Origin of the sequence: Clostridium estertheticum, from assembly GCF_018861295.1 — a bacterium.
Lineage (GTDB): Bacteria > Bacillota > Clostridia > Clostridiales > Clostridiaceae > Clostridium_AD > Clostridium_AD estertheticum_D.
Map to the genome: position 1 here is coordinate 1 of NZ_JAHLDM010000034.1, position 52490 is coordinate 52490.

The 52490-nt window shown below is 31.6% G+C and carries 44 protein-coding genes and 2 other annotated features; of the genes, 31 read left to right on the top strand and 13 right to left on the bottom strand.

Annotation, left to right across the window (positions count from 1 at the left end; all coding sequences use genetic code 11):
- A partial coding sequence (locus KPL54_RS22830; protein WP_216108798.1) for a hypothetical protein occupies positions 1–313 on the bottom strand: 313 nt, incomplete at its 3' end.
- Positions 314–627: 314 nt separating this feature from the next.
- Between KPL54_RS22830 and KPL54_RS22835 the strand changes: the two genes are divergently transcribed.
- The 3 genes from KPL54_RS22835 to KPL54_RS22845 all read left to right on the top strand — a co-directional run bounded on the left by KPL54_RS22835 (position 628) and on the right by KPL54_RS22845 (position 4840).
- Positions 628–2961 (top strand): EAL domain-containing protein, encoded by a 2334-nt coding sequence (locus KPL54_RS22835; RefSeq protein WP_253203722.1) that lies wholly within the window; start codon positions 628–630, stop codon positions 2959–2961.
- 176 nt (positions 2962–3137) lie between these two features.
- Positions 3138–4697, top strand: coding sequence for a sodium-dependent transporter (locus tag KPL54_RS22840; RefSeq protein ID WP_216108799.1), 1560 nt, complete (start codon positions 3138–3140; stop codon positions 4695–4697).
- A gap of 14 nt (positions 4698–4711) precedes the next feature.
- Positions 4712–4840, top strand: a complete 129-nt coding sequence (locus KPL54_RS22845) for a methionine/alanine import family NSS transporter small subunit (protein WP_216108800.1) — start codon at positions 4712–4714, stop codon at positions 4838–4840.
- A 50-nt stretch (positions 4841–4890) separates the two neighbouring features.
- On the opposite strand, the gene corA is transcribed toward KPL54_RS22845, so the two are convergent.
- Positions 4891–5841: a magnesium/cobalt transporter CorA gene (gene corA, locus KPL54_RS22850; protein WP_216108801.1), complete on the bottom strand. Its 951-nt coding sequence runs from the start codon at positions 5839–5841 to the stop codon at positions 4891–4893.
- 120 nt (positions 5842–5961) lie between these two features.
- Between corA and KPL54_RS22855 the strand changes: the two genes are divergently transcribed.
- Positions 5962–6645 (top strand): copper homeostasis protein CutC, encoded by a 684-nt coding sequence (locus KPL54_RS22855; protein WP_216108802.1) that lies wholly within the window; start codon positions 5962–5964, stop codon positions 6643–6645.
- 64 nt (positions 6646–6709) lie between these two features.
- Here KPL54_RS22855 and KPL54_RS22860 read toward each other — a convergent pair whose 3' ends face one another.
- Entirely contained in the window at positions 6710–6970 is a 261-nt protein-coding gene (locus tag KPL54_RS22860) for a thioredoxin family protein (RefSeq protein WP_216108803.1), read from the bottom strand.
- 265 nt (positions 6971–7235) lie between these two features.
- On the opposite strand from KPL54_RS22860, the gene KPL54_RS22865 reads away from it, so the two are divergent.
- From KPL54_RS22865 to KPL54_RS22930, 14 genes are all read left to right on the top strand, one after another.
- Positions 7236–7955 carry a polysaccharide deacetylase family protein gene (locus KPL54_RS22865; protein ID WP_216108804.1) on the top strand — a complete coding sequence of 240 codons (720 nt, stop codon included), beginning with the start codon at positions 7236–7238 and terminating at the stop codon, positions 7953–7955.
- A 168-nt stretch (positions 7956–8123) separates the two neighbouring features.
- Positions 8124–8389, top strand: a binding site (T-box leader).
- A 121-nt stretch (positions 8390–8510) separates the two neighbouring features.
- Positions 8511–8686: a binding site (T-box leader), on the top strand.
- 65 nt (positions 8687–8751) lie between these two features.
- Complete coding sequence (locus tag KPL54_RS22870) at positions 8752–9018, top strand: ACT domain-containing protein (RefSeq protein WP_216108805.1); 267 nt, start codon at positions 8752–8754, stop codon at positions 9016–9018.
- Positions 9019–9045: 27 nt separating this feature from the next.
- Complete coding sequence (ilvB, locus tag KPL54_RS22875; protein ID WP_216108806.1) at positions 9046–10710, top strand: biosynthetic-type acetolactate synthase large subunit; 1665 nt, start codon at positions 9046–9048, stop codon at positions 10708–10710.
- A gap of 200 nt (positions 10711–10910) precedes the next feature.
- Positions 10911–12392, top strand: coding sequence for a cardiolipin synthase (gene cls, locus KPL54_RS22880; RefSeq protein ID WP_216108807.1), 1482 nt, complete (start codon positions 10911–10913; stop codon positions 12390–12392).
- Positions 12393–12544: 152 nt separating this feature from the next.
- Positions 12545–13294 carry a glycerophosphodiester phosphodiesterase gene (locus KPL54_RS22885; protein WP_216108808.1) on the top strand — a complete coding sequence of 250 codons (750 nt, stop codon included), beginning with the start codon at positions 12545–12547 and terminating at the stop codon, positions 13292–13294.
- Positions 13295–13634: 340 nt separating this feature from the next.
- Positions 13635–14555, top strand: coding sequence for a carbohydrate ABC transporter permease (locus tag KPL54_RS22890; protein ID WP_268037463.1), 921 nt, complete (start codon positions 13635–13637; stop codon positions 14553–14555).
- On the top strand, positions 14555–15376 hold the full coding sequence (locus KPL54_RS22895) for a carbohydrate ABC transporter permease (protein WP_216108809.1): 822 nt from the start codon (positions 14555–14557) through the stop codon (positions 15374–15376). The genes KPL54_RS22890 and KPL54_RS22895 overlap by 1 nt, the downstream gene beginning before the upstream one ends.
- Before the next feature lie 37 nt (positions 15377–15413).
- On the top strand, positions 15414–16778 hold the full coding sequence (locus KPL54_RS22900; protein WP_216108810.1) for an ABC transporter substrate-binding protein: 1365 nt from the start codon (positions 15414–15416) through the stop codon (positions 16776–16778).
- Positions 16779–17071: 293 nt separating this feature from the next.
- Positions 17072–18796, top strand: coding sequence for an ABC transporter ATP-binding protein (locus KPL54_RS22905; protein ID WP_216108811.1), 1725 nt, complete (start codon positions 17072–17074; stop codon positions 18794–18796).
- Positions 18797–20644: an ABC transporter ATP-binding protein gene (locus tag KPL54_RS22910; RefSeq protein WP_216108812.1), complete on the top strand. Its 1848-nt coding sequence runs from the start codon at positions 18797–18799 to the stop codon at positions 20642–20644.
- 137 nt (positions 20645–20781) lie between these two features.
- Positions 20782–21462, top strand: coding sequence for a DUF5680 domain-containing protein (locus KPL54_RS22915; protein ID WP_216108813.1), 681 nt, complete (start codon positions 20782–20784; stop codon positions 21460–21462).
- A gap of 68 nt (positions 21463–21530) precedes the next feature.
- Positions 21531–22400, top strand: coding sequence for a methionyl aminopeptidase (locus tag KPL54_RS22920; RefSeq protein WP_216108814.1), 870 nt, complete (start codon positions 21531–21533; stop codon positions 22398–22400).
- A 303-nt stretch (positions 22401–22703) separates the two neighbouring features.
- Positions 22704–24191 carry a GH25 family lysozyme gene (locus tag KPL54_RS22925; RefSeq protein ID WP_216108815.1) on the top strand — a complete coding sequence of 496 codons (1488 nt, stop codon included), beginning with the start codon at positions 22704–22706 and terminating at the stop codon, positions 24189–24191.
- A gap of 93 nt (positions 24192–24284) precedes the next feature.
- Positions 24285–24611: a nucleotidyltransferase substrate binding protein gene (locus KPL54_RS22930; protein ID WP_253203725.1), complete on the top strand. Its 327-nt coding sequence runs from the start codon at positions 24285–24287 to the stop codon at positions 24609–24611.
- 170 nt (positions 24612–24781) lie between these two features.
- On the opposite strand, the gene KPL54_RS22935 is transcribed toward KPL54_RS22930, so the two are convergent.
- The 3 genes from KPL54_RS22935 to KPL54_RS22945 form a co-directional block, all read right to left on the bottom strand.
- Positions 24782–25138 (bottom strand): YtxH domain-containing protein, encoded by a 357-nt coding sequence (locus KPL54_RS22935; RefSeq protein WP_216108816.1) that lies wholly within the window; start codon positions 25136–25138, stop codon positions 24782–24784.
- Between the two features lie 61 nt (positions 25139–25199).
- Positions 25200–26600 carry an amino acid permease gene (locus KPL54_RS22940; protein ID WP_216108839.1) on the bottom strand — a complete coding sequence of 467 codons (1401 nt, stop codon included), beginning with the start codon at positions 26598–26600 and terminating at the stop codon, positions 25200–25202.
- 75 nt (positions 26601–26675) lie between these two features.
- Positions 26676–27305 (bottom strand): hypothetical protein, encoded by a 630-nt coding sequence (locus KPL54_RS22945; RefSeq protein ID WP_216108817.1) that lies wholly within the window; start codon positions 27303–27305, stop codon positions 26676–26678.
- Between the two features lie 241 nt (positions 27306–27546).
- Here KPL54_RS22945 and KPL54_RS22950 point away from each other — a divergent pair, with 241 nt between their 5' ends.
- Both KPL54_RS22950 and KPL54_RS22955 read left to right on the top strand, forming a co-directional pair.
- Positions 27547–27738 (top strand): hypothetical protein, encoded by a 192-nt coding sequence (locus KPL54_RS22950; protein ID WP_375373014.1) that lies wholly within the window; start codon positions 27547–27549, stop codon positions 27736–27738.
- Between the two features lie 413 nt (positions 27739–28151).
- Positions 28152–28889, top strand: coding sequence for a hypothetical protein (locus tag KPL54_RS22955; protein WP_216108818.1), 738 nt, complete (start codon positions 28152–28154; stop codon positions 28887–28889).
- Between the two features lie 121 nt (positions 28890–29010).
- Here KPL54_RS22955 and KPL54_RS22960 read toward each other — a convergent pair whose 3' ends face one another.
- Entirely contained in the window at positions 29011–29151 is a 141-nt protein-coding gene (locus KPL54_RS22960; RefSeq protein ID WP_171296409.1) for a zinc ribbon-containing protein, read from the bottom strand.
- Positions 29152–29419: 268 nt separating this feature from the next.
- On the opposite strand from KPL54_RS22960, the gene KPL54_RS22965 reads away from it, so the two are divergent.
- From KPL54_RS22965 to KPL54_RS22975, 3 genes are all read left to right on the top strand, one after another.
- Positions 29420–30277 carry a MurR/RpiR family transcriptional regulator gene (locus tag KPL54_RS22965; protein ID WP_216108819.1) on the top strand — a complete coding sequence of 286 codons (858 nt, stop codon included), beginning with the start codon at positions 29420–29422 and terminating at the stop codon, positions 30275–30277.
- Between the two features lie 153 nt (positions 30278–30430).
- Positions 30431–30811 carry a L,D-transpeptidase gene (locus KPL54_RS22970; protein ID WP_375373015.1) on the top strand — a complete coding sequence of 127 codons (381 nt, stop codon included), beginning with the start codon at positions 30431–30433 and terminating at the stop codon, positions 30809–30811.
- Positions 30812–30863: 52 nt separating this feature from the next.
- Positions 30864–31742 carry an aldose 1-epimerase family protein gene (locus KPL54_RS22975; RefSeq protein ID WP_216108821.1) on the top strand — a complete coding sequence of 293 codons (879 nt, stop codon included), beginning with the start codon at positions 30864–30866 and terminating at the stop codon, positions 31740–31742.
- A gap of 95 nt (positions 31743–31837) precedes the next feature.
- Here KPL54_RS22975 and KPL54_RS22980 read toward each other — a convergent pair whose 3' ends face one another.
- The 6 genes from KPL54_RS22980 to xdh all read right to left on the bottom strand — a co-directional run bounded on the left by KPL54_RS22980 (position 31838) and on the right by xdh (position 40120).
- Positions 31838–33208 (bottom strand): nucleobase:cation symporter-2 family protein, encoded by a 1371-nt coding sequence (locus KPL54_RS22980; RefSeq protein ID WP_216108822.1) that lies wholly within the window; start codon positions 33206–33208, stop codon positions 31838–31840.
- 228 nt (positions 33209–33436) lie between these two features.
- Positions 33437–34255, bottom strand: coding sequence for an FAD binding domain-containing protein (locus tag KPL54_RS22985; protein ID WP_216108823.1), 819 nt, complete (start codon positions 34253–34255; stop codon positions 33437–33439).
- Positions 34249–34716 carry a (2Fe-2S)-binding protein gene (locus KPL54_RS22990; RefSeq protein ID WP_216108824.1) on the bottom strand — a complete coding sequence of 156 codons (468 nt, stop codon included), beginning with the start codon at positions 34714–34716 and terminating at the stop codon, positions 34249–34251. The genes KPL54_RS22985 and KPL54_RS22990 overlap by 7 nt, the downstream gene beginning before the upstream one ends.
- Positions 34716–36830 carry a xanthine dehydrogenase family protein molybdopterin-binding subunit gene (locus KPL54_RS22995; protein WP_216108825.1) on the bottom strand — a complete coding sequence of 705 codons (2115 nt, stop codon included), beginning with the start codon at positions 36828–36830 and terminating at the stop codon, positions 34716–34718. The genes KPL54_RS22990 and KPL54_RS22995 overlap by 1 nt, the downstream gene beginning before the upstream one ends.
- 46 nt (positions 36831–36876) lie before the next feature.
- Complete coding sequence (locus tag KPL54_RS23000; protein WP_216108826.1) at positions 36877–37500, bottom strand: nucleotidyltransferase family protein; 624 nt, start codon at positions 37498–37500, stop codon at positions 36877–36879.
- A gap of 52 nt (positions 37501–37552) precedes the next feature.
- The gene (gene xdh / locus KPL54_RS23005; protein WP_216108827.1) at positions 37553–40120 is read right to left on the bottom strand and encodes a selenium-dependent xanthine dehydrogenase; all 2568 of its coding nucleotides are present in this window, start codon (positions 40118–40120) and stop codon (positions 37553–37555) included.
- Positions 40121–40363: 243 nt separating this feature from the next.
- Here xdh and ygeW point away from each other — a divergent pair, with 243 nt between their 5' ends.
- The 8 genes from ygeW (at position 40364) to dpaL (ending at position 51992) form a co-directional block, all read left to right on the top strand.
- Entirely contained in the window at positions 40364–41557 is a 1194-nt protein-coding gene (gene ygeW / locus KPL54_RS23010; RefSeq protein WP_216108828.1) for a knotted carbamoyltransferase YgeW, read from the top strand.
- A gap of 36 nt (positions 41558–41593) precedes the next feature.
- Positions 41594–44611: a putative selenate reductase subunit YgfK gene (gene ygfK, locus KPL54_RS23015; protein ID WP_216108829.1), complete on the top strand. Its 3018-nt coding sequence runs from the start codon at positions 41594–41596 to the stop codon at positions 44609–44611.
- Positions 44612–44643: 32 nt separating this feature from the next.
- A complete protein-coding gene (ssnA, locus tag KPL54_RS23020; protein WP_216108830.1) occupies positions 44644–45972 on the top strand; it encodes a putative aminohydrolase SsnA in 1329 nt (442 codons plus the stop codon).
- 74 nt (positions 45973–46046) lie between these two features.
- Positions 46047–47267, top strand: a complete 1221-nt coding sequence (locus KPL54_RS23025; protein WP_216108831.1) for a YgeY family selenium metabolism-linked hydrolase — start codon at positions 46047–46049, stop codon at positions 47265–47267.
- Positions 47268–47316: 49 nt separating this feature from the next.
- Complete coding sequence (gene hydA / locus KPL54_RS23030) at positions 47317–48702, top strand: dihydropyrimidinase (RefSeq protein WP_216108832.1); 1386 nt, start codon at positions 47317–47319, stop codon at positions 48700–48702.
- A gap of 39 nt (positions 48703–48741) precedes the next feature.
- Entirely contained in the window at positions 48742–50028 is a 1287-nt protein-coding gene (gene guaD / locus KPL54_RS23035; protein ID WP_216108833.1) for a guanine deaminase, read from the top strand.
- Between the two features lie 120 nt (positions 50029–50148).
- Positions 50149–50733: a TetR/AcrR family transcriptional regulator gene (locus tag KPL54_RS23040; RefSeq protein ID WP_216108834.1), complete on the top strand. Its 585-nt coding sequence runs from the start codon at positions 50149–50151 to the stop codon at positions 50731–50733.
- 35 nt (positions 50734–50768) lie between these two features.
- Positions 50769–51992: a diaminopropionate ammonia-lyase gene (gene dpaL, locus KPL54_RS23045; RefSeq protein WP_216108835.1), complete on the top strand. Its 1224-nt coding sequence runs from the start codon at positions 50769–50771 to the stop codon at positions 51990–51992.
- Positions 51993–52490: the final 498 nt, after the last annotated feature.

A 52490-nucleotide genomic window follows, 5' to 3' on the forward strand; every position in this document is an offset into this window, starting at 1 on the left:
CAGATTTCTCTCTATGATTAATGTTCTGCTTTAAATCATCTATGTACATTTTGTTTAATTCAACATTAGAAGATTTATTCCATTTAGCTTCGCGAGCAGCATAGTTTGTATAATAAGTATTAAGATTAAACATATTTTTAATAGTTAAATGAATACTCTGAGAAAGATTTTTCTCATGATTGTAAACAAAAATTGAATAAGCTTTAATTTTAGCTTCATTACCAACATACAATATATTCGATAGATTGTTGAGATTTTCAAAGCTGAGCTTATCTTTATATATTCTTGTAGAAGAATTAGTTTCTATTCTCAAAATATTACCACCTTTTTTATAATCTCTAATATATATTATGCCTTAATAGAGCCTATAATATTAAGTTATATAAAAATAAGTTAGCAACAAAATTCATCTCCGTCTACAGAGAACGGAGTCTTCTTTTGCAAATAAAGATAAATAATATTGAGGTTATTAAAGTCACCTGTGGGGGTAATACATAAAGTTTTGTCTTATATAACCGATATAAGAATTATAAGAGGTTTGAAGTGATTACATGTAATATGTAATGACTCTTCGGGAAAAGATTAAAACTATGTTAATAGGCAATAACTATGGAATGGGTGATAAATATGAAACTTTCAGCGAAATTATTTAGAATAGTATTATTAGTAAGCTTAATTTTAATTTGTTTTCTTTATATAATTTCAAAATTATTTTTACTAAAGAGCTTCACTGATATGGAAATTGATAAAGCTTTTAAGGATACTAAGGTTGTCCTTAATTATATTCAAAATGATCTGAATAATATAAATGATGTAAATTTAGATTATGCAAGATGGGATGAAACTTATAATTATATGAATAACAGAAATAATAAGTATATAAAAGATAATTTTGATGATACAACTTCTATGGCCAGGGCAAAAATAAACTTTATTTTCATTACTGATAATCAGGGGAACATAATTTATAAAAAAAATACGCAAGAAGACACAAAGAAAATGTTTACGTTGGCTTTTGCTAAAAATATAACCTCAAATATTGCTAAACTATTAAGTAATAATAATATAAAAAATGTTAAGGGAACTTTTTTATATGGTAAATATCCAATTTTAATATCTGCGCAAAGAATTACAAAAGGTGGCGGTTTAGGTCATAGTCCTGGTTTTTTGATTTTCGCGAAATATTATGATAAAGAGGAAATGGATACGCTTAACCAAAATACGGGACTTAAAACAGAAATAGCGTATTATGATAAAGAATTGATTTTAAACAACGACTTTATAAGAAAAAATGAATTTGTTAAAGTAAGTAATGAAAAAATTATTAGTAGTTATGGCTTAATTAACGATATATTTTCAAAACCTTCTTTTTTCGTGAAGATTACATCAGAAAGAAATGTTTCTAAAAAGGCGCAAAATACAATGGATTTCTATTTTTTAATTGTGCTTGTTGCTTTAATAATATTTTCTTTAAGTATTTTTATATTAATACATGTATTTGTTGTGAGAAAGATTAAAATTATAAACTCAGTAGTTGAGAGTGTACATAATTCTTATGATGTATTTCCAAGCATAATCTTAAAAGGAAACGATGAAATCTCTGAACTTGGATTTAAATTTAACGATATGTTCCAAAGACTAAAAAAATCGGATGAAACTATTGTATCACTTGCAAATTATGACGCTCTTACAGGGCTTACAAATAGAAAAAAATTGCTAGAGAACATTAGAGATTTGCTCAAAAATAAAAATGAAAATTTAGCGGTTTTCTTTATAACTCTAGATAAATTCAAGGCTATAAATGAAAGTTTTGGTCATCAGGTAGGAGATATAGTTCTTGCAAAGGTGGCAGAGAGATTGGAGAATAATATTGCAAAATCAAAGGATATAGTAAGTAGAATTGGTGGAGATGAATTTATTGTAATTATAAGAGATTTAATTTCAGCAGCAGGTGCAACAAAAATCGCAGAAAAAATTGTGGAAATATTAAGTAGAGCTTATATATACAATGAAGAGTCACTATATATTGGTGCAAGTGTTGGTATTAGTTTATTTCCACAGCACGGAAATGATGTAGACACTTTAATAAGAAATGCGGACTTAGCTATGTATGAAGTTAAAAATAGTGGTGGACATGGGTATCGTCTATATAATAACATCATGAGTTCTAACAATAGACACATGTTAGAAATGGAAAAGAACTTAAAAAGTGCTATGGAGAGGAACGAATTTATAACGTACTATCAGCCTATTATAGATTTGAAATTAATGAAAGTATTAAGTGCTGAATCTCTTATAAGGTGGAAATGTGGAGATAAGGTTATTCAACCTATAGAATTTATTCCAATAGCAAAGAAAATAGGTAAAATGGTAGAAATCGATAATTGGATGCTGCATAATGCTTGCGCTCAGTGTAAAAAATGGCAAAATTCGGGCTCAAAGAATTTTAGTATATCTGTAAATACCTCATATAAACAATTAATACAAGCAAATTTTGTTCAATTAGTAATGAATATATGTTGTAATCAATCATTAGATCCTAAGTATTTAAACCTTGAAATTACTGAGGATGAGGCCATGGAGGACATTAATTTAATAATAAAAGTCCTTTTAGAGTTAAAATCCTGCGGAATAAAAATTTCAATGGATGATTTCGGTACAGGTTATTCATCTCTTAGTTGGTTAAGCAAACTTCCTATTGATACAATAAAAATAGATAGGTCACTTATAATAAATTTAGATAACAACTCCAAAAGTATAGTTATAATTAAAGCTATAATAGCGGTTGCAGATAGTTTAGATATTAAAGTTATTGCAGAAGGGATTGAAACAAAAACGGAATTCCTTACATTAAAAGAACTTGGATGTCAGTGTATTCAAGGGTATCTAATAGGAAAACCGATGATGGCCTCTGATTTTCAGGATGAGTTTATTGAAAAGGTAGAGGAAAGTGAATTTTAATATAGATAATTAGGGGCTGTCTCATATTAGAAATTATTTTCTATATTGGATAGCCTCTTGTGCTACACTATATATACAAAGGAGAAATGAAAAGTATGAGAAGTCCATTCGAAAGGATAAATGATTAAATTAACTTATAAAGGAAGATTATTGTATTGCGAAGGAGGAAATGCTCAGTGAGAGAAAATTGGAAAAGCAGGAAAGGATTTATTTTTGCAGCAGTTGGAGCTGCAATCGGTTTAGGAAATTTATGGAGATTTCCATTCCAAGCTTATAAAAATGGGGGAGGAGCATTCCTTTTACCGTATTTTATAGCACTTATAACTTGTGCTATACCATTAATGATTATGGAGCACGCTTATGGTAGAAAAATTCGTGGAGGATCAGTAAAGGCATTTGCAAAATTAAAAAAGAAATTAGAGATCATTGGGTGGATTCAAGTAATGGTACCAATTATTGTTATGACATATTACTCTACGATTATTGCTGTAGCTGTCGTCTTTATGTTTTTTTCGTTAGGACATGCATTTGGTATTATTAACTGGATATCAAACCCAGGACCTATAATGGGCATGGTTACTGGAAGTGCAAAAAATGCATTAGATTTTGGTGCTGGCATTAGTATTTATATTTTAATAGCAGTTATTGCAGTCTGGATTTGTAACTGGCTTATTGTTAAAAAGGGGATCGCTTTTGGAATAGAAAAAATGTCTATGTTTTTTACACCGGTGTTAATGGTTTTAATGATTATATTTATGATTAATGCAATAAATTTAGACGGTGCTACAATAGGACTGGAAGCACTCTTCAAACCGGATTTCTCAAAGATATTAAACCCTAGTATATGGGTTTCAGCTTATGCTCAAGTGTTTTTCTCTACAACTTTAGCTGTAGGTGTTATGATTGCATATGGTTCATACTTAAATGAGAAAGCAGATATCGTAAACAGTGCGATTATAACAGTTTTAGCTAATGCAAGTTTCGATCTTATTGCGGGTGTGTTAGTATTCTCAACATTAGGTCATTTAGTAAATAGTATGGGTGTAAAATTCACATCATTTGGTACCGGTGCAGGTGTTGCATTTATGGCATTCCCAATAGCTATTTCAACGATGTCAACAAATGTAGTGGTCCAAGGGTTATTAGGTTTCTTATTCTTCTTTTGTCTATTTATTGCAGGTTTATCATCTAGTATTTCAATGCTAGAATCATTTACAACTGCAGCTTTAGATAAATTTGACATTTCTCGCGAAAAGCTTGTTTCAATTATTTCTATAGTTGGGTTCTGTGGCAGTGCATGTTTTGCAAGTTATGCAGGATTCAACTATATATTAGATATAGTTGATGCTTATGTAGGAAATATTGTAATAGCAGGACTTGGACTCGTAGAAGTTATTTTAATTAGTTATTTTTATGGAACTAGTAAACTTAGGCAGGAAGCAAATGCATATTCAGACTTCAAAGTCGGAATATGGTGGGATTATTTATTGAAATATTTTACGCCATTATTACTCGGAGCGGTTGTGGTAACAAATATATTCAATTTAATTACTGAATTGTTTAGTAAAAACAAAGTTGAAATAGTTTCAAGTATTGTTTTTGGTTGGGGAACGGTAGTCCTAATGATAGGGGCATCAATTGTACTGTATAGAAAAAAATGGACTTCAAAATCACAAGAAGTGAAAAGTTTATTAACAAATAATGATGTAAATGAAGAAGACTCTATAAACAGATAATTGGAGGGAGATTTATGTCAACAAGTGCTATAGTAATGATGATAATCGGATGTGGAACAGTTTGGGGCGGAACGGTAGTTTCAATTGTTATTGCATTAGCGGTGGAAAAGAAGAAAAATCTTGATAAAGAAGTTAAGTGGTAAAATTGGTACAAACAATAAATTTATTTTTTATTGCTTGTACCAATTTTTTATTATAACCATTTCTTCTTATTGAAATATATAATTTCACAAAAAGAAATGAAAAACATTATAAATATAGTAATAAAATATCCGTATTTGTAATGTAACTCAGGCATATCTTGAAAATTCATTCCATAAATACCTGTGATTATTGTAAGTGGCATCATAATAGTAGTTATTATTGTTAAGATTTTCATAATTTTATTCATGGAATTTGATAGTTGGGAAGAATAAAGCTCAAGGCAAGATGTAACCATTTCATGGTCAGATTCAATTAAATCATATATTCGAAGTGCATGGTCATATATATCAGTGAAATATACTCTATATTTTTCAGTTATAATATCATCATGGCGAAGGAGAGTATTTAAAACCTCTCGTAGTGGAGAAACAACTCGCCTAAGCTTAATTACGTTTTTTTTAACTTTCATAATATTGTTAAGTGTACTTTGAACAGGGTTGTTCATGGATTCTTCTTCTAAAAAATTGATTTTCTCTTCTAATTTATCGGTTACAACAAACAATTGGTCTATTGCATCATCAAGTATATTATATAAAACAAAATCACTTCCATTAGATACAATAGCAAGTCCATTGTTTATGTCATTCATAATTTTTTTTATGGATCTATTTTCACCATAATATATTGTTATAATATAATTCAAACTAATATATATATATATATTGTTATAAGAAAAGGCATTGCTAACATTATTATCTGTTGTGGAAATGATTAAAAAGTGATAATCATTATAATCGTTTATTTTAGACCTCTTAGCTTTATGCATACAGTCTTCAATAGTGAGATGGTGGAAATTAAATTTGTTTTTTAGAAATTTAAAATCATTAGCAGTTGGGTTGCTAATATTAAGCCAAAAAACTTCTTTTGTATCTGGATATTCAGAAAATGCTTTTTCTAAGCCATTAAATTCATGTGCTTTATTATTAATATATGTAATCAATAAAATCTCTCCCTTTAATGAAGTGTCGTTTATAGAAATATTAACTCAATAATATATTATATATGGTAAAATAACAAATAGATATAATATAGAGTATATTTTCACAAAGGAGACTAAAAAATGATTGAAATTATTGCAGCGACAATAGAAGATGTAAAAAGAATTGAAGAAAGTGGGGCTGATAGAATAGAGCTTATTAGTGCATTATCCGAAGGCGGTTTGACGCCCAGCTATTCTCTTATAAAAAGAGCAGTGCAAAGTGTTAAGATACCAGTAAATGTTATGATAAGACCACACGGGAAATCGTTTATATATACAGATGAAGAAATTGAAATTATGGTAGAAGATATTATAATTGCAAAAGAACTAAATGTAAATGGTGTAGTATTTGGGGTTTTAAATAGGAAGAATGAGATATGTGTGCCTTCTTTAGAGAAGCTTTTAAAAGCATGTGATGGCATTGATGTAACATTTCATAGGGCTATTGATGACATGTTAGATCCGGTTAAAGGTATAGAGGTTTTAGCGAATTATGGCCAAATTAAAAACGTTCTTACATCAGGTGGAAAAGGGGATATACTCAAAAATATTCCAGTTATCAAAAATATGGTAGAGAAATCGAAACATATTAACGTGATAGTTGGGGGTGGTTTAAATGCTCAAAATATTAAAGATATTATTGAGAAAACAAAGGCACCTGCTTATCATTTTGGAACTGCAGTAAGAAATGATAAATCAGTATTTGGAGAAATAAATATTGATAGTTTAAAAATATTAGTTAATACTATTAGTAAACAGAAATAGGTAACTACGTTACCAACCTCTGTCTACTAATAACATATAACTACATACTAATTTGCAAGTAGTTTTACTTGCAAGCTTCGTCGAATACTTTACGAATAATATCTTTAGATGGTACGCCTTCATGTATCTTAACCCCATCTACATAAAATGTAGGAACATAATAGTAATCGTATTGTTTAGCTATTTCTGGTTGAAGTTCTTCATCAATTATTTTAACTTCAATGTTTGCATATTCTGGATTAGTATTCTTTAAGTCTGTAATAATAGAATGTGCTTGTTTACAGTAAGGACACCAGTCAGTTATAAACATTAATACAGGTTTCATTTATTAACACCACCTATTTTTATTTAAAGTATATATTATTTTGAACCTTATAAGATATTATACACTATCTTGTTATTTTGTTTCTAATAAAAAAAGTATTTTAATTTAAAATATATTCCATTATTTACATAAACTTAACCTAACCTTTATGAGTTATTAAATTTAAATGTGTAGACATAGATTAATCTAGCATAGATTAGGTAACAATAATTTAAGAATGTATATAAATATATTTAAGAGTAACTATATTTATGGAGGAGATAATATGAAGCGAAAAAGTTTAACTATGTTTACAATTTTTTTACTTTTATCTTGTTTCTTAGGGAGTCAAACAGCAATGGCTTATTCTACGCCAAGTAAAAATGAAGAAAAAGTAATATATTTAACCTTTGATGATGGACCAAGTGTTATGACGGATAAGGTTCTGGATATACTTAAAGAAAATGGTGTAAATGCTACTTTTTTTCTTATAGGAAATCAAATAAAAGGTTATGAGGATATGGTAAAAAGAATATATACGCAGGGTAATAGCATAGGTCTGCATACCTATACCCACACATATAAGAAAATATACTCGAGTAGAAAAGGATTTATATCTGAGATGCTTAAATCTCAGGATGAAATTAGTTCTATTATAGGAGTTAAACCAACAATAATAAGATTTCCTTCGGGTAGTAGCAAACATTTAACTAAAGGTTTTTTAGAAGAACTTCATGGGTATAATTTTAAAGTATATGATTGGAATGCAGTTATGTCCGATGGAGTTAATTGTAATACTCCTCCTGACAAGTTATATAGAGAAGCAACTAAAACAACAGTTAGGGATCATCCTATAATACTTCTTATGCATTGTGACTATATGCATAAAAATACATGTAAGGCATTACCTAGAGTAATAAAATTTTATAAAGATCATGGATATGAATTTAAAATTATCAATGATAAAACATCTGAAGTTTATTTCCCAATTAAAAACAATAAATAATAAACATGCCAAATAACCAGTTGAAATGATATTAAAGCATATTGATTGGCTGTTTCTTTTAAAGGTTATAATAAAAATAAAAGAATTTTATAAAAACATACAAAATTGTTTGACAATTGTGTAAATTTAGAATATTATATGTATTAAGATTGGTTTTAAAATAAAATTTATAAAGCGATGATGGAGAAAAAAATCCCAGAGCATAACTACAGAGAACCAATAATTATTGAGAATTGGTGTTATAGTGGGAATAAATATATCACTCTAGAGCTTCTTAGTTGAAATAAAGTAAACATGGACGGATGCCACCGTTATAAGGCTAGGTTTTAAAGAGATTTTGTGATTTTAATTTAATTTCTTGGAGCTGATAATAAGGTAATTCATTGATTTGAATTATGAACTAGGGTGGTACCACGAAAGTTTTCGTCCCTATAAACATATATATATGTGTTTATAGGGATGAAAACTTTTTATTTTAAGAAAAAGTTTTCTTAGATAAGTATAATTGTCAATACAAGAAGTTTTAGTTTTATTGGTATAAAAAATAAAATAATGAATAAAGCTATGAAGGAGATAAAAATATCACATTTAAAACTACAGAGAGTCAACGGTTGCTGAGAGTTGGTGTTTTAAGGATATGTAATAATCACTCCTGAGCTGTAAAAATAATGAGGTGATTTACAAAAGTAAATTACGAACTAGGGTGGTACCACGAATCTTTCGTCCCTATAAACATAACTAATTATGTTTATAGGGACGGAAGATTTTTTATTTGTGAGTAAAAGGGGGAGTTGTAATGTATAAAACTATAAGTGCAAAGGTGGAACATGGTATAGACGCATTAGTAAGAGTTACAAACACTTTAAGGAGAAAAGAATTTAAAATAAAAGGACTAGTAATGACAGAAGTTGAAATTGATGGATATTCAGATTTAAGGATAACAATAGAGGAATACTCTAATTTAGGGATAGAACAAGCGATGATGCAGCTTAGAAAAATTATAAATGTATATGAAATTGAAGAGGTTAAGGGTGAGCTCGCAGCACCGAAGGTGATGATTTAATTAAAAAACTAAAAAGAAGGTGATAATATGTTACTTAATGGAGCTCAAATAGTACTCAAGTGTTTAAAAGAGCAAGAGGCAAATATCATATTTGGATATCCAGGTGGAGCTGTGATTCCACTCTATGATGCACTATATGATGAACTTGATTATTTCACCCACATTAGAACAGCTCATGAACAAGCGGCAGTTCATGCAGCGGATGGGTATGCAAGGTCCACAGGAAAAGTTGGAGTTTGTTTTGTAACTTCAGGTCCAGGTGCAACGAATACTATAACTGGAATAGCGACATCATATATGGATTCGATTCCAATGGTTGTAATCACAGGACAGGTTGCGCGGAGTTTGCTTGGACGTGATTCTTTTCAAGAAATAGATATAATGGGAATAACTTTATCTATTACAAAGCACAGTTGCATTGTAAAAGATGAAAAAGAATTAGCAGGTATTATAAGAAAAGCATTTGAAATAGCCAAAAGTGGAAGGCCGGGGCCAGTACTTATTGATATCCCAAAGGATATTTTCTTAAGTGAAACGGAATATAAAATGTTAGAAAAAGAAGATAAAATACAAACACCAACTCTTAATATAGAGATGAAAAAAATACAAGAGGCTGCTCTTATGATTCAGAATTCAAAGAAACCTATAATTTATGCTGGTGGTGGAATTAAAACAGCTAATGCTTCAAAGAAATTTTGTGAGTTTGCGAAACTTTGTGGTATTCCTGTGGCAAATACATTAATGGGACTTGGAACCATTCCAAGAGACCATAAATTATCCCTTGGAATGGTGGGAATGCACGGATTTAGCGAAACAAATTTAGCAGTGACAAGGAGTGATTTAATTATAGCAATTGGTGCACGATTTAGTGATCGAGTAATTGGAAAAGCAGATGAATTTGCACCAGCTGCAAAAATCATTCAGATTGATATTGATGAAACTGAGATAGATAAAAATAAGAGCGTAGACTTATCTTTAGTTGGAGATATGAATATGATACTTGAAGGTTTAATTTCTAATATGGATCAGAAGAATAGAAAGGCATGGCATGAGGAGATAGAGAATCTCAAGGTAATAAACAATACAAATATAAATCAAAATAGTTTTACTCATGTTGATGTGCTCAAATGTTTGAATGGAGCTCTTGAGGAAGATACAATTGTTACAACTGATGTAGGACAACATCAAATGTGGACTGCTCAAATGTGGAAATTCAAGTATCCTAGAACATTTATAACTTCAGGAGGCCTTGGAACAATGGGGTTTGGATTAGGGGCTGCAATTGGAAGTCAGATGGGTAATTTAGACAAAAGGGTGCTACTAGTAACTGGTGATGGAAGTTTTAGAATGAGCTGCAATGAACTTCAAACTATATCAAAATATAAACTTCCTATAATTACTGTGATTATGAATAATCATACCTTAGGAATGGTAAGACAGTGGCAGAGAATGTTTAGCAATGAAAGATACAGTGAAACAGATATTGGTGATGAGGTAAACTATGTAAAGCTTGCACAGGCTTATGGTATTGAGGCATATAGAGTTACAAGTAGGGATCAATTAAACAATGTACTCGAAATAGTAACAAAGGAAAAAAGGCCTATGCTTATAGATTGTGTAATAGATAAAGAGGAAGGCGTATACCCAATTGTGCCGCCAGGGAAATCTATTAAGGAATTAGTATTAGAGTGAAATAATGCTTGTCAGTAATATTTCAGATATATATAAATTTTTATTTTATAAAAGAGCCACTTATGGGATTAAGTGGCTTATTTTGAAATATTTTTTAATGCAGCTAAGATTTTATAATATTTATCGTGTTAGTTGAAGTATAATAGTGATTAAGTAGGTTGCACTTAATCACCTAAAATATAATACTTATGGGGGACAACATGGATTTATCAACTATTTTTTTAATATTTATATATGTATTTAATATAATGTCTGTTTTGAAACTGATTTTTATAAAACGAAGTGATACGAGAGTTATATTTGCATGGCTTTTAGTATTCTTTTTTTTACCTTATGTTGGTTTTATTTTTTATTTCTTAATAGGTAGTAAATATAAAATGCGTATCATGTCAAAAAAGTATGGGATGGTCGAAATAGAAGAAAAGTACAATAAAGTGCTAGAGAAACACATTCATAATATTGATACGGATAAAATACAATTTAGAGAAGTAGAAACTAAAAAATATAGAGATTTGATTACGATGAACTCAAAAAATATAATGTGTTATTTTACTCAAAATAATGAAGTAGAGCTTTTATTAAACGCTAAGGAAACATTTTCTATGGTTTTTGAAGATATTAAAAATGCTAAAATAAGTATTGAAGTAATGTATTATATTTTTAAAGCAAAAGATAAAATTGGTAAAAAATTTATATCTCTTTTAGAAGAAAAGGCAAGTCAGGGAGTGAAAGTAACTTTAATATATGATGGGATTGGGTCTTTACATACTCATATGAGTGATTTTAAGGAGTTAAAAAAAGCTGGTGGGCATGTGTATAGATTTTTGCCATCTATCATAAAAAGTTTATTGCTTGTAAATTACAGATTACATAGAAAAATAGTTATTTTAGATGGTAAAATCGCTCATACTGGTGGAATTAATGTGGGTGACGAATATTTTGGTTTGAAAAAAACAAATAAACCTTGGAGGGATACAACTATACGTTTGACTGGTTACAGTGTACTTTCATTTCAAACAAGGTTCTGGTCTGATTTAGTTTTTTTGCAAAATCAAAGCTTTAGAAAGATAAATAGGGCTAAATTTAAGTTTGATGAAAGGTTATTAAAAAGTTTTTATGATCCTATTGAAGAAGGAAACATAGGAGTTCAAATACTCTCAAGTGGGCCTAGTAGTAGAAATGACTCTATAAAAGATAGTTACGTTAAGATGATTACTACTGCCAAAAAATATTTATATATTCAGTCGCCGTATTTTATTCCAGATAAAACTATATTAGATGCGCTAAGGATGGCAGCTGCTGGTGGTGTTGATGTTAGAATAATGCTTCCTGGTATACCAGATAAAAAACCTATTTATGCTGTTTCATTATTAAATGTGGCGAAACTCTTAAAGTATGGAGTAAAGGTATATCTGCATTCAGGTTTTCTTCATGCAAAAACACTTGTTATTGATGATCACGTTTCAACAGTAGGAACTGCAAATATTGATATTAGAAGTTTTAGTCTTAATTATGAAATTAATGCATTTATTTACAATAATGAATTTGCAATTAAATGTCGTGATACATTTTTAAATGATATCAAAGATTGTACGATATTTGATATTGAAACTTATTCTAAGCGCAGTTTGTGGAAAAAGATCTATGAATCTGTTTGGCGTTTTATTACTCCTATTGCTTGAAACTTAACAAAGTATGTTGTTAATTAACATTGTTTTAATCTATTAATAACAATGTTAATTTATAATGTAATTATAAGTGGATTTAAAATAGTAATATTTATTCTAGCAGTTTCTTATACTAAGAGAGTAAGAATATAATGGGAGGTATTTATATGGTAATTAATTATGCACATAGGGGTGCTAGTGGCTATTTTCCTGAAAACACAATGCTTTCTTTTAGAAAAGCAATTGAACTTGGGGCTACTGGCATTGAAACTGATATTCAGATGACTTCGGATGGAGTACTTGTACTTATTCATGATGAGAATGTAGACCGAACAACAAATGGAACGGGACTTGTAAAAGATTTTAGATTCGTTGATTTAAATAAATTGGATGCTGGTTCTTGGTTTAATGATAATTATAATAATGAAACGATACCTACTGTTGAGCAGTTAATTATTTTAGCTAAAGAAAATAACATATTATTAAACTTAGAGATAAAAAATGGTGAAGTTAAATATCAAGGCATTGAAGAAAAACTTATAGAGATGATTTATAAATATAATTATGGAGACAAAGTAATATTATCTAGTTTTAATCATTACTCTATGGTACATTGCAAAGAGATTTGTAAAGGAATAAAAACAGGGCTTTTATACATGGCTGGACTTTATCATCCAGAAGCATATTGTAAATATACTGGGGCAGATGCGTTGCATCCATATTATATTTCAATTAATAAGGAAATTATTGATGACGCAAAAAAAGAGGGCCTTTTAGTAAATCCTTTTACAGTGAATAGTGAAGAATCTATGAAAAAGTTAATTGAAGCTGGTGTTAGTGGAATAATTACTAATTATCCGGATAAATTAAAGAAAATTTTAACGACATTTCAGAAGGAAAGTTTCCCACTTCTATAAGTAGGAGGATAACAATTGATAATTGTTATCTACCCCAAAGATCTACCCAGAGATACATACCTTAACAAATAGAAAACTTCAGTGGGAATATAAATCTCCTTCTGAAGTCGTTAATATTGCAGCTCCGCAGGAGATGATTTAACAAATATTAAAAAGTAAATGCTATGTTAGTCATATACAAGAACTCCGTTGTTTATTAAAACAATGGGGTTCTTTATATTTTAAAGCTTGCAAAAATTCACTTAACTTAACCTTAACAATAATTACCTTTTTCCTTAACATAAAGCATTTACAATAGTAATTGTAATAAATTAATATATGAACTAGAAGGGAGAATATAGTGAGTGAAATTATTTCAACGAAAAAAGAAGTAATCAAACTGGAGTCAAAAGAGACTAGGATAGGTTTAAAAAGAAAATTAGAACCATATGCATTTTTATTTCCTAGTTTATTATTATTTGGATTATTTGTTTATTATCCATTTTTTAAAACTTTATATATGAGTTTTAGTTTAACAAATGCTCATGGAGAATTTCAAGAATTTATTGGTATTCAAAACTATGTAGAGATATTTACTTCAGCAGATTTTATAAATAGCCTAGTTGTGACAATGAAATTTGTTTTTATTACAACTATTCCATCGGTAGTTATTGGTCTTTTTTTAGCACTACTTGCGAATAATAAAGTAAAAGGAATTGGAATATCAAAGGTAATGTTTGCTGTCCCAATAGCAGTATCATCAGCATCTGCATCAATTATTTGGGGGATAATTTTCCACCCAAGTATAGGAATGCTTAACAATATTTTAAAAACAAGCATTGGGTGGTTAATAGACCCACATTGGGCACTATTATCTGTTGCATTTGTAACCATTTGGATGAATATAGGAGTAAACTTTATATTTATTTTAGCGGGACTGAAAAATGTTCCAAAGGAAATACTTGAAAGTTCATCTATTGATGGGGCAAGATATTTTAGAAAATTATTTAAAATTATTATTCCAATGATATCACCTACATTATTTTTTATGGTATTTATGGATATTATGAATGCATTTCAATCATTTGGACAAGTAAATATATTAACAAATGGTGGACCTGGAAATTCAACAAATGTATTGGTATTTTCTATTTATAGAGAAGCATTTTTTAATGGTAGGTTTGATACCGCATCTGCGCAGTCAATTATATTATTTATTCTTATGTTTGTTATAGCAATGTTTCAATTTAGTTATGAAAAGAAGGGAGTGCATTACTCTTAATGGAAAATAAAAAAAGCAATATAATTTTACTTTTAACAAATCTTGCTGTCGGATTACTTATTATTTCTCCGATTTTATATGCACTGTCTGTAACATTTATGACGACAGATCAAATTCATACTATGCCACCAAAGTTCTTACCTAAGAGCTTTTTCCTTGGTAACTATAAGGAGGTAATTGCGGCGATTCCTATATTTAGGTTTATATTTAACAGTTTTTTAGTCTCGACAGCTGTAACTGTTGGGCAAATAATAACTTCTTGTCTTAGCGCTTATGCTTTTGCATTTTATGAATTTAAAGGGAAAAAAATTTTATTCATAATAATAATTGCTACAGTAATGGTTCCCGGAGAGGCAATTATTATATCTAACTATTTGACAATAAGTTCATTAAATTTACTAGATACATATACAGGACTCATATTACCATATTTAACATCAGCTATGGGGATCTTCATGATGAGACAATATTTTTTAACAGTGCCTATAGAACTTAAAGAAGCTTCAATCATAGATGGATGCACTGGGATTCAGTTTTTAACTAAAATCCTTATGCCTATTTCAAAACCTATAATTGGGTCACTAGGAATTTATATGTTCCTATTAACTTGGAATCAATATATGTGGCCTTTGCTTATAACAAGTAAACCAGAGATGAGGACAGTTCAAATTGGAATGACTATGCTTCAATCTTCAGAAGTACAATCATTTGGTATGATGCTCGCAGGAATTATAATAATCATAATTCCATCTATATTTATATTTATAATTGGTCAAAAACAACTAATTGATGGAATGACGTCAGGGGCAGTTAAAGGTTAATAATAAAAAATATCTATATTTCAAGGGGGATTTATTAATGAAAAAAAGACTGGTTTCAACAATGCTTGCAGTTATGATTTCAGCTTCAATGTTAAGTGGGTGTGGTAGCGAAGCTAAGCAATCAAGTTCTAAAACAGTAACGGGTGCCAAAGCAGAACATGTTAACATAACATTTTGGCATGGTATGGGTGGGAAACTGGGAGTTTCACTTAATAAATTGGTAAAAGATTTTAATGATTCTCAAAAAAACATCACGGTTACTGCTCAATTCCAAGGTGATTATGATGCAGCACTTAACAAATTGAAAAGTTCTCAGTTAAGTAAGTCGGGCCCAGATGTTATGCAGTGTTATGATATAGGAACAAGATATATGATTGATAGTAAGGCTATAGTTCCAGTTCAGGATTTTATTGATAAGGAAAAATATGATACCTCTACCTTAGAGCCAAACCTCCTAGCATATTATACAGTAGATAAAAAATTGAATTCTATGCCTTTTAATTCTTCAACACCAATACTTTACTATAATAAAACTGCATTTAAAGCTGCGGGACTTGACCCAAATACTCCACCTAAAACTTTAACAGAAGTTGAAACTATGGCAAAGAAACTTTTGAAAAAGGATGCGTCAGGTAAAGTAACTCAATATGGATATGCAATGCCTATATATGCTTGGTTTTTTGAACAATTTATGATTAAGCAAGGTAAAAATTATGCAAACAATGGTAACGGAAGAACCGTAGCTGCAACAACAGTTGAATACAACAAAAATGGTGGTGGACTAACTGTGTTAAATGAATGGAAAAAGTTAGTTGACTCAGGGGATGTAGGAAATTTCGGACGTAAAACCCAGGATACTCAGAATGCATTTATGGCTGGTAATACAGCAATGTACTTAGATTCAACGGCATCTCTAAGTTCAGTTTTAACTGGCGTAAATAAGAAGTTTGAGGTAGGGACAGGATTTTTACCTAAAGTTAATAGTATAGATAAAGGTGGAGTTTCTATAGGAGGAGCGTCTCTTTGGATAATGGATAAAAAAGATGAAGCAAAACAGCAAGCATCGTGGGAATTTCTAAAGTTCATGGTATCAGCTAAAGAGCAAGCGTATTGGAATGCAAATACTGGATATTTCCCAGTTAATAAACAGGCTTATAATCTTAAAGAGGTTAAGGATAATTTAGTCAAATACCCACAATTTCAAACAGCTATAGACCAATTACATGCATCTACTCCTGATTCAAAAGGAGCATTACTTGGTGTATTCCCAGAAGCAAGAGCTGCAACTGAAACAAACATCGAATCTATGCTTGGAGGAAAACAAACACCACAAGAAGCCTTAGATAATGCAGCAAAAACAGCGAATAGTGCCATTGAAAAATACAATAAAACTAATAAATAAATTCATTTATAACAAAGTGAAGTAGAAGTAATTCTAAAACCCGTAAAATTCAGAAATGGATATTGCGGGTTTTTACGTCTCTATACTAAATGCAACTAATTAAGCATTAGTTAAATTATCTCCTGCGATGCTGATTAATATAATAATGCATGAATGATTTATAAGACATTGTGAATTTACAATAATATGCTGTATAATTTATACAGGTGTCAAATTGTTAAGTGGGAGCATTGATTTAATAATTAACAATTATTAAAGTTTTTAAAGTATGTTGCAAGGAGGGGGAAGTTACTTTGGGGTATTTAAAAGCATATGCACATAAGTATGGTATAGGATTTTGCATAGCAGTATTTTTTGTAATACTCGAGGCATTCTGTGATTTGATGCAACCAATGATTATGTCCAAAATTGTGGATACAGGAGTTGCAAATAAAGATTTGAATTATGTAATTGAAATGGGAGTTATTATGCTTATAATTGCTGGAATTGGAGCAATATTCGCAAGTATTCGTAATGTTATGGCAAGTAATGTATCACAAAAACTTGGAGCAGAACTTAGATCTTATTTATTTAAAAAAATTCAAGGATTCTCTTTTGAAAATATTGATAGATTTGAAGGAGGTACACTAGTTACAAGGCTTACGAATGATGTAACTCAAGTTCAAAATTTTATTAATGGACTTATGAGGATATTTGTTAAAGCACCAATTGTGGGCATAGGAAGTATTATAATGGCTGCAAGACTAAACTTAAAGCTATCTATGATTTTATTTGCTATTGTACCAATTGCAGCTATTCTTATATATTTTAATATGAAAATAGGACTCCCATATTTTATTAAAGTTCAGAAATCTCTGGATAGCGTTAATGGAGTTATGAGGGAGTATTTATCAGGAGTAAGAGTAGTTAAAGCTTTTAATCGATTTGAATATGAAATAGAAAGATTTAAGGACAAAAATGCCTTGCTTACGAAGTCCTCTACTAAAGCTATGAAAATAACATCGGTTTTCAGTCCTATAATTGGACTTATAGTAAACGTTGGTATTATATTGGTGATTTGGATAGGCGGCATATATGTAAACAAAGGCAGTATGCATGTAGGAGAAATAATAGCATTTACAAATTATATGACACAAATATTATTCTCACTTATGATGGTAACTAATGTTTTTACAATGTTTGTGCGCGCTAGAGCATCAACAGATCGTATTAGCGAAGTGTTCTCAGAAAAAAATAGTATGGTTAATGGAAAGAAAATTATAGATAATTTTAAAGATAGAGGAAGGGTTGATTTTAAGCACGTATATTTTTCATATAATAAGGATAAAGAGCCCATATTAAAGGACATATCATTTAGTTGCCACCCGGGAGAAACTGTTGGAATAATAGGGTCAACTGGTTCAGGAAAAAGTACTCTTGTGAATTTAATACCTAGGTTTTATGATGTAATAAGTGGAGAAATAAAAGTTAATGGTGTAAATATTAAGGAGTTAGATATAAAGTCATTAAGAGAGAAGATTGCAATAGTGCCACAAAAGGCACTTCTATTTTCGGGAACAATATTAGATAACATGAAATGGGGAAGTGAGAAGGCAAGTATCGATGAAATTAAGGAAGCCCTAAAAGTGGCCGAGGCCAGCGATTTTATTGATAAACTTCCAGAAGGTTATAATGAAAAAATTGGCCAAGGTGGTGTTAATTTTTCTGGAGGACAAAAGCAACGGATATCTATAGCAAGAGCACTAGTGAAAGGAGCTGAAATCCTAATACTTGATGATGCAACTAGTGCGGTTGATACAGATACAGAAGTGAAGATAAGGAATAGCTTAAAAAAATATTCTAAGGGTTTAACTTGTATTTTAATAGCTCACAGAATAACTTCTGTAATGAGCGCTGACAAAATAATAGTAATAGACAATGGGGAAATAAAAGCGATTGGAAGTCACTCAGAACTTTTAAAAAATTGCAAAATATACAATGATATCTTCCTTTCTCAAATTGGAAAGGAGATGATGTAGATGCCAGGTAATAAATATAAGGATGATAATAAAAACGTTTCTATGCCATTTAATGGTGTTAGAGGCGTAAGAAATAGGGCACCTGTAGTAAAACCGAAAAATTTCAGGAAAACTTTAAGAAGATTGTGGAGTTATTTTGGAAGCGAAAGAAAAACATTAATAATAATATTTATATTTATAATAATAGATTCAGCTATTGTACTAATAGGTCCATATCTTATAGGGCAAGCCGTAAATGCTATGTCATCTAATAGGGGGAAAGTAGATTTTAATCTACTAAGTATAATAGTGATTGTTTTATTAGTATCCTATTTGGCAGATGCGGCTATAAGTTTATTTCAGGGATTTGCCATGGCAAGTTCTAGTCAAAGAATAGTTAAAACTATGAGAAATAACTTGTTTTTAAAACTCCAAAAGCTCCCAATGGCTTTCTTTGATTCAAATAGCAATGGAGATATTATGAGTAGATTGTCAAATGATATTGATAATGTTAGCTCTACTATTTCTCAATCTGCGATTGTATTAATGTCAGGTATTATAACAATACTCGGGTCATTTATTATGATGATGATTTTAAGCCCTATATTAACCCTAGCAAGTTTAATTACAGTGCCTTTAGTATTTCTGTTAACTCGCGCAATTACTAAAAAGACAGGAAAGCTTTTTAAATCTCAACAAATGGAACTCGGAAAACTAAATGGACAAATTGAAGAGACTATATCTGGAGTTTATATAGTAAAAGCTTTTAATCATGAAGATAAAACAGTGAAAGAATTTGATGAAATAAATCAAAGATTGTGCAAGGTTGGATTAAAAGCTCAAATATATTCTGGATTCCTAATGCCAATTATGAATGTTATAAACAATATCGGATTTGCGGCAGTAGCTGGAGTGGGTGGAGTTCTAGCGGTAGATGGCATAATTACAGTAGGTGTGATTGCCAGCTTTTTAAGTTATTCAAGGCAATTTGTAAGGCCACTTAATAACTTGGCTAATATATTTAATACACTCCAATCTGCCGTTGCTGGAGCTGAAAGGGTATTTGAAATACTAGATACGGTGGAAGAAACAGAAGATGTAAAAGAGCCAAAGGAGCTTAATAAATCCAATGGACATGTTAAATTTAGTAATGTGTATTTCGGGTATAGAAAAGATGTGAACATTCTTAAAAAAATTAGTTTTGAAGCACGTCCTGGTGAGAGTATAGCACTTGTGGGTCCAACAGGGGCAGGTAAGACTACAATTGTAAATTTGCTTACAAGATTTTATGATGTTACAGGTGGAGTAGTATATATTGATGGTGTTGATATAAGGGAATATACAAGAGATAGCCTTAGAAGATGTTTTGGTATAGTGCTTCAAGATACCTATCTTTTTACAGGAACTATCAAAGAAAATATAAAATATGGAAATCTAAATTCCTCGGATATAGAAATTGAAAATGCAGCTAAAATGGCAAATGCACATGAATTTATAAGGAGGCTTCCAAGGGGGTATGAGACAGTACTTTCAGAGAGTGGAAGTAATCTTAGCCAAGGACAAAGACAACTTTTAGCTATTGCAAGAGCAATACTTACGAATCCATCTATATTAATATTGGATGAAGCCACTAGTAGTGTTGATACTAGAACTGAACTTAGAATACAGGAAGCTATGCTCAAGCTAATGAAGGGTAAAACGAGTTTTATTATAGCTCACAGGCTAAGTACTATAAGAGATGCAAACAAAATAATGGTTATAGATGATGGACAAATTATAGAGATGGGAAACCACGAGGAGCTTATAAATAAAAAAGGAAAATATTATAACATGTATTTTAATCAATATAATAATAGTGATGAGCAGTAAGTTAAGGGAATGGTACACTAAAGAGGTGAATGTGGAACACAAAATTTAAAAGCAACTTATAGTTGACAAAAATGTTATGATTAATTGGTAGCAATATGGTTGTTTTATTAGTAGACTTATCTAGGGGGTGAGTAGAAATGAGCTTTCAGGAACAATTGCAAATTCTTAGAAAAGAAAAAGGATTATCACAAGAAAAATTAGCTGAAATGCTAGGGATATCGAGACAGGCAGTTGCAAAATGGGAAGTGGGGCATTCATATCCTGATATTGCTAGACTAATTACATTAAGTGATTTCTTTAAAGTAAGTATTGATAAATTAGTTAATGATTATGAAGAAAATTGCCGTTTATCTATTGAAGAGAATAAAGTCGACACTATAAATGGAAAGGTAATAGAATTTTTATGCACAGCAAAACAACATACCTATGCAGGAAAATGTGCTGAAATTAAATCTTCAAGGCCTAACTCACATGATTTAGAGTATGTAGAAGGGAATCTAAAATATATTGATACCTATATAGGGGGAGAGCAATTTGCAGGAGAAGAAGCCTTATGGAAGGATGATATTCCATTTTGGTCAATGAATTATACAGGCAGAGTTTTAGGAGAAGGATTTTCAGGAAATTTTTTAAAAGAAGTGTTAAACTTAGTGCCAAAGGAAAATCCATATCGTGGGCCTATGGTATATCAAAATGGACAATATAAATATCATTGTATTGTTAATGGTGAATTTAAATGGTTTCAAGGATATGAGGAAATTTATTTTGACAATACTAAGGTATATGAGTGTTTTTTTCATGGCGGAACCATTAAATGATAAATTAATTAGAGTGATTTATAGATAGTCATATCCATAGTTAAAATATTAATATAGGAGAGTGTATAATGATTTTAAGTAACGATGATAAATGTTGGTGTAAAAGTGGACTAAAATATAAGGATTGCCATTTGGATTTTGATAAAAAATTGCAGGTTTTGAAGAAACAATGCTGCACAGTTCCTAAAAGAAAGCTTATTAAGAATAAAGAGCAAATTGAGGGAATAAGAAGGAGTGCTGAAATTAATAATGGCATTTTAGATTTAGTTAGTGAGAATATTAGAGCCGGAATGACTACAGAAGATATTAATATACTAGCTCATGAATATACAATATCTCGAGGTGGAATTCCAGCTACTCTTAATTATGAAGGATTTCCCAAAAGTCTTTGTACATCAATAAATGATGAAGTATGTCATGGAATACCAAGTAAAGATGTAATACTTAAAAATGGTGATATTATAAATGTTGATGTAACTACTATACTTAATGGATATTATTCAGATGCGTCAAGAATGTTTATGATTGGAGAAGTAAGTGATGAAGCTAGGAAGTTAGTAGAAATTACAAAGGAGTGTCTAAATAAGGGACTAGAAGCAGTGAAACCTTGGGGCTTTTTAGGAGACATAGGAGCGGCGGTGCAAGAATATGCGCAGAGTAATGGATATTCAGTAGTTAGGGATTTTGGAGGACACGGGGTTGGACTACAGATTCATGAGGACCCATTTGTTTCTCACTGTGGGACTAAAGGAACAGATATGATTTTAGCACCAGGAATGGTATTTACAATTGAGCCAATGATAAATGTTGGAAGTCATAAAATATTTATTGATGAAGAGAATGGATGGACTACATATACATCTGATGGATCTCTTTCAGCACAATGGGAGAATACAATTCTTGTAACTGAGGATGGTATAGAGATAATATCAAAATAAATAATAAAAGAGTGGATAACGTTAAATAATATGTGGATTATATTTAAAACAAATAGATAAGATTTATTAAAATGCTATTTAAGAGGCTAACTATAAAAAATATACAAAAAAGTATGCAATGTTAGCCTCTAAGGTAGTAATGATGGTAAGGGATAACTTATTCATTGATAAAATCCTTCAGTCTATCGTTAATTATTTAACAATCATATTGATAAACAATTAAAAGGTAACGATTTCCTAGTCTTAATATAGCTGTGTTATGAATACACTAATTATAAGAGTACATATTAAGGGGGTAATTTTGTGGGGGTGCATTTAGTTAAAGTAGGGGATACCCTCTGGTCGATTGCAAAACAATATGGGGTTTCAGAACAAAGTATTATTGAAGCAAACGGATTGCAGAATTCAGTGCAATTATTTAAAGATCAGACTTTGTTTGTGCCACTTGGGGAAAAGGATCGTAGGATGAGGCCTAATGAAAATAGAAGAGATATTGCTAAAAATTATAATTTGAATTTAAAAACAAATAATAGAGTTGCACCAGGAGCTCCAAGGTCACTGTCAGTGCAAAGGAATACATTAATTAGTGTAGTTCTATTTTGGGAGCCTGCATATGACAATGTACAAGTGAGTGGATATTATATTTTGAGAAATAATATTCCTATAGGTTTTACGCCAAATCGAGTTTTTGTAGATACTAGTATTAAAATTGGTAAAACTTATTATTATAAGGTCACATCATATACCTCTAATAAAATTTTCTCTGGTTACAGTAATATTGCAAAAGTTAGTATTACAACGTCGACAGGGGTCGTCTATTGGTCAAAAGCTAACCAATATTCTGGATACTTAAAAGGTACGGATGTTTCTTTTTATACGCCAGAATTAGATTGGAATAAAATTAAAAATGATGAAGTAAAATTTGTTTATGTTAGGGCCGGTGGTAGTGTAGTAAATAATGGATACAAACCTGATTTTATGGTACAAAAACACACTCTAGGAATAAAATCTGTTGGGCTTTTAGTAGGATTCTATTATATTCCATACTGGTCTAAATTAGATTTCGATTTAAATAAAGCCAATGTTGAGGCTGAAAAATATGCTGACCATATATTTAGTATTATGAGTAAGGTTGGGATAAGTGGATATGGAGATCTAATTCCTGTTTTAGATATAGAACCTCCACTTAGCCAAATTGATATCGGGCTTACGGGGAAACAAATAGTCGATTGGGCTAAAGTATTTTGTGACCATTTTAAATTATATGCAGGAAGAACTATAATGATATATACAAATAGATCTTTCTGGAGTGACTGGAACATTACAGCCCAAATTAATACATTAAAGGATTTACCTCTTTGGAATGCTGAGTTTTATGAATTTAGTAACTATTTGAAGTTTAGTGATGATACGCCAATGAGCTTTGGTGGGTGGAGTGGATGGAATATTTGGCAATTCACGCAATCAGCAATTATTGGTGGATATACAAATATGGATCAAAATTGGTGTCCTTCACTTGATTTAATAATGCCTCCTGCTAAACCAATAAACTTGAATGGATTTAATGCCTCTAAAGGAACAGTTAATTTAAGTTGGAATAGGAACACTGAGATAGATCTAAAAGGCTACAATGTTTATAAAGATGGCGTTTGGATTTCGACAGATATTAAAAATTTCATTACAGTAACTGGGTTAAAAGTTGGAAGAATATATAAATTTCAGGTTCAAGCGCTAGATGTATTTAATGATGTTTCCTATTTAGGTTTAATAAATGTGTATATATCTAAATGAGGGTGGGATAAATCAGTGGTATCTTAAATTAATTATATTTTTGCTTGATTGAACTTTTTAAATAATATTATTTAGAAAGGAAGAGTAGATATTATGGGAATATTAGATAAATATGATGAATTAATAAAATTGACATATAATTATGATTATAGAATGTTAGTTCATTTAAAAAAGATCACAGATAACTTTGAAAGTATAAAAAATCCAGATGACATTACAATTGAAGTATATAGAGACTCTATAATAAAAAAGTATGAGACACTAGAAAATCTGACTTGGAAGTTATTATCCAAGATATTTAAAGCTTCTGGCCTGGAAATAAATAACCCAAGAGGGTGTTATAAACGAGCATTTAAAGAAGGTTTAATTAAAGATATAGAAATTTGGAATGATATTGTTTTTTGTAGATTCATTAAATGAAAATATAGAAAAACAGATAAGTAGAGATGGAATTGAAATTTATAGCAAGATTTAAATATAATTAGCATAAGCTCATTTTAGATAATATAAAAACACCACACTCATAAAGAATGTGGTGTTTTAATGTTTATAATTATATAATCTCTTACTTAAATACTTATTTTATAATATTATTTAGATGAAATTTCGTCATCAGTAGCATTATCTTTTGAGTTTTTTTTACCATTTAAGTATTCAGAAATTTTTGTTTTAGATTCTGTTACACTGCTTTTAACATCTGTAACTTTATTGTCTAGGGTGTCTTTAAGTTCTGTAGTTTTCTCTTTTATATTGTTTGTAATATCTTTTGATGACTTAACAATATCCTCTCTAGTTTCCTTGCCAGATTTTGGTGAGAAAAGTAAACCACCTAATAAGCCACTAAGACTTCCTGCTACAGTACCAATAGCTACTTTTTTAGCAGTTTTAATTTTTGCTTGTTTTTGCATTTCTATTTTCCTATTTTTAAACCAACTTGAAAATACCATAATTATTTCCTCCTTCAAATTTTAAATACTTATTATTTTTTAATAAATGTAGATTTTAATATTATGAATTTGTATCACTATACTGTCTTGGTTTGCTATGTTGGAGTATACTATGATGCCTACCATATATAAAGTAAATTGCTAGCCCAAGTGATAACCAAATTATAAATCTAATCCATGTTTCTAGAGGTAATGCTGTCATTAAATAAACGCAAGCAACTATAGTTAGGATAGGTATAAAAGGTACCCAAGGACATCTAAACTTTCTTTCAGCATCTGGCATAGTTTTTCTTAATACTATAACGCCGATAGATACAAGAATGAAGGCAAATAATGTACCTATATTACATAGTTTTATTATTTCCTCTAGAGGCAAAAGTCCTGTCATAATAGCAGCTATACTACCTGTAATTATTGTGCAAAGTGTAGGTGTTTTGTGAACTGGGTGAACCTTTGAAAATACCTTTGGAAGTAGTCCATCTCTTGACATAACCATAAATACTCTAATCTGACCATAAAGCATTACAAGTAATGTGGAAATCATTCCTATAACCGCACCTGTTCCAACTAGAGCAGCTCCCCAGTTAATACCAAACTGTTTCAATGCATCTGGAATAGCATTATTCTGACTAATTTCTTTAAATGGAACCATGCCTGTTATAACAATTGCAACTGCAACGTAAAGCACAATTACAACTCCTAGGCAAATAGCAAGTCCACGGGGTACATCTCTCTTTGGATTTATAGTTTCTTCAGCCGCTGTCGATACTGCATCAAAACCAATATATGCAAAGAACATTATTGAAGCCCCTGCCATTACACCCGTCCATCCAAAAGGAGAAAATGGTTTATAGTTAGCTACACTAATATGAAATACACCAAGTACTATAAATAAAACAATTACACCAATTTTAATTAAGACTATGACGTTATTTAGCTTAGCACTTTCTTTTATGCCAATAAATAATATCCATGTTACAAGGCCTACTATAAGAACGGCTGGTAAATCAATAATCCCACCGGCAGATGGTCCAACAGATATTGCTTTAGGTAAATCAAGTCCAGCAGAGCTTAACAGCCCTACAAAGGTTCCTGACCAACCGGAGGCAACTGCAGCGGAGGAGACTAAATATTCAAGCATTAGATCCCATCCTATAATCCAGGCTATAATTTCACCAAAGGCAATATATGAATATGTATAAGTACTACCTGCTACTGGAAACATTGTAGCGAGTTCGGCATAAGTAAGGGCACAAAGTCCGCTTGTTATTGCAGCTACAATAAATGATAAAACAACTGCCGGACCTGCCATATGAGCACCAACACCTGTTGAAACAAAAATTCCTGTACCAAGAACAGCACCTATTCCAAGTGCTGCAAGGTCAGTTGATGTAAGATTCTTTTTTAAATTAGTTTTTTTTGCAGCCTTAAGCTCCATTTTTAGGGACTTTTTCTTCCACATTCTCTTCCAAATAAGTTTCAAAGTATTTGTCTCCTCGCGTATATTATTTTTCTTTTGTTAGTAATTAAAAAATAATTATTCATACTTCTGTATTAATTTAAGCACTTCAATGGATGCATCAAACCTTCTCTGAACATCATCACTTTCCATAGCATTTCTTATAGTTTCTAGAGCCAATGGTAGCAACTTTATCAAACTTTCATGTAAATCAATTTTGTCAGTAGCAGTTTCCATCTCAGATAAAAACGCCTTAAATTCATCGATACGATGTTTTAGATGTGCAACATAATTTTGTGCACCTAATGATTTTCGAACAGCTTCAGGTAAACTAGATCTACTAATAGGATTATCCTTGTTAATAAATTCAACTTTTCTTTGATGAGGATAACCCTCAGCTACTTTAGTTGAATCATAATAATATGGACTTGTAACTTTTGCAAGATATATTTTATTTCCATAAGGGATAATACATAGATCACCAACTTGAATATTGTTTACAAACTGATTGATAACACCGAGCTTCACATTTGAACAGGAATAGTTATTCCTAGCAAGTTCTTTAAGAAGAGTGTTTTTAGGCATATCTGTTAAGTCAATTAAGTTACTCCAGCCTATTGCAATTATGTCATTTTCTAAAAACTCTTTTAATCTATTAATGTTTTCAGGATTGGTTCTTACCAACCATAAGTCATCAAAATTTAACAATACAAACCCTCCTATAATTTATTTGATAATTATTAGTATACAACAAAACCGACTAAAAATCAACTAAACACGACTAAAACTTACTAAAACAATAATATGACAAGAATACTTATTTTAGTAAGTTTTATATTAAGGAGGAAAATAATATGATTGAATTTTAAAAAATATTTTTTTCAATATTTACTTAACCACGCCTTTATAGTATTATATGTATATAAATAATTTATTGGAGGTTAGAAGTGTGAAAATGAAAAAGATTAAATCAATGACAATTGACATGAATGCATTACAATTAAATTGTAGAAAATTTACGACTTCAGAAATTGGACGTGGAATAGGAATTAAACCTGCTAAAAAGGGAAGAAGAAGTTATAATAGAAAACAAAAATATCAAACTGATGAGGTTTATCATAAAACTACCTACTTAATGTAGACTATTTGCAAGTATAGTTAAAAATGTTGAGCTTGGTAAACCTCTAGAAATAATTTAATAGTAAAACATAAAGCTATACTTGAGTATGGCTTTTTTTATATTGTTTAATCTTTTACACTCATGGTGTCTATCATTAAAATGTATACATTAATAGGTACTTTTGTACAAGCATCTTTTCGTGGAAGTGAGGCTATTTTGGAAATTATGCATTAATCTTATAAAGAATCCTATTATTATTGGTATTTTATTAGGAATGTTATCATGTTAATTGTTTTATTCGTATAATCAATGAAATAATAATTAAATTAAAAAATTATAAACTAATATACTCATTTATAGTTAGATATATGATAAAATATGGTTTATGGTATATATTTCAATTAAAATAAAAAATTTGGGGGGAATCTATTAATATGTATAGTGGGTCTAAATATGATGTTGCTATTATAGTTATATGTTTAATTATTATTGCATTTGTTTCAACAATGATGAGATCTGAAATAGAAAAAAGCAAAACTAAAATAAGAGATGGAATAATAACTGTTTTAATAATGATTGGATTTTTAGGGTTTTCCATGTTGGCTTTAAAGTTTAAGAAACTTGAATATTTTTTATTCTCATTATTTTTAATGTTATTTGTGTTTGTTATAATCAAAGATATAAAATCATTCCTTTTAAAAAGGAATTACTCGAGATTAAAGAGTATATCAATAAAAGTAAAGTATGCAGGAACTTATAATCTTATATTTCTTATAATATTTATGTTTCAGTCTATAACTATGCACCAAAGTGCTTCAAAACTTGAGTTAATAAGTGATATTTTCATTATTATTATATTAGTAATTGATTTGCCTTTGGATTATTTGGCAAATAAATATCTTAATTTTTATGAAAGTGGTATTTTTATTAATACAGGTGCCTTTTCTAATAAAATCATTGATCATGCACAACTTGTCTCATATAAAAAAGTTGAAAGTTTAACTTTTTTGGAATATGAGAAAGGCAAGTTTATTTTAAATATACAAGCTGATAAATCCATAAAAAAATTGGATTGCAAATATAGAATAAAAGATTATGAAAAAAAAGAAATAATTTCATTCGTAGGTAATTTTATTGAAGAGGAAAAAATAATAATATTAAAAGAATATTAAATTTGAATGTAGTGCGAATTAAGCAAGGAATAATTCAACATTTATTTTTAGCAAAATTAAAAGGAGAAGATTCCATCGAAAAGATGCTTCTCCAAATCTAAAAAAAGATAAATTATTTATATTAAAGCTTTCTATAGTTTGTTTTTTTACATTTAGGACAGGGAGGTAAAGTATCAGTAGTATCATCTAATATTACCTTTTGCCCGCAAATTTTACAAACATATTTTCCATTCCCGGGTTTTTCACCAGTTGAGTATAACATATGTAATTCACCTCTTTTTTTATTAAATTATTGCCAATGTAATTTTAGCATAGTAAAATTATTTTAACAATACTATAGGATGAAGGAGCAATAGTTTTAATGTTTTTAGCTATTTATAACAATAAATACATAGAGATTACATAAAATGAATAATTTATTGAAACCGAGTTCAATAGATGATAAAATGAAATAAAAATTCCATGCTATCATCTATTAAATATTTTTATTTTAGTTAGTTGGAATTGATATAGAAAGGGTTGAACTGATTATGGAAAATAGTAAACAAGATTTGATGAGAACTATTCAACTTAAACTTCCACGTTTAAGTAAAGGTCAAAAACTGATAGCCGAATATATTTTAAAACATTATGATAAAGCAGCGTTTATGACAGCTGATAAATTAGGTGAAAGTATAGGAGTGAGTGAATCAACTGTTGTAAGATTTGCAAGTGAGTTAGGATTTAGTGGTTATCCTAAACTACAAAAATCTCTTCAACAGTTAATTAGAAATAAATTAACAACTGTGCAAAGAATTGAATTATCTAATGATTACATGACCCAAGAAAATGCACTAAAGAGTGTATTAAAGGCTGATATGGAAAATATTAAAACAACTTTAGAAAATATAAATTATGAAACTTTTGATGAGATAGTTAATTCACTATTTAAAGCTAAAAAAATATATATAATTGGGCTAAGGGACTCATCTTCATTAGCTGAATTCTTAGGCTTTTATTTAAATTTTATTTTAGATAATGTTAAGGTAGTTGCTTATGGCGTTAGTGACATATTCGAGCAATTGCTTAATGTTGATGAACAAGACATAGTGATTGGGATAGGGTTTCCTAGATATACGATGAGGACAATTGAAGCTTTAAACTTTGCTAAAAGCAAGAATGCCAATATTATAGTAATTACAGATAGTTTATTATCTCCATTAGCGGAGAAGGCTAACTATACTCTAATAGCACAAAGTAATATGACTTCCTTTGTTGATTCCTTAGTAGCGCCATTTAGTGTAATGAATGCGTTAATCATAGCTGTTGGATTAAGAGAAAAAGAAAAAATTTCAAGTACGTTTTCTACTCTAGAGAATATATGGGAAGAATATAAAGTTTATAAATAAAGAATAGCGTTATGTAGACTATTTTTATTGATGTTAATAATCACTGTTATATCCCTTAAGCATAATAAATTAGTATAATCTATAGTTTTGGTACAATTTATATTTTTCAACATATTATAAAAAGATTACTATATAGTTGGAGGAAATATGTTTATACGCTATTATAATTATGATGAACAAAGTCTTTATCGTGTTATTAGCTATAATATTATAGTTAATGTTGATGCTAAAAAGTTAAATTTGTTTAAGGAAGGAAAGTTATTTAAGACATATCCTATAGCAACAGGTAAAATTACTACACCTACACCTAAGGGAAATTTTAAAATTATAAATAAGGCATCCGATCCAGGAGGCCCATTTGGTGCAAAATGGCTTGGCCTAAATGTTCCTGGTGGAGATTATGGAATTCACGGTACTAATAACCCAAGTTCTATTGGTAAGTCTGTTTCTAATGGGTGTATCAGAACTTATAACAAGAATATAATTGAACTTTATAATTTAGTACCCGTAGGAACTCCAGTAAAAATCGTGTAAAAGCAAGACCACTAACATAATAATTTAAAGTGTATTAGGAAGGAAGTATCTGATGATTTATTCTTTAGAAAATTCAATAATTAAAATAACAGCTAGTACTCAGGGAGCAGAACTACATTCTATAACTGGAAAAAAAGAAGGAACTCAGTACCTTTGGAATGGAGACCCGAGATATTGGAAGTATCATTCACCAATTTTGTTTCCAATAGTCGGAAACCTAGTAGGTTCAAAATATAGAATTGATGAGAATATATATGAGTTGCCATCTCATGGATTTGGTAGGATATCAGATTTTAAATTTGTAACACAAACTAATGATTCAATTACCTTTGAATTAAAATATTCTGAGGATACTATGAAAATATATCCATATAAATTTTCTTTGTTTATTAATTATACAATTGAAGAAAATATTGTTAAGGTAACATACAATGTTAAAAATTTAGATAATAAGGATATAACATTTTCAATAGGTGCACATCCCGCTTTTATGTGCCCTATTGAAAAAAATGAAAAAATAGAAGACTATTATCTTGAATTTAATGCGAAAGAAACAAGCGATAGAATGGAAATAACTAAAGAGGGGTATTTTTCACATAAGAGAAAAGAGGCTTTAAATGATACTGATATCATGATTTTATCAAAAGAGTTATTTAAAGATGATGCTTTAGTATTTGATGATTTAAAATCTGATAAAATAACTATAAAATCAAAGAATCATGAGAAGTCCGTATCAGTAGAATTTAAAGGATTTCCTTATATGGGAATATGGGCACCAAAAGGGGGGGCACCATTTTTATGTATTGAACCCTGGTTTGGACATGCTGATTATGGAGATTTTACTGGTGAATTTAAGGAGAAGGAGGGGTCTGTTTTATTAACTAGTGGACAAGAATTTAAATATAGTTATAAGATATCTATAATAGAATGATACTTGCTAGTTAATATATTAAACTTCATTTTAGAGGATAACTTATTAATATAAGTTATCCATATCTCTGGGCTACTAGTATTGAAATTTTAGAATCATGCATCCAAATTTGTTTCAGAGAGTTTTATATCGGTGTGAGCATTTTTATCATCGTGATTCATGAAAGCATTAAGTAACACCGCAACTACTGAAGCAGAAACTATGCCACTACTAAATATAGACTTAAAAATTGTAGGTGTTTGGTCAAATAAGTTAGGTACAGCAGTAATTCCAAGTCCTATCCCAATAGAACAGGCAACAACTAACATATTTGAATTTCTATTAAAATCTACTTTTGCAAGCATTTGTATTCCAGCTACTGCAACCATTGCAAACATTATAGTTGTAGCTCCACCAATAACTGGTTGAGGAATAATTGTAGCTAAGGCTGCAAATTTAGGAATCAAGCCAAGTGCAATAAGAATAATACCAGAAGCGATAACAACAAAACGGCTTACTACTTTGCTAAGTGCCAAAAGTCCTAAATTTTGATTGAATGTGGTATAAGGAAAGGAATTAAATATGCCACCTAAAAATGTTGCAATTCCTTCTGCACGAAGTCCACGTACAATATCTTTTTGTGTAATATCCTTACCACAGACTTTACCTATACCAAGATATGTGCCTGTTGACTCAATCATTACTACAAGCATTACAAAACTCATCATAATTGTTGAACCTAAATCAAATTTAGGCATACCAAAGTTAAAAGGATGCACAAAACTTATCCACTTTGCATTTGCAACCTGGGAAAAATCGACCATTCCCATAAATGATGCGGCTATAGTTCCTAAAACTATTCCATTTAGAATAGAAATCGCCTGAAAAAACCCTTTGAAATATTTATTTGAAAGAAGAACTACGATCATTACAAAGCCAGCAAGTAGAAGATTTCTTGGACTTGCGAAATTTTTTGATCCTAAAAGTTGAGAACCACCACCAATACTAGTCACACCAACATTAATTAAGGAAAGACCAATCATTGTAACAACAGTGCCTGTAACTATAGTCGGAAAAAACTTTAGTATCTTACCATATAATGGTGCAATAAGTATAACTATGATTGCGGCGACCATTATTGAGCCATAGGCAGTTTGCATTCCTAAACTTTTGCCTATAATGATTAGTGGGCCAACAGCTGCAAAGGTACAACCTAAAATTGCGGGTAGCCTAATTCCTACATAGGATCCTATTCCAATTGCTTGTAATAGTGTCGCAATACCACAAGTGAATAAGTCAGCAGCCACTAGAAGTGAAAGTTGGGCTGGCGTCAAACCCACAGCACCACCAATAATTAGAGGCACAGCAACTGCGCCTGCATACATTGCAAGGACATGCTGAAGGCCTAGCGTAGCAAGTTGAGCAATTGGAAGCATTTCATTTATTTTGTCTATCTTTACAATGTCTACATTTTTTGATTTCGACATGGATATACCCCCCTAAAAAGATATGAATTTTTAATGTTAAAAGAGTGTATTGTTTACACATTAACTACATGGCAATAACAAAAACGTTAATCTCTCCACCTTCATTCTAATTAATTAGGCTGGTTTTATTATAGTAAAGCAATATTCAGTTTACAATTAATTAATAAAATGAATATATTTGTAAACTAAATTTGTGTTTAAATGTGCTAAGGTTATTAATATTACGAATTAAATTCCATTGCTTTCAAGAAAGTCGCGAAGTAAATTCATACATACAGTTTTCCTGTATTCAGCAGAAATTCTACCTTTAATAGGTACAATCGCCTGATCATATTTTTTAAAATAATCTTCTTTTACAATTTTAGCTTCTTCAATAGTTTTGCCAACAAGCATAACATCGATATCAGCCCGTCTTATGATAACATCACTTACTGCACCAAATGCAGTAGAGCAGTTAGAAATTTTACCATTTTCTACATTAAGAACTCCGGCAAAAGATACTCTCGCGATAGCCAAAGCATTTCTTGCACCGACCTTCTTATAATAATAATTATTAAGACCTGTTTTACTCATAAGAATTTCAACTAGTAGTTCATCAGAATGAATGCAAGTCTTTTTTCTACCTAGATAGAACTCAGTAATTGGAATTACACGCTCACAGTTGTTACTTACAAGACGTAATTTAGAGTTCGCCAAGAAAAAGATTAATGCACTGTCAGCCTTAGCAGATCCATTGCAAATATTACCACCTACAGTACCTAAGTTACGGATTGCTGGTGCTGCAATCTCTGCTGATGCTTCCTTTAGAATGCTAGGTATAAGTTTATTTTCAATAATATCAGTAAAGCTGCAGGCAGCACCAATACGGATATACTTATCATCTTCTACAATGTTTTTCATCTCAGTTACTTTATTAAGAAACAAATATGTTACATTTTCATCTGGTTTAATCATTAAATCTGTACCTCCAGCGTAAGGAGTGACGACTTCAGTTGCAAGGATATCTAATGCTTTAGCAAGTGATGTTGGCAGATATTTATTTACCATAATCCTTTCCCCTCCTTTGCTGCAATACCGATTGCATTAACTATTGAATTATATCCGGTGCATCTACAAAGATTTCCAGAAATTCCATCACGAATATCTGCTTCAGTGGGATTTGGATTCTTGACAAGTATACATTCAGACGCTAGTATCATCCCAGGAATACAAAATCCACATTGGACAGCACTAACAGATGAATATGCTCTACTAAGAACAGCAAAGCGCTTTGTTTCGCGATAACCTTCAATGGTAACAACAGTACTTCCTTCTATGCTACCCATAGCTACCATGCAAGAGTTAACCAATTTCCCATCAAGAATGACAGAGCAGGCACCGCATTCTCCCTCTTTACAGCCACATTTTACTCCAGTTATGTGAAACTCATTTCGGAGTACATCCAGTAATCTCTGATTTGCATTGGCGATGGATGTAATACCTTTTCCATTAAGTATAAACTTTATCATTATTTAAGCCCCCTTTGTAGTACTTTCATGGTATCTTCTGTTGTAAATGGAGATTTATATAGGTTTTCACAAAGCGCATTTTCCATTGCTTCAACATAAGCTGGAGCCGCTCCGACGAGAGGAAGTTCTCCTGCACCTTTTGCTCCATATGGGCCGTGGGTATATGGATTATTCATTATTTCAGTCACAAGATTTGGTACATCAACGGATGTTGGTATTGTATAATCACTTAAATTATTATTACGAATCATGCCTTTATCATTGTAATCCATTTGTTCCATAGAGGCATAACCAATACCCTGAAGGAATCCACCTTGCATCTGTCCTAGTATTATATTCATATCTATTGGAACGCCAACATCAAAAATACCCCATGCTCCAAGAATTTCTGTAGTGGCTGTAAGTGTGTCTATTTTTACTTCAATAACATTTACAGACCATGAATAGGTTGGATATGCATCTCCTCTGAATTTTTCTATATTAAAAGGGATTACAAAATCAGGTTCAACAAAATGTTCTTCTATAATTTGTTCTTCTCCAGATTTCCATTCCTTCTTAAGCCTCTTTGCTGCACGCTTAAGTAATTCTCCAACGGTCATTAGCGAGCGGCTTGCAACAGTTGGACCTGAATCTGGAACAAGATCTGTATCTGGATTAATATTTGATACCTTATCGTAAGAAATTCCGAGGGTATCCGCAACAATTTTACAGAAGGTAGTTTTTAAGCCTTGACCAATATCTGCGTTGCTTGCGAGAATGTCTACTGTATCATCCTTGTTTTTCCTGATTTTAGCAACGGCCTTAATGAGGTCTCTCTCTCCACTGCCAGTAAAACCACATCCATGATAATACATAGACAGACCAATACCTTTGCGATATCTGCCAGTTTGATTCTTATATAATTCTCGTTTTGCACGGTAATCAGTAAGAACATCAATTCGCTCTATCATTTCAGGTAGGGGCACATGGAAATGATATTTGCCACTTGTAGAAGTAGAATCATATTGTTTAACCATATACTTTTCTTTAAGTTCAAGGGAATCAATACCCATTTTTTTTGAGATATGATCCATGATCATTTCTACTGCAAAAAAAGTTTGAGGTGCACCAAAACCACGATATGCGCCACAAGGTACAGTATTTGTCTTCATAGCACGACCAGTAACGCGAAGATTATCTATGCGATATACACCATTTGAACAAATTAAACCACGCTGCAAAACAACAGCCGAAAGTGTGGTATATGCTCCACCATTAAACATAACATCAATATCCATACCAGTAATTCTATTGTCTTTAATAGATACTTTATATGTGCTAATAGATGGATGCCGTTTTGAAGTGTATTCCATATCTTCTCGTCTATCAAAAATTATTTTAACTGGTTTGTTTGCTTTTTTTGCGGCTACAGCAATTTGACAAGCTAGAATTGATGGGAAGGCTTCTTTGCCACCAAATCCACCACCAGTAACATCTTGAATAATTTGGACATCCTTGTCTTCATAACCCATTGCTTTGGAAACTGCACCTTTTATATAGTAGGGGCACTGCATAGAACCACGTACGGTAATTCGTCCATCATGAGGATAAGCAATCATACCTTGTGTTTCAAGATATGCCTGTTCCTGGTAACCAGTTTGAAAAGTTTCTATGAAAACATGATCTGCTTCTTTTAAGGCCTTATCTATATCTCCTTTTTCAAAGTTATAGTTAAAAAAAACAGTATCAGATTTAAGCATGTCAAGAATTGGTACTAGTTCTTCGTATACAACAACAATTTCATTTAATATTTTATCTACTTTTTTTAAATCTGGACCGACAACCATCAAAATCGGATCGCCAACATATTCTACTGTATCATTGGCAAAAACAGGAGTATCATCAAGAACAATGTGAACGAGATTTATACCTGGTACGTCATTTTTGTCAACAATAAAATAACCCTTTGGTAATTCAGGAAGAATAACATTTGTGATACGTGCCTTTGCCTTTGCGGAGTGTAATAGTCTACCATAATTCATATCCTCCATAACTTGATCATCTACATAAAGTGCACGACCGTTTATTTTTGTATCATGGTCTTTTTTCTTTACAGAATTACTAATAGATTCCATTTAGTTCCTCCTATACATTTAATTAATAGGCATTTGTATAAACACCTCAAACTTTATAATTACGCTTACTCTCCATGTAGTTAACAATCTTATGATAATCTGCTTTTGTGTCCGCATCAATGGTGCAACCATAGTCATCAACAGGAGCTGTTTTTATTTCATTTTCGAAGAATTTCCATACCTCACGAAGACCACCCTCATTTTGAAACTGAAGTATATAATTTATGCAACTTTGTGAAACCAAGGGTGGATGTTTACGGTGTCCATCAATAGTAGGAAATACTATCATAGCATTACTTTTTACCATGGTTTCCTTCACCTCAAGAAAGGTTTTAGTATCAATTGCGGGCATATCTCCTGGAAGGAGATAAAATGCATCACAGTTATTAAGTGATGCGATTCCAATTTTTACAGAGGCTAACATGTCTGTTTCTGCATATTTTAGGTTATGTGTAAATACTAACCTAGAGGTATCATATTTACTTTTTAGTAGAACTTCAATTTCTTCCCCTCGATAGCCTAATACAACAATGACTTGATTTACACCAGAATACAGCATACTATCAACGCTGTGCTCAATCATAGTTTTACCATCTATCTTTAAAAGTGGTTTAAATTCTCCCATACGACTTGATAAACCAGCAACAAGTATGATACCATTAGTTTCCAATTGCATACCTCACTTTCTAAATACTATGCTTATTTATATTCTTTATTCTATATTATTTATTCTTCGACTTTTTATAAAATGTATCTTTTAATGGTAGTTGTGTACGTAATTTGCCATCTAATCTGTAATAAGCATGGGAACATGCGGGAGCTGTTGGAATCAAACATAATTCGCCACAACCTTTGGCTCCATAAGTTTCAGGGATTTTTCCTTTAGCATGTACAAGAATAACCTCAAGCTTTGGAGCATCCTTTGCTCTCATAAGTCCTAATGTACCTAGTTTTGTTTTAGGATAACCTCCTTCAACTTTAAATTCCTCAGTCATTGCATATCCAAGGCCCATGACTATGCCACCTTCAATTTGTCCTTCAACAGATTGGATATTAACTGGTGTTCCAACATCAAATGCCGCAACCACTTTTTCAACTTTTCCGTCTTTATTTAGTATAACAACTTGAGCTCCATAACTATAACTTACATGGCTAATTGGATTCTCTTTTATAGCACCCATACGATCTGTCTTAGCAGAATATTCTCCATAAAATTCTAGTCCCTCCAAATCACTAAGTGTTAATCCCTTATCTAATTCTACCTTCAATTTTTCAGATCCTCGCCTTATAGCTTCCCCAGTAATTACGGTCTGCCTAGAAGCAGTACTAGTTCCTGCATTAGGGGTATGAACAGTATCTGCTCTTTCGTGGATAATAAGAGCAGGGTCTAAACCAGTTGTTTCACAAAGTACAGTAGTGCACATTATTGCAATACCTTGCCCCATACATGCGGCAGATGTTCGAACATGAACTTTACCGTCCTCGATGGATAAAATGCAACGCCCAATGTCCTTGTTACCTACACCTGTTCCACTATTTTTTAATGCTATAGCAAGACCTGCATATGGACTTGATTCGTATACATCTTTAATAGCCTCCAAACATTCTGCCATAGCGACACTTTCATCTGCTACTTGACCATTTGGTAATATTTGACCAGGACGTATTGCATTACGATAACGGATTTCCCAAGGTGTAATACCTACCATCTCTGCCAGTAGGTTAATATTATTTTCAGTGGCAAAGCAACTTTGTGTTGCGCCAAAGCCTCTGAAAGCTCCACTAACAACGTTGTTGGTATAAACTGACATTCCTAAAATGTCAATATTTTGGTAATTATATGGTCCAGCTGCATGTGTGCACGCTCTCTCTAATACCGGTCCGCCGAGAGAGGCATATGCTCCTGTATCCGCTATAATAAAACCTTTCATTGCTGTTAAATAACCTTTTTCATCACAGGCTAGAGTAAACTCCATGTCCATTGGATGACGTTTAGTATGATAATCTAAACTTTCTTGTCTTGTGAATTTGACTTTAACCGGTTTTTTAGTATGCCATGCCATTAATGCTGCATGGTGTTGAACACTCATGTCTTCCTTGCCACCAAAGCCACCTCCAACAAGTTGGGAATGACAATGTACTTTATCTTTAGGGATTTGAAGCATATTTGATATTTCACGCTGTTCATCATACACAGACTGTGAACCTGAGTATAGCAAGATTCCATCTTTTCCTTCAGGCATAGCGATTGCACACTCAGGCTCCATAAATCCATGTTCTTGATGTGGCGTTCGATATTTTTTTGTTACTACATATTTAGAATTTTTAATTGCATCTGCTGCATTTCCACGTTGAAGAATAGCACGGCTCATAATGTTTCCATCGACATGAATTAAAGGTGAATCCGCCTTTAAAGCATCGGTTGGTGACGTAATCGGTTTCAATTCAGTGTAGTCAACTTCAACTAATTGGCATACTTCATCCAGTTTATCTTTATGGTATGTTGCTACCAGGGCCAGTGCATCTCCTACATACCTGGTAGTTTCACCTTCAGCCATAAGTACATCCCAGTCTTGTTTTATATGCCCAATAACATTACTCGGAACATCCTTAGCTAGTAAAATTTTCACACAGTCTGGGTGAGCCGCGGCTTTGCTAATATCAATTTTGTTTATAATAGCTCTTGGATATTTAGAATGAACGGCTTTTGCATAAATCATACCAGGTAATTCAATGTCATCTACAAAAATGCCTGTTCCATTTATTTTTTCAGCTGCATCAACACGTTTAAATCTTTGTGCCATTTTCAATTCACTTGGAGAGGCTGGTATTTGGAGATTATCTCTTATATATTTTGCTGCCATTAAAATAGCTTCTTCAATTTTCTTATAACCAGTGCAACGACAAATGTTGCCATTAATTGCTTTTTTCACATCTACTCTTGTTGGATTTAAATTGGTATCAAGCAATGCTTTTGCACAAATTATCATTCCAGGAATGCAAAAACCACACTGAACTGCACCAGCCTCTGCAAAACAATGTTCATAAACTTCTTTTTCGTGAGGACTTAAGCCTTCAACTGTTAAAATATGTTTTCCTACAAATCTAGAAACTTTCTGCACACATGCTTTTACCGCTTTTCCATCTATTAAAACGGTACACGTTCCGCAGGCACCTTCACTGCAACCATCTTTTGCAGAAGTAATTCTTAAATCATCTCTTAAATAAGACAATAAAGGTTTGTCCGTATTAGAAACTGAATCTTTGCCATTGACATTTAAGGTGAACATAAACAACCTCCTATTTACAATAAATTACTAATTTGTTATTAGATTCATTATAAAGCAGAGATTATTTTTTATCAAATTTTTTATTAAAATTGAAGTGATTAGGTTTGATTAGCAGAAAAATTCATAATGTATAGCCAATTGATCGTTGACAAGAGGGAGGCTTTATAATAAAATTAGATCAACTAGTCAGTTGGATTTAAATTACAATTTTGGTTTATTTATTTATAATAGGGAGTGATATTTATGGTAGACATTAAAGTGTTAATGGAAAGTTTAGAAAAATTAGATTATCAAAACATGTACAATAATGATTTCTTATTGACTTGGGAAAAGACAGACGATGAGATTAAGGCAGTATTTACAGTGGCTGATATACTTCGTGAAATGAGAGAAGAAAATATTTCAACACGGATTTTTGATAGTGGACTTGGAATTTCGTTATTTCGTGATAATTCTACTCGTACAAGATTTAGTTTTGCTTCTGCTTGTAATCTTTTAGGACTTGAAGTTCAAGATCTTGATGAAGGAAAATCTCAAGTTGCTCATGGTGAAACGGTAAGAGAGACTGCTAATATGATTTCTTTTATGGCTGACGTTATAGGTATACGTGATGATATGTATATAGGAAAAGGCAATGCATATATGCGTGAAGTGTCTAGTGCTGTACAAGATGGTCATAAAAATGGGATTTTAGAACAAAGACCAACACTTGTTAGCTTACAATGCGATATAGATCATCCTACTCAATGTATGGCTGATGCTCTTCATATTATTAATAAATTTGGCGGTATTGAAAATTTAAAAGGTAAGAAAATAGCTATGTCTTGGGCATATTCTCCATCTTATGGTAAGCCACTGTCAGTTCCCCAAGGAGTAATTGGATTATTAACCCGTTTTGGAATGAATGTTGTTCTTGCACATCCAGAAGGTTATGAAGTTATGAGTGAAGTCGAAGAAATTGCAATGAAAAATGCTACAAAATCTGGTGGTTCATTTACAAAAACAAATTCTATGCAGGAAGCATTTAAAGACGCGGATATAGTATATCCTAAGAGTTGGGCTCCTTTTGTTGCTATGGAAAAACGTACAGATTTATACGCAAAGGGTGATAAGGCTGGTATAGATTTACTTGAAAAAGAATTACTTGCGCAAAATGCTAACCATAGTGATTGGCAATGCACTGAGGAGCTTATGAGCACAACAAAAGATGGAGAAGCACTTTATCTTCACTGTCTACCAGCTGATATCTCTGGAGTTAGTTGTGAAGTTGGAGAAATTGCTGCTTCTGTTTTCAATCGTTACCGCACATCACTTTATAAAGAGGCTAGTTATAAGCCTTATATAATAGCTGCTATGATATTCCTAAGTAAGGTTAAAAGCCCACAGAAAACACTAGATACACTTTTAAATTCTAAGAATGGAAGATTTTTAGGGTAAGGTAACTAATTTCTAAAAATATTAAGGGGTGTTTTTATGAGTGATAAGATGAGATTAATTCCTTTTGAAAAAATGCTTACTTGGATTCCAAAAGAATTAGAGACAAAGGGATCTATTTTTGGCGTGCATAAAGATAAATTTTATTATAATGAAACTGGAAAGACAATTACATTATTTAATGAAAAGATTACCTCACCAATTGGACCTGCAGCTGGTCCAAACTCTCAATTAGCACAAAATATTGTTTGTGCATATTTAACTGGAAGTCGGTTTATTGAATTAAAAACGGTACAGATTATTGATGGTGAAGATATAACAGTGGCTAAACCCTGTATCAACGCACAAGATGAGGGCTACAATGTAGAGTGGTCTACAGAACTAAAATTATCAGAAGCATTTGACGAATATGTGAAAGCATGGTTTTTACTTCATGTCTTGATGAAAGAACTTAAATTTTCTTGTGAAAGAGACTTCATGTTTAATATGAGTGTAGGATATAATTTGAGTGGCATAAAATCGGCTAAAATGGATGCTTATATTGAAGGAATGCGTGATGCATCTTCTACAAAGATTTGGAAGGAATGCGTACAAACACTTCTTTCTCATATGGACATGTTTTCTGAATTTAAAAAGGAAGATTTGGACAGAATTTCACATACTATTTGTAAATCTATTACAATATCTACTATGCATGGATGCCCTGCCAGCGAGATAGAGGGGATTGCTACTTATTTTCTTAAAGAAAAGGGGCTGCATACTTATATAAAAATGAATCCAACACTTCTTGGTGAAAAGTTTGTTCGTGAAACATTAAATAATATGGGGTATGATTATATATCTCTCAATGGAGAGCATTTTACAAATGATTTGCAGTTCTTAGATGGTGTCTCAATGTTAAGACGATTGAAAATGCTTGCCAAAAAATTAAATTTGGAAATAGGAGTTAAACTAACCAATACACTCCCGGCTAAAATTACTAATAATGAGTTACTAGGAGAGGAAATGTATATGTCAGGGCGAGCACTATTTCCACTATCAATTTCTTTAGCAAGTAAATTAGCTATAGAATTTGATGGTGATTTGCAAATTTCTTATTCAGGTGGAGCAGATTTTTTTAATATTGATAAAATTTTATCTACTGGGATTAACCCAATAACATTTGCAACTTCCATTTTGAAGCCGGGTGGTTACTATCGAATAACACAAATGGCTAAAAAAGTTGAGCAACAACTTAATGGGGAATTTTCTAAAATTAACGTGAAAATGCTGGAGGATTTAGCTAAGCAAGCATTAAATGATAAGCACTATCGTAAAGAATTACGTATTGCAAAGAGTAGGAAACTTACATCTGAACTTCCAATTTATGATTGTGCAGTAGCACCTTGCAGTATAGGGTGCCCGATTAATCAGCAAATTCCACAATATGTAGCCTTGGTGGGAGAAAAAAAATATGATGAGGCTTTTTCAGTAATTGCCATAGATAATGCCCTGCCAGCAATTACAGCGACTATTTGTAATCATAAGTGTCAGAATAAATGTACTAGACTTGATTATGATGAATCTGTTTTAATTAGAGATTTGAAAAAGGTTGCTGTTTTAAATGCTCAGGATAAATTCACGAGGGCAATTAAGCAAGCGTCTATAAAAACTAACAAAAAAGTTGTGATCATTGGAGCCGGTCCAGCAGGACTTTCTACAGCTCTTTTTCTTAGAAGAAATGGCGTGGACGTTACCGTTAGGGATAAAAGGGAAAACGCATTAGGAACAGTTGAATATGTTATACCTGAGTTTAGAATTTCTTCTGAAATGATAAAAAAAGATTTTGAAATGGTTAAAAGTCAAGGTGTTAAATTTGAATTTAACATTGATGAAAACTTTAGATTAGAGAAACTGAAAAAAGACTATGATTATGTAGTGCTTGCTATAGGAGCATGGAAAAAAGGAAAAAATTCACTAGACGATAAGAGCAATAAAACAATTAATGCTATTTCATTTTTGGAAAAATGTAAGAAGGAAAATGGAAATGTATCAATAGGCAAAAATGTTTGTGTCATTGGCGGCGGAGATGTTGCAATGGATGCAGTTAGAGTAGCTAAAAGAGTGGCTGGTGTAGAAAAAGTTTCAATTATTTATAGAAGGACTAAAGAATATATGCCAGCTGATAAGGTTGAAATAGAACTCGCAATTTCAGAAGGTATTTTACTTGAAGAACTTCTTTCACCAATTTCTATTAAGGATGGCTTACTTTTTTGTGAAAAAATGAAGTTAGGTAATATGGATAATTCGGGAAGAAGGAGTCCAGTTGGTACTGGAGAAATGATAATGATAGATGCAGATACAGTTATTATTGCAACAGGTGAAAAAATTGATAGTGATTTGTTAAGAGAAAATGAAATAAACTTGGATGCTAAAAATTTCCCAATTGTTAACGAAACATTAGAAACAAATATTTTAGATGTATATGTTATTGGTGATCTAAAAAAAGGTCCAGCTACAATTGTTGAGTCCATTGCAGATGCAAAAAGAGTTGCAAAAGATATTCTTATAAAAGAAGGGCTAAGCTCAGATTTTAAGTTGAGTAATTCTTTTGTTGATAAAAAAGCTATATACAGTAGGAAGGGTATATTAAAAGATCCAAAATTAGATGAAGATGATGCAAAAAGATGTTTATCTTGTAACAGTATTTGTGAGTTGTGTGTGGATGTTTGCCCTAACAGAGCAAATGTAGTTGTTAAGGTAGAAGGGGATTTTGCTTCGACCCATCAAATTATACATTTAGATGGTATGTGTAATGAGTGTGGTAATTGTGGTATATTTTGTCCCCACAAGGGAAACCCATACAAGGATAAAATAACGGTTTTCTGGAGCAAAGAAGACTTTGAGAATAGTAAAAACAAAGGATTCTTTATTGAAGATATAAAAAAGGGTATTTGCCTTATAAGGACTGAGGAAGACAATATTATAAGCCATACAATAGGCCAGAAAACATCGATTTCTAAGGAAATGTCTAGTATTATAAAAACTTATATAAATAATTATGAGTATATACTTTAGTAATAGATTCTATATACCGGGGGTGGAAAAGTATGTTATTAATCGGGAACGGAAAAGTTATAACAAGGGATAATTTTAAACCAATTATTGATGATGGATGTATTGCTGTTATTGAAAATAAGATTGTAGAGATTGGAATAACGAAGGATCTTAAAAACAAATATAGCGATGCAAAGTTTATTGATGCCGAGGGCAAACTTATTATGCCAGGTTTTATAAACACTCATATGCATTATTATAGTACTTTTGCTAGGGGAATGGCGAGTGACAGTCCTAAAGCTACAAAATTATCTGAAATACTGAAAGGTTTATGGTGGAGACTTGATAAAACTTTGACATTAGAAGATGTTTATTATAGTGCTCTTGTACCTATGATTGATCAAGTTAGAAATGGAGTTACAACTGTTTTCGATCATCATGCAAGTCCGAGTGCAGTTACTGGAAGCTTATTTAAAATTGCAGATGCAGCAAAAGAGATAGGAATTAGAAGTAATTTATGTTATGAAACTTCAGATAGAGATGGAGAAAAAATTTGTGATGAAGGTATTGAAGAAAATGTAGCATTCATTAAATATTGTAATAATAAAAATGATGACATGATCAAAGGAATGTTTGGGCTTCATGCCTCAATGACTATATCAGACAAAACTTTATATAAATGTTTAGATACAATGGCAAATCTAAATACTGGATTTCATGTTCATACGGGTGAAGGTATTGAAGATGCTGAGGACTGCATGCGAAAGTATGGCAAAGGCATTGTAGAGAGGTGGTATGATGCTGGTGTTCTTTGTGATAAGACAATAGCGGTGCATTGTATTTACATTAAAGGAAAAGAAATGGATTTATTAAAAGAAAAGAATACAATGGTTGTTCATAATCCTGAATCCAACATGGGAAATGCAGTTGGTGTTGCTCGAATACTTGAAATGTACAAAAAAGGAATACTATTAGGCCTTGGCACAGATGGATATACATCAGATATGATGGAATCTTATAAAGTAGCTAATATTATTCATAAACACGTAAAAGGTGACTCTACAGTTGCATGGAATGAAATTCCAGATATGCTATTTAATAATAATAGAATAATTACTGAGAGATTTATTGATGGAAAAGTTGGTATTTTAAAAGAAGGAGCATTGGCAGATATCATAATAGTAGATTACAATCCTCCAACACCAATTAATGAAAGTAATATTAATAGTCATTTGCTCTTTGGTATTAATGGACGCTTCGTAGATACAACGATAATTAACGGCAGGGTTGTTATGGAAAATAGAAAATTAATTAACATTGATGAAGAAAAGATTATGGCAAAAAGCAGAGAACTTGCAAGTGATGTCTGGAACCGCTTTTAAATAATATAGAGTAATTATAGATTAAAATTGTGGGTATAAACGGTTGGAATATAACAAAATATAGGAGGCTAGTAATGGGAGTAATTATTAATGAGGCAGAGATTTTAAAGAGAGCAGAAAGAAACAAATTAGATATGTTTAAGTTTTTAAGAGATATGATAGCAATTCCAAGTGAGAGCTGTAATGAAAAAAAGGTAATTGAAAGAATTAAAGAAGAAATGTTAAAAGTTGGATTTGATAAGGTGGATATAGATCCTATGGGAAATATACTCGGTTATATAGGACATGGAAAACATATTATTGCTATGGATGCACATATCGATACAGTTGCGATAGGCGATATAAATTTATGGGAAAATGATCCATATAAAGGCTATGAAGACGATGAAGTGATAGGTGGTAGAGGTGGATCTGATCAAGAAGGCGGAATGGCTTCCATGGTTTATGCAGGAAAGATTATTAAGGATCTTCATCTTGAAGGCGATTATACATTAATAGTTACAGGTACAGTTCAAGAGGAAGATTGTGATGGATTAGCATGGCAGTATATAATAAATGAGAGCAAAATAACACCTGAATTTGTAGTAATTACTGAGCCAACTTCTTGCAATATATATAGAGGTCATAGAGGACGTATGGAAATAAAAGTGACAACTCATGGTATAAGCTGTCATGGGTCTGCACCAGAAAGAGGAGATAATGCTATATTTAAAATGGCACCTATACTCAATGAATTAAAAGAATTAAATGAGCGATTAATTGATAATGTTTTCCTTGGAAAAGGAACGTTAACAGTGTCTGAAATCTTCTTTTCATCACCTTCAAGATGCGCTGTGGCAGATGGATGTTCAGTTTCAATAGACAGAAGGCTTACTGACAAAGAAACCTGGGAATATGCAGTGCAGCAGATAAAAGATCTACCTTCCGTAAAAGAAGCTAATGCTGAAGTGGAAATGTACAATTATGAAAGACCATCATACACTGGACTTATTTATCCAACGGAGTGCTATTTCCCAACTTGGGTAATACCTGAGCAGCATGTTGCTTGCCAAACGCTTGTAGAATCATATATTGGTCTTTTTAATAAGAAGCCATTAGTTGATAAGTGGACATTTTCAACCAATGCAGTTTCAATAATGGGTAGATACAATATACCTTGCATTGGATTTGGTCCAGGACATGAAGATCAAGCACATGCACCAAATGAAAAAACATGGAAAGATGAATTGGTTAAATGTGCAGCGATGTATGCATTAATACCCAAAATTTATATGAATAAAATAATTGGAAAATAATTCAGATATTTTATTAATTAATATGTATATTAGGAAGGGAGTCTTATCTTTGGGTATTTTGATTAGTGGAGGGAAAGTCGTAACTTCTGTAGATACTTATTATGCAGATGTGCGAATAGAGAACGATAAAATTAGATCAATTGGTAGTGAATTAGGAAAAATAGATGACGAAATAATAGATGCTCATGGCTGTTACATTATTCCTGGTGGAATAGATACTCATACACATTTTGCTTTGAATGTTGGAACTACGATAACAGCAGATGATTTTGAAAGTGGAACAAAAGCTGCAATTGTTGGTGGGACTACTACAATAATCGATTATGCAACTCAAAATAAGGGAGAGTCTTTAAAAGAGGCGCTTCATGCGCAACATGAAAAATCTGATGGAGTTTGTTACTGTGATTATGGTTTCCATATGGGTATCACTGATTGGAATGATGAAGTGGAACTTGAGATGGAAGACATGATTAAAGAAGGAGTAACTTCATTTAAGCTATATATGGCTTATAAGGGTAATCTTCAGGTGGATGATGGAGTAATATTAAAAGCGCTTAAAAAAAGCAGAGAAACGAAGACATTGTTATGCTTTCACTGTGAAAATGGGGATGTAATTGATGAACTTATAAATGAGGCAAAAACTAAGGGTCATATTTCTCCATATTATCATGTTAAGACTAGACCCGTTGAAGCTGAAAGGGAAGCTATAACAAGGCTTCTAAATTTTTCGGAGATTATGGATACAACAGTATATATTGTGCATTTAAGTTCAAGAGAAGGATTACTAAGTATTTTGGATGCTAAAAAAAGAGGAGTAAAAGTTTTTGTTGAAACTTGCCCTCAATATTTACTTTTAAATGATTTATGTTATGGAGAAGAAAAGAGCGATAGTTTTGCGGGAGCAAAATATGTGATCTCACCTCCACTTAGAAAGGGATATGATCAGGAGGCATTATGGAAAGGCATAAGCCAGGGAGAAATAACAACTATTGGATCAGATCATTGCTCTTTTAATTATAAAGGTCAAAAGGATATTGGGATTAACGATTTTACAAAGATTCCAAATGGAGCGCCAGGTGTGGAGAATAGGATGGGACTAATTTATACTTATGGAGTAGTAAGTGGTAAGATAAGTATAAATGAAATGGTTGCAATAACCTCGACTAATGCTGCAAAAACATTTGGTATTTTTCCTCAAAAAGGAACAATTGCTGTTGGAAGTGATGCAGATATTGTAGTTTGGGATCCAAATTCCAAATCATATATTACAGCTGTTAATCAAACCCAAAAGGTAGATTATAATCCTTATGAAGGTTTCAATCAGCAAGGAAGGGTTTTACACGAATTTTTAAGAGGAAATAAAGTTATCTCAAATGGGGAACTGGTTGAAAAAGGACCTATTGGTAAATATATTTTCAGGAAGATAAATAAATAGGGAATACATGATTTAAGAAGCTAAAATGGGGGGCTTTTAATGCGTATTGATTATGCAGTTAAAGGAAATATCATTTTTACTAAAGTATTTGGTGAATATGAGGTAATTAGAAACGGATATATAGTAGTGCAAGGCAATCTTGTCAAAGGTGTTTATAAAAAACTTACTGAAGAGTTTAGAGATTTAAAAGTAATAGATTATGGGAATGCAATGATAATACCTGGATTTGTAGATATACATTTGCATGCATCACAGTTTGCAAATTTGGGACTCGGGCTAGATATGGAACTAATGCCATGGCTTGAAGAGTATACTTTTCCTGAGGAAGCTAAATATGTAGATATTAGTTATGCTAAAAAAGTATACTCATCTTTAATAAAAGAGTTGTGGAAATGTGGAACTACAAGGTCATGTGTTTTTGCTACAATCCATAAAGAGTCAACGAAGTTATTAATGGATATGTTTGCGCGAGCAGGCCTATCAGCATATGTAGGCAAAGTTAATATGGACAGAAATTCTCCTGGAAATCTAACAGAAAAAATAGAGAACTCAGTTCGTGATACAGAGGAAATACTTAAAGAATACACAAACAAATATGAGTTAGTAAAACCTATAGTAACACCGAGATTTGTTCCAAGTTGTAGTTTTGATCTTTTAAAAAATCTTGGAATTCTTGCGAAGAAATATAATACTCCTATACAGTCACATTTGAGTGAGAATTATGGCGAAATAAGTTTTGTTAAAGAACTTCACCCAAATTGTAAAAACTATACGAGTGTCTATAATGAAGTTGGATTACTTGGAGATGAACCTACCATAATGGCTCATTGTGTTTTGGTTGACGCAGATGAAATAGAACTTTTGGCAAGAAAAAAGGTATTTATAGCGCATTGTCCTAGTTCGAATTGTAATTTGGCAAGTGGGAATGCTCCTATAAGAAAATTGCTTGAAGATGGTGTTAAAGTAGGCCTTGCAAGCGATATTTCAGCAGGACATTCGTTATCGATGATGGATATCATAGTAAATGCTGCTCAAGTTTCAAATATAAAATGGCTTGAGAGTGGTAGGATAGACAAACCTTTAAAATTATCAGAATTATTTTATCTTGCAACAAAGGGCGGAGGTGAATTCTTTGGAAAAGTAGGGAGCTTTGAAGAGGGATACGAATTTGATGCTCTAGTTATTGATGACAGTAGTATGGCAACTTTTAAAACATTTTCAATAGAAGAAAGGTTTCAAAGGTTTATTTATACTGGGGATGATAGAAACATTAAAGTAAGATATGTAGCTGGCAGAGAAATAAAAGAGCCTGAATTTTGTTTTTAAAAATCGATAATGATATTGAAATATTTCAAGCGAAAAATCAGTAAATGTTGATTTTGTAAAAGAAGATTTATGTAGTTATTCACTATTTAAAATGTTATAAGAGAGAGAGGATATTATTTTATGTCTAATGATGTTAAACAAAAGATACTTGATGCTGCAATGGAAATAGTGTCGAAAGAGAAAATTAGTGGCACTCGTATGCGTATGATCGCGCAGGAGGCTAATATGAGTCAATCAAATTTACATTATCATTTTACATCAAAAAATGATATATTGATTTCTCTTTTAGATAAGATGCAAGAAGAATTTTCTAATGATCGTAAAAATTATATTGATTTGGAAAATAAAACAGTAAACCAAAATATTAGAGGTTTTTTTGATCAGAAGAAAAATGATATTCTTAACAAGAAAAAATTTGATTATACACAAATAGATTATTGGGTTCAAGGAACGGTGAATGAAGAGATAAGATTAAAGTTTCAAAACACATTTGAAATTTGGCGTGAGAGTATTCGGGAGGTTTTAAGTAAAGGTGAGCAAATAGAAGACAAGGATCAGAAGCATTTGGACATGTTGCCATATTTAACTGTGTCCTTAATGTTGGGAGCTTCTATGCAATATCTTATTGATGAGGGGAATTTTGATTTAGATGAATATTTTAATTTAGCAGAAAAAATGATATTTGGTAAAATTATAAGAAAATAATTTTACAATAAATATAATGTGTGGGAGAGGTTAGTATGAGAGATATAGAAGCAATAAAATACATTACTAATGAAGATGCTAGAAAAGTATATAATAAGAAAGCATCTGTAAAATTTATTGATAAAAAAGTTGTTAAAAAGGTTAGAAATTTTCATAAAAGCTTTTCGGAATATAAGATAACTCCAATTCGCAGTTTAAAGGAATTGTCTAAAGAGTTAGGAGTCAGTAATATATGGGTAAAAGATGAATCTTATAGATTTGGACTAAATGCTTTTAAAGTACTGGGTGGATCATATGCTGTTGGTAAATACCTTGCAGATAAATTAAATATGGACATTTCAGAGCTCTCTTTTGAAAAACTAAGATCTAAAGAGATTAAAGAAAAGCTTGGAGATATTACTTTTGTTACGGCAACTGATGGTAATCATGGTAGAGGGATTGCTTGGGCGGCTAAGCAGTTAGGACAAAAATCAGTAGTATTTATGCCAAAAGGATCTTCAGAGGTAAGATTAAATAATATAAGAAAAGAGGGAGCAGAAGCTTCAATAACAGATTTAAATTATGATGATGCTGTAAGACTCGCAAATAAGTATGCAGATGAGCATAATGGAGTAATGGTGCAAGATAGCGCCTGGAAAGGTTATACTGATATTCCAACTTGGATCATGCAAGGATATGCAACACTTATAGATGAAGCAATAGAGCAAATAAAGGAGGAAGGAGATATTCTTACTCATGTATTTCTACAAGCAGGTGTAGGTTCTTTCGCTGGAAGTATACAAGGATATTTAGCAGCTGAATTTGGTGAGGATAGACCAATAACCACTATAGTTGAACCAAATGAGGCAGCATGTATATTTAACTCTATTAAAGAAAAAGATGGAAAACCTCATGTAGTGACAGGGTATATGCCAACAATAATGGCGGGACTTGCATGTGGAGAACCCAATATTGTTAGCTTTGGAATCTTAAGAGATTATGCTGATATGTATATATCCTGTCCTGATTATGTAACGGCAAGGGGTATGAGAATACTTGGGAATCCATTAAAGGGAGATCCTAAAGTTATTTCTGGAGAATCTGGTGCAGTTTGTTTGGGAATGGTGAGCTTGATTTTAGGGGATGATAATTTAAAAGAAATAGCTGAAAAATTAAAATTAAATAAGGATTCAAAAATACTTGTTATAAGTACAGAAGGAGATACTGATCCAATTAGTTATAAGAAAATAGTTTGGGATGGAGCATATGCAAGTTTATAAATAGAAAATAATTTGTAAAAACATACAACATTTATGATTACAAAAGGTTACTATGTCTATGTTAAAATCTATCAGAGAAATCTGATGGATTTTAACATAGACATTAAAAGTAGTTATGGTATGTTAAGTTATCTTTAATAGATACTAATTATTAAACATTAACAATATTACAAATATTTAAATCATTTTACCATGCGTATCCGAATGCGGTATATTGAAGTATTTAGACCTATATGTAGAAATATAGAGTTAATCTTATTAGAATCTACTTATGTTAAAAGTGACTTTATATATATATGATAAAATACTCCTTGTCGTAACATAGAAGTGGCACACTAAACTAACTGTTAATTACAATTTAATAGATTTTAAATAAAAATTTATTTTAAAGAAGTAGTTGACAAAATAAGAAAAACCTAGTATTATAGTAGAAGTCGTCACATGATGACAAAGCAAATTGGTCTTTGAAAATTAAACAGAGAAATAGGTAAAGAAATG

Coding starts and splice junctions, on each gene's coding strand:
- KPL54_RS22835 (WP_253203722.1), top strand. CDS start 628: ATGAAACTTTCAGCGAAATTATTTAGAATAGTATTATTAGTAAGCTTA.
- KPL54_RS22845 (WP_216108800.1), top strand. CDS start 4,712: ATGTCAACAAGTGCTATAGTAATGATGATAATCGGATGTGGAACAGTT.
- KPL54_RS22855 (WP_216108802.1), top strand. CDS start 5,962: ATGATTGAAATTATTGCAGCGACAATAGAAGATGTAAAAAGAATTGAA.
- KPL54_RS22860 (WP_216108803.1), bottom strand. CDS start 6,970: ATGAAACCTGTATTAATGTTTATAACTGACTGGTGTCCTTACTGTAAA.
- KPL54_RS22865 (WP_216108804.1), top strand. CDS start 7,236: ATGAAGCGAAAAAGTTTAACTATGTTTACAATTTTTTTACTTTTATCT.
- KPL54_RS22870 (WP_216108805.1), top strand. CDS start 8,752: ATGTATAAAACTATAAGTGCAAAGGTGGAACATGGTATAGACGCATTA.
- ilvB (WP_216108806.1), top strand. CDS start 9,046: ATGTTACTTAATGGAGCTCAAATAGTACTCAAGTGTTTAAAAGAGCAA.
- cls (WP_216108807.1), top strand. CDS start 10,911: ATGGATTTATCAACTATTTTTTTAATATTTATATATGTATTTAATATA.
- KPL54_RS22885 (WP_216108808.1), top strand. CDS start 12,545: ATGGTAATTAATTATGCACATAGGGGTGCTAGTGGCTATTTTCCTGAA.
- KPL54_RS22895 (WP_216108809.1), top strand. CDS start 14,555: ATGGAAAATAAAAAAAGCAATATAATTTTACTTTTAACAAATCTTGCT.
- KPL54_RS22900 (WP_216108810.1), top strand. CDS start 15,414: ATGAAAAAAAGACTGGTTTCAACAATGCTTGCAGTTATGATTTCAGCT.
- KPL54_RS22910 (WP_216108812.1), top strand. CDS start 18,797: ATGCCAGGTAATAAATATAAGGATGATAATAAAAACGTTTCTATGCCA.
- KPL54_RS22915 (WP_216108813.1), top strand. CDS start 20,782: ATGAGCTTTCAGGAACAATTGCAAATTCTTAGAAAAGAAAAAGGATTA.
- KPL54_RS22920 (WP_216108814.1), top strand. CDS start 21,531: ATGATTTTAAGTAACGATGATAAATGTTGGTGTAAAAGTGGACTAAAA.
- KPL54_RS22930 (WP_253203725.1), top strand. CDS start 24,285: ATGGGAATATTAGATAAATATGATGAATTAATAAAATTGACATATAAT.
- KPL54_RS22935 (WP_216108816.1), bottom strand. CDS start 25,138: ATGGTATTTTCAAGTTGGTTTAAAAATAGGAAAATAGAAATGCAAAAA.
- KPL54_RS22940 (WP_216108839.1), bottom strand. CDS start 26,600: ATGTGGAAGAAAAAGTCCCTAAAAATGGAGCTTAAGGCTGCAAAAAAA.
- KPL54_RS22955 (WP_216108818.1), top strand. CDS start 28,152: ATGTATAGTGGGTCTAAATATGATGTTGCTATTATAGTTATATGTTTA.
- KPL54_RS22960 (WP_171296409.1), bottom strand. CDS start 29,151: ATGTTATACTCAACTGGTGAAAAACCCGGGAATGGAAAATATGTTTGT.
- KPL54_RS22965 (WP_216108819.1), top strand. CDS start 29,420: ATGGAAAATAGTAAACAAGATTTGATGAGAACTATTCAACTTAAACTT.
- KPL54_RS22975 (WP_216108821.1), top strand. CDS start 30,864: ATGATTTATTCTTTAGAAAATTCAATAATTAAAATAACAGCTAGTACT.
- KPL54_RS22980 (WP_216108822.1), bottom strand. CDS start 33,208: ATGTCGAAATCAAAAAATGTAGACATTGTAAAGATAGACAAAATAAAT.
- KPL54_RS22985 (WP_216108823.1), bottom strand. CDS start 34,255: ATGGTAAATAAATATCTGCCAACATCACTTGCTAAAGCATTAGATATC.
- KPL54_RS22990 (WP_216108824.1), bottom strand. CDS start 34,716: ATGATAAAGTTTATACTTAATGGAAAAGGTATTACATCCATCGCCAAT.
- KPL54_RS22995 (WP_216108825.1), bottom strand. CDS start 36,830: ATGGAATCTATTAGTAATTCTGTAAAGAAAAAAGACCATGATACAAAA.
- xdh (WP_216108827.1), bottom strand. CDS start 40,120: ATGTTCACCTTAAATGTCAATGGCAAAGATTCAGTTTCTAATACGGAC.
- ygeW (WP_216108828.1), top strand. CDS start 40,364: ATGGTAGACATTAAAGTGTTAATGGAAAGTTTAGAAAAATTAGATTAT.
- ygfK (WP_216108829.1), top strand. CDS start 41,594: ATGAGTGATAAGATGAGATTAATTCCTTTTGAAAAAATGCTTACTTGG.
- ssnA (WP_216108830.1), top strand. CDS start 44,644: ATGTTATTAATCGGGAACGGAAAAGTTATAACAAGGGATAATTTTAAA.
- KPL54_RS23025 (WP_216108831.1), top strand. CDS start 46,047: ATGGGAGTAATTATTAATGAGGCAGAGATTTTAAAGAGAGCAGAAAGA.
- guaD (WP_216108833.1), top strand. CDS start 48,742: ATGCGTATTGATTATGCAGTTAAAGGAAATATCATTTTTACTAAAGTA.
- KPL54_RS23040 (WP_216108834.1), top strand. CDS start 50,149: ATGTCTAATGATGTTAAACAAAAGATACTTGATGCTGCAATGGAAATA.
- dpaL (WP_216108835.1), top strand. CDS start 50,769: ATGAGAGATATAGAAGCAATAAAATACATTACTAATGAAGATGCTAGA.